Here is a 57,671-nt window from a genome sequence, read left to right on the forward strand (position 1 = left end):
TAGGCCGACAATCGAAACAGCCGAGCGCACCTTTGCTGAACCGAAAAACGAAGTAACCACTGCAAAGTGTCTGCTATGTGAAATAGCTTTCGTACCAGAGTCAAATGTAAAACATGCCAACGCAGCTCCGATGATCAGTTCCCAACCGCGAGAAAGTGGAGAATAAAAAGTCGCGATTGGGTCCTCATGAATCCCAACGATATTAATCAAAAAGGACGCACAACCAATAAGCACTACAATCAGCAGAAGAGGCAGTCGCAAGCGCCATCCTGCCCATAGCAACAGGGGCCAGACAACATAAAACTGCTCTTCGATTCCTAATGACCAGAGATGCAACAGTGGCTTCAACTCTGACGCCTTGTCAAAATATCCCGCCTCGCTCCACAAAACAAAATTGGAGACAAAGCTGGCACCTCCCAGAACATGCTTTGCCAAAAGAACCAAGTCATCCGCCAGCATCGTATTCCAACCGAACACCAAGCAACTGGCTAATACCGTCACAAGTGCCGGAAGTATTCGGCGTATGCGACGAGAATAAAAGTCAGCGATAGAAAAAGTACCCTGATACAACGTAGTAAGGATAACTTTGGATATAAGATAACCAGAAATCACGAAGAATATATCAACGCCGACAAAACCGCCGTGCAGCACCGTTGGAAAGGCATGAAAAATCAAAACTGCCAGGACAGCAATAGCACGAAGACCATCAATATCAGGCCTGTACCCAATATGTCTTATTGAACCAGCAGTGATTTTCGAAGGAGATATTACGGTTTGAGTCTCACTAATGGACATCGTTTTCCCACCAAAGCACGATCTTGTCAGTTTTGAATTGGGCCCGCTCCATACGTTAAGTACAGGCACCATGTAAGGCTTGGCGACGGTTGATTTCGCTCAAAAGCGTTGAAATAATATCATGGCACGGCCTGCCTGCTCTGGTCGAACTGATTATCAACGTTGCGGCATTCGATCGGACGTTTTTCGTTTTTCTATATCGCAGTCGTAAACGAGTGCAAACCCATTATTGAGAGCCAACGGTGTCTGGTACCATGGCGACCTTTTGCATGCCCACAAGAGATTTCAGGGATGACCATACCGACTTCGAATAACGATGACTGCGGCTCAAATGTTGCGCTTTGTGCCGGCATGATTTCACTTGCAGTCGTCACATCCCTATTGCTTTGCTATCGCATGACAATCGGTGTAGATCTCACGGACGAGTCCTACTACCTGTCTTTTCTGGATGGTTGGCTGAAGACCGGTTTTCAGCACAGCAGCGCGCTAGGGCTACATCAGACCGCAGAATTGCTTATCTTTCCTGTCGTCAAAATTTTTGCCGCGGTTCTGCCAAACGAGCAGGGTCTGGCTCTTCTCAACAGATTTATATATCTGGTTGCGAGTCTTGTCTCGGGATACTGCTTTTTCCGTTTCGCTCGTACTCGCCAAACATTTCCTGTCGCAGTGCTTTGCGGAATCGCGGTAACGAGCTTCATCCCGTTCAGTCTTCCATCTCCGTCATACAACACCTTGGGCATGCTAGGCATGCTTTGCGCAGTCGCAGCTTTTGCGATCTTTGCAGAAACGAAGCAGCTGCGCTGGCTAATAACTTCAGCAGGAGCGTGGATGGTGTCCGTGCTCGCCTACCCCACGTTCGTGGTTGTCTTGGCAAGCTTCCTAGTTGCCATTGCGGCCGTGCCAGCGCTACGACCTAGCTTTCGACGTTATGTTGTGTGGTGCCTGACATTTCAGATCGTTGGACTTGGCCTCTTATTGTCTGCGTACGGCGTGCGCCGTTTGATGCAGATTATCGAGTTCACCAATTCATCACTTCAGATTTCTACCGGACTCGGAGGAAAACTATCGAAGGCGGCCGCCTTGCTTGGCGCGAGCGACACCTTCGTAGCCTTGTGCCTTGCATCAATCGCTGTAGGTATATTCGCGGCCAAAGGGTCTCACCGCTCTCTCAATGGGTGGATCACAGCTGGTGTGATTACCGGAATTCTTATAACTGCCCAGCTCGCTGGCCCCTTCCTTTACGCTACATCGCATGATTTCGTGCTCTTACTCGCGATCGCGGGGGCTGCCTTTTTCGTAACAGAAACGATCAGGAAAACTCGCTATGACCATGCAATGACTGCGTATTTTTTCGTAGGGCTCTTCGCTGGCATTGTTACGTCGCTAACTGCCACGAACAGCATCATTAACTTCGCCATTGGCGGGTTCATCTGCGTGTGCGTGTTTCTTCTTGCTCTATTCCCGAAAAGCAGTGTTGAGCGTAATTCTCACTTGGCACTTCTGTGTGGAGTCGTACTCCTTTTTTTAATGAGTAATTTCAACTTCATTTACGGGGAAAGTGTAAACCCGATAAGTTCGGCACCTGCAAAGCGAGTTGAGAGCGGGGTCTTTGCCGGTTTGCTTACCACCGTAGATAAAGCCCAGGCCATTGAACAGACGACCGCGTTCTTAGCCACGGTTCCCGGCGATTCAGTCGCAGTAATCGGACGCTTCCCTAGCATATATTTACTCACAGGAATGCGACCAAAAACGCTATCAACTTGGGATTTCAGTCAACAAAATGGGGCCACACCTAAAATTGACAGTGCGATCTCTAGATTTTATGCACTCGACGACAATCTACCATCAGTGTTATTGAACGTCACCGACCCTTGGACGGCTGCTCCGTCAGAATCCGGCAAGCAGTTGCAAGCGCGTTATGTACGGGCTTCCCATATCGATACTGGCCAATGGAAAATCGACATACTGGTTCTGCCGTCTTCCATGAAATGAGACTCGCGCGATCGGGGCGTCAGCCGTTCTAAACTATTTACTGACGCCCCTAGCGGAAAATTAGCGTATCGATATGAGCGAATACGCTAATCACTTCAAAAGCGATAGATATACATCACTGTAAGACTTAACCATATCATCAGCCTTAAAATATTCTTCATATCGCTTTAGAGCATTCTCGCCCATTTTTGCCGCGCCCAATGGGTCATTCCATAACTTCGTCATAGCACTGGCCAGAGATGCACTGTCTCCCGGCAGCGCTACATAGCCCGTCTCACCCTCGATGTTAATGTACGTGGTACCGGTTCCTATCTCGCAGGAAATCAATGGTTTCCCGTACATCGCCCCTTCGAGCAGGGTGATCCCGAAGGCTTCAGACCTGAGGTGGGAAGGAAAAACCAAAGCGAAACACAAGGTCATCAGAGCGGCCTTGTCAGCGTCCGGAAGGCCACCGACAAAAAAGACATTATCCAGGTTCGCCTCTTTGGCTTTCTGTTTCAGTGCCATTTCCATGGGGCCTTTGCCCATGATCACGATCGGCAGCTTTGTTTGCTGAGCAGCTTCCAGAAGAAAGTCGAGGCCTTTGTAATAGCGGAGTGCCCCAACAAACAGGAAGAAGCGCTCACCTACTGTCTCACGCCAATGAGCCAGCGACGCGTCAGTCACCACAGGGTATGTTTTGCGATCGATGCCGATCGGGATTACTCTGACTTTATCCACGTACTTACCCAGTGTCTCGCTACTGGCGACATAGTTGGGTGAAGAGGCAACGATAACGTCGACATTTCGGAGAAATGCGTGCAAGAGCGGATTATAGAGTCGGAGCAACGTCTGCTGCTTCACGATATCCGAATGATAAGTAACAACGGTCGGCTTCTTCACTCTGGAAAGAAAGTGGACCATGTCCATGAATGGCCATGGAAAATGGTAATGGATAACATCGGCTTGCTCTGCGAGTTCGATGAAGTCCTTGATCGCGCCGATTGAAAAGCCGGTGGAAGCGATCTGAAGGTTTTCATATGACCGGTGGGTAATATGGTTTCCGAGCCGTTCGTTGCGCATTGCGCCACGGGGGCTAAGGTACAGGACTTCAGACGCCATACCGTGCTGTATCCCCCCCTCAGCGAGCTGAAAGATAACCTGCTCTATACCGCCCATGGTATCCGGGTAGTAAGTCTTGAAAAAATGCAGGATTTTCAAGATTTGTGCCCCAAAAACTTCGCAGGAACTCCCACGTAAGTACCGGCCTTTTCCAGATTGCGATGGGCGCACGCACCGGCGCCCAGCATGACATCGTCTGCCACCTGCAGTCCGTCGATCACCGTTGAGCCCGCCCCCAGGAAGCAGCGATCGCCGACACGGCTCCGACCGGCGACCACAGCGCCAACGGAAATGTGGTTGTAGTCACCCACTACGCACTCATGCTCGACAATTGCACCAGTGTTGATAATACAACCACGTCCGACGGAAGCCATTGGCCCGATATGAGCGTGATGAGCAATAAAACTCCCCTCACCAATTTGGGCTCCAACACCTATCGTGGCACTGGGAGAGATGAGAGTTGCTAAAGGCCATCCCTGTTGAATGACCCATCCGCATTGTTCTATTCGTTTTTTGTTGTCTCCCGCGGCGGGAATGACTGACCAATCCTCAGGCAGCTCAAAATCCACGGACGCTTTCACGGGAAACGAACAAAACGACTCACCTGGTCTGGCGTTGGCGTCGATAAAGCACAATTGCGTGATACCCGATGCAAGTGCGACATCAGCCACGCTCCGGGCATGCCCGCCAAACCCTAGAATCAACAGCCCTGTGGTTGAAGTCATGCAGTGACCTCCGAAGGGATACCGTCGCCCGCGGAAATCGATTCAAGGACCGTGATGTGCTCGTTCACAACATCCGTCCAGGTTCGCTGAATCAGGCTTTGATAGATAGTTTTCTGCAGTGTCAGAAGCTCTTCTCGATGAGAAAGCGCCCAGTCAATACGACGTGACATATCTTCCCAATCAAACGGGTCAAAAAATGTCGTTTCCTGAAGTTCTGGCTGATTGAGTATTTCCTCAGTCACCGCGATTCGAGCCATGACCACAGGCGTATCTACGGACAGAGCCTCGGTAAAGGTGAATGGGCATCCCCCTTCACTCAGGCTAGGGTTGACTGCCAGATCTGCCAACTTATAACAGGCAGCAAGCTCCTGCACCGTCAAACCGTGCAAGCATAAAATGTCGTTCTCCAAGCCGTGTTCGGCAATGAACTTTTTGACCGCCGGATAACGCTCAGGATCACCGGTCAAAATCAGCTTGTGACTGATATATTTTTTTCTTAGAAGAAACTCGTAGGCCCGCAGTAACATCAGCAGGTTTTTGTTCGGCCTAAACTGACTTGCATAAAATATAAATTTGAACGATGCATTTGCAAAACCCACCGTATAGTTCTTATTGGAGGACTTGCGCATCGCACTACTAAGAAGCGTTTGTGAATAATGAAGCGACGTCGCTTCCAGATCCGCAAATCCTCGGGTTGTGACCCATTGGTTCAACATGTTCGGGGCATGGTGAATCACCGATACATTAGAAGCGCGTATCGAATACTGTTCGACCAGCGTGTCCCACTTGATCGCGTTGCTGTAAGTGACGTAATGCTGTCCAGTCTGAATCGATCGGCGAACATCCTCATAGGTTTGCAAAAAGCGTTCGCCTCCCACACTAGAGAAACCGACGGGGAAATCCGATAGCACTACATCCGGCACACACATCAGACGTGGACGATCTATTTTGTTGAAGGCGGGCCAAAAAGCAGTAGGACTGTACCAAGCTTTCACATCAGCCAGGCTATCAATCAAGTGAAGCATCCGCTCTGACTCGATTCTCTCCATCCGCTTATACAGTCGAAAAATAAAAGCGTCGTCCTTAGGCTGTCCAACTGCCCCTCGGGCCCGTGATAAATGGCGCCGAAAAGGCCGGGAAAGTCGTTTGAAAACAAACTTAAATTTTATTAAAAAAAGAACAACCAACCCCAGGATAATGATTGGGCTAATCAAAAGCGCAAGGCCTGCAAGAAAAAGCCCTTCTATCAGCAACACCGCCAAGCCCAAGTACGAGTTTGTCGTAACTAACTGCTGCTCAACGTGATCAATGGCAGCTTTTTTAATCGCTGAGACGCCATTGGAAAGCCTTTTGAACAGTCCAGGCTTGCGCTTACGTTTCTTTCGGGCTATGTAAGCTTCGTAAATGCGTAACACCATCGGCTTTTTCGAGGGGGAAACTAATTCAAAGCGCTCCTGTGAGACCCCTTCGCTGCGAAATAGATCTTCAAGGCCTTCTTTCGACCAACTCGGGCACACCAGGACAAAGCCCACGTCTTCTCGGTCGCTTGCACCTTTCAGAAAGGCAGCGAGGTATCTACCCAATCCTTCATGGCGCAAATCCAACCCTGGCGCGTAGGCCAGGTAAATACCATATTTATTTATAGACACTCTCGTATGACTCCCCAATATTGTGCCGCCAACTTCTCAACGCCTTGTTCTGCCAATACCTCAGGCGATGGAAGCAGGGCCTTCTTGGACAAGTAAGTCAATTCCATATCTTTTAACTGGTGCGCCATCTCTTTATAGTCGGAGGCATTCATCCAGGACAACTGCAGTGAAAATTGAATGTCCATCTCACGCATGGCGGGATAGTCACTGCTTAGTGCCGGCACACCTAAGCTAGCGGCCTCAACAACACTGAATGAACCGTTGTCAATTTTACCGGCATGCCATAGAAACGTTGCATTCGCCAATGTACAACGGTATTCAAAGTCAGGGAGTTCACCAAGCCACTTAACTTTCCCCCATAATGCGGCGCTTGCATTAACCAATGCAGAAAGGGACTTAAGGTGCGGTTCACTACTCTCTAGCATATTGTCAGTGTTCACACCCGTCACATGACAGAAGAATTGACCTCCCAGCGCCTCGTAATAAAATTTGAGCGCCTTCAGTGCGTTCACATGATTTTTATGCGCGCCGGCATTAGTTGTCCACAAGAAATAGGGCTGGTCGGGTGCCGACAATATCCCAGGTCCAACTTTTGAAAAGTCAGGAGCCAGCATAGGCACCTTAGCGATTCGATTCACTTCAACGCCTGCGTACTGAATGGCGTCCTGTTTCGTAAATTCAGTCGTTACAAGAAGCTTCTGCGCCCGACGCACAGCGCTGATAAAGTGTTCATCTCCACTTTTCGACAGTACCTTTTCATAGCGCTGGAGGTAGTCATAGACCATGAAAATGCAGGGCCGCAAAGGCACTAACGGAGCTTGAACACGATCAGAGACTATGATCCACGCGTCGCAGTCCAGAAGCTGTTTAATGCCATCATCCGGAACAACATATCTCACGGAGTCAGGTTCCCAGCCGTCGTGGCCTGCGTATCGCATGGCTCTGCGTGCGGTTTGCGCGTCGAGGGTTTTCCAGTGAAAGGTGCGAAGCTGAATTCTCTCATCCTGATCGGTAGGAACTTCTGCCTCATCATCAGCAGACTTCAAATGCAGGAGGACAACGTCGACATCTTCCCCCCACTGCCTGCTTCCTTCATGCAATGCTTCCGCTAGCAGGTGGGCCCCACGAAGGCTTCCCCCTCGATATTCGACAGGGACTACCACTGCGATTTTCTTGCGTTTGACTGGTCGCTGGCTTTGTTCCAAGCGACTGACTTCCAGCTCTTGCAGAATCTCCTTGAAGCTGCTTATCCAAGCGGCTTCACAGTTCTCTGCCCGCATCGGCTCCAGCAGTACCGCCTGACTTTTACGCACTTGCTCGATAAATTTCGAATCATCATTCAAGATGCGACGAATTTTCTCTCTCGCTTCTTTGACAGACTCGCATCGACCAGGAAGGGTCGCTCCCCCCATTCGATCAAGAATGCCACCACTCATGAAGACTAGTGGCATGCCGACGCGGATGGCTTCGAAAGGATGATAATGAATATGATTGGGTTCGCTTGAATGATAAAACATGACTCGCGACTCTCTCATATTGCGTTCATGTTCTTCGTGGGTGACAAATCCCAGCACATTTGGATCGTCCACTTCAATCGGCTGCGAACCGCCGATTTTGTAGGGCATCCCCTGCATGTCCGAAACGAAATCTTCGTATACTTTTTTATAGTAGCTACTGAAACCAATGTCCGGGCACACGAAAAAAATGTGCTTCTGCTTTCCGTTCCAGACATCATTGATCGCACAGTTGTTAAGGCCCAGTGGTAAAAAAGCCTTTCGTTTTTGTAGATACATGGGCTCCGAGTCAGCCAGATGGTCGTAGGCTATCCCCAACCAAAGCCGTCGACCGAGCTTCTTGACAGACTGTGTACCTAGAGATAAAACCTTAACCACTTCTGAATAACTTAGTGTTTTATCCAGGCCATAAGCACGCCAGATAGCCGCACCGGTAAATGATCTCGATACTTCATTCATGAAGCCTTTCGAATGGCAGATGAAAAAACAGATATCAAAGTATTTATTGGCAATATCCCAAGCTTCTTTGGAAGGTGCCACATACCAATTCTGCTGGTTCAATACTTCCAGATCTTCAGTTGGAATAGTAAGATTCGCATCTTCAGAATAATCAATGCTAGCCGAACGAAAACCGATTTCCTGTGGAAATGACTTTGGCAAAAAAAACTCATTGACGCCCAGAGACCTAAGCATTTCAAGCTCGAATTTACGAGCCGCACCATGATTCAGCAGCCACATCACACGAAGCGGTTTAGTTTGCATCAGCAAGTCCATTTATCTTCTTGTATTCAGCAATTGCGTCAGTGATTTTACCATCGAACAGCAACTCACCATGATGAAATACCAATCCTCGGGTACAGATGGATTGCAAGGCTCCAAAGTCATGAGAGGCAAGAACGAGAATTTCTGCTTTTTCGATCAGACTGGTTATTCTTACTTTCGCCTTTGCCATAAAGTTGGCATCGCCCGCACCAATAACTTCATCCAGCAACAATATGTCGCCGCCCACCGTGGTGGAAATAGCGAACGCAAGTCGCACTTGCATCCCGGCAGAATATGTTTTAATAGGGTAATCAATAAATTCGCCCAAATCAGCAAACTCGACGATTTCGTCGATTTTCTCTCGCATAAATTTGGGTGACAGACCAAGCAACAAACCTCGATAAAGGATATTTTCCCGCCCTGTCGCATCAGGTTCAAAACCCAAGCTTAAGTCGAACAAGGAACGAACCTGGCCTTGCACATTCAGTTCGCCGCTGGAGATAGGATACAAGCCGGCAACAGTCTTGAGGAATGTACTCTTACCCGCGCCATTATGACCAAGAAGCCCTACACGCTCGCCACTGACAATTTGAACATTTATATTCTTCAGCGCATGAATATCAGCTACATGATTATCAGCGTCTTTTTTTGAGAAGATATTCGCCAACAACGACTTTAACGAACGCTCCTTGTAAGCAGCGGCTGCATAATGGAGATTCACATTTTTTACATTGATCTGATTGATCTTATTCATTCTCATAGGTAAAAAATCACCTTCCGCTCTGCTTTGTAACCAACACACATCGCGATCAAGCCAAAAAACAAAGCGGTCCCTAAACTGTAGGAATAGTTAGCCAACGTTGGCCATTCCCCTTGTAATAGAGGCGCTCTAAACAACTGAAGAATGTGATAAATCGGGTTGTAGTCGATCAGGGCATGCAGTCCGCCGTTCTGAAACATTTTTGCTTCAAAGTACACCGGGGATACAAACCACAAAGACTGCATAACCAGGCCGAGCGCATGGGGAACGTCGCGAAAACGGGTGCTGATATAGGAGAGTAGAGTTGACACGGGCCATGCTATCAAAGCAACGATGGGGAATATCGTTAGGGTCGCCAACCAACTCCAACCGAAATTCTGAGGCATCATGATTGCGACCCAGAGATAGAGAGAAACGCTGGCCAGCATGAGCACGATTGAACTACCAATTACCGTACGCAGGGTATAAATTGCCAAAGGATGATTACATTGTTTTATGTAGGCATCCGCTTGAACGAATGACAAAGAGCCGCCAATAGTATTAGCCGAAATAAATTCCCACACGACTATCCCAGAAAGAACATAGGGGGCGTAGGTTAATACATCCGTATTGAACAGTTTGCTAAATACAAGCGTCAGGAGTACGGTCATGCCCAATGGTTGAATAATTGACCATGTCACACCAAAAAACGACCTGCGCCAGCGGGAACGCAAATCAGCCAGTGCAAGATGCACCCAAAAGTATCGAGCAGCCCAAACGCGCGAAAAATACGAAAACATTACTTCCCCTGAATAATTAAATTCGAAAGCCTGGACATTATTCGTCCTCTTTGAATTCTTATAAAAATTGAGGCTGTTGCCAGCCTCAATTCAAGCGCATCATCAGCTGGCAAAGTAAGATCGAATCTCTTCTACTACTTGCTGCACCTGCTCACGAGTCAGAGTCGGATAACTCGGAAGGTTCATCCCACGCGAGCTAAGATCCTGCGCGACCGGAAAAGTCTCGTCCGTTTTGCAATGCGGCATGGTGTTAGCGGGAGCGAACAATGGGCGTGTCTCGATACCTTTGCTCTTCAAATGATCACGCAGCGCCTGACGCTTGCTCGCATCATCCAGCACTACCGAGCACATCCAGTAGGAGTGACGGGTTCCTGGCTGCTCTGCGTGCATCTGCAATGGAAGCCCTTCAAGTGCTTCACGGTACCAGTCCGCGACCTGCCGCTTGAGTGCAATGATCTCGTCAGCACGTTCCAATTGAGCGAGGCCAATGGCCGCGCAGATATTGGTCATCCGATAGTTGTAAGCCAACTCGTCGTGCCAGTATTCCCGGGTCTTGGAGACGCCTTGACTCTTGAGATGGCAGGCTCTTTCGTGAATGTCCTTGTTCTTGCAAACCACCATTCCACCCTCACCGGTAGTAATGGTTTTGTTGCCGAAGAAACTGAAGGTAGCGACATCGCCAAAGGTGCCAACATGCTGATCTTTGTACAGAGAGCCAAAAGCTTCTGCGCAGTCTTCGATCAGCAGCAGATTGTGCTCTTTGCAAAGCGCGACGACTTCGTCCATGTCACAGCTCAAGCCGTACAAGTGCACGACCATGACCGCTTTGGTTTTTGGCGTGATACGACTGCGAATGTCAGCAATGTCGACGTTCCAGGTATCCGCCAACGATTCGGCGTACACGACTTTCGCCCCGGTCTGCATGATGGTGTTGACCGACGCGACATAGGTCAGTGTCGGAACAATCACTTCATCGCCAGGCCCAAGCCCCAATGCTGCCATTGCCAGGTGCAGAGCTACGGTGCCATTGCTCACCGTCGTCGCGTGTTCTGCACCAATGTAACGGGCAAACTCGCTCTCGAAACGGGAGATAAAATCTCCACGAGAAGAAATCCAGGTCGAATCAAGACACTGGTTAACATATTCCTTTTCGCGGCCGCCCAGGAAGGGCTGATATACAGGAATCATCCCAGCCCCCTTTATTCCTGACCCTGGAAATATTTAAAGCCGTGTTCAGCGACCAGCTTGTCACGTTTGGCTTCACGCAGATCTTCACGCATCATTTCTTCTACCAGCTCATTGAAGGAGGTAGTTGGTTCCCAGCCCAATTTTGCCTTGGCTTTGCTTGGGTCACCCAGTAGTGTCTCAACTTCGGCAGGACGGAAATAACGTGGGTCGACGGCAACGATGCATTGGTTGGTAGCGACGTCGTAACCTTTCTCGTCTACACCCGTACCTTCCCAACGAATCTTGATGTCGATTTCTTTCGCAGCAACCTCGACAAACTCGCGAACAGAATGCTGTTCACCTGTCGCGATCACGAAGTCGTCTGGCGTTTCCTGTTGCAACATGAGCCATTGCATTTCTACGTAATCACGGGCATGACCCCAGTCACGCAGGGCGTCCATGTTACCGAGGTACAGGCAGTCTTGCAGACCGACCTTGATTCGTGCCAAAGCACGTGTGATTTTGCGAGTTACGAATGTTTCACCGCGAATTGGCGATTCGTGGTTGAAGAGAATACCGTTGCAAGCATACATACCGTAGGACTCGCGATAGTTCACGGTGATCCAGTAGGCGTACATCTTGGCGACGGCATATGGGGAGCGTGGATAGAAAGGAGTGGTTTCTTTCTGAGGAATTTCCTGCACCAGACCGTAAAGCTCTGAAGTCGATGCCTGATAGAACTTGGTTTTCTTCTCAAGGCCGGCGATACGGATTGCTTCCAGAATGCGCAGTGTACCCATGGCATCCGTGTCAGCGGTGTATTCTGGCGACTCGAAGGATACAGCAACGTGGCTCTGCGCCCCGAGGTTGTAAACTTCATCGGGTTGGACTTCCTGCACGATGCGGATCAGGCTGCTCGAATCGGTCAGGTCACCGTAGTGCAGATTCAGATCGTAGCCTTTCTTATGCGGGTCGTGGTAAAGGTGGTCAATTCGGTGAGTATTGAACAGCGAGGCACGGCGCTTGATGCCGTGTACCGAATAACCTTTTTTGAGCAGGAACTCAGCGAGGTAAGCCCCATCTTGACCAGTAATACCCGTAATCAACGCTACTTTCTTGTCGCTCATTTTTTCACCAATTTAAATTAATCAATCGAACAGTAAGTCTCTATCAGAGAGCCAACTCATTGCCGCCCTCTCACCTTCCATTCGGAAGTGAGAACCGTTTTTTTCATTCCATATATTTACTGTTCAGCAATCCCTCAATTTCTTTGACTTTTGTAGCTACCAGCGCCGGATCCCTTCTGCTCTCCACATTCAGTCTCAACAAGGGTTCGGTATTGGAACCTCGCAGATTGAAACGCCAATCAGAGAAATCCAGGCTAATTCCATCCGTTTCGTCCAGTTGAGGTGACTGAGGCAAATAATGCTTCAAGACCTCTTCCAGTGCTGCTGCCACGTTGCTCACTCGGTAGTTGATTTCGCCACTGCATGGATAGGCGGCAATGCGCTCATCAACAAGCTGGGCCAGATTTTTACCCGAGGCAGACATCAACGCAGTCACCAGCAGCCAGGGAATCATGCCGCTGTCACAATAAGCAAAATCCCGGAAATAATGGTGGGCACTCATTTCACCACCATAGATTGCATTTTCCAGGCGCATGCGCTCCTTGATAAAGGCGTGACCAGTCTTGCATTGTACTGAAACACCGCCCGCCAATCGAACCTGATCGATGGTGTTCCATGTCAGCCGCGGGTCATGAATGATCTTCGACCCCGGGTTCTTTTTCAGCAGCATTTCTGCCAGCAGCCCTACCAGGTAATAACCTTCGATGAATCGACCATTCTGGTCAAAAAAGAAGCAACGGTCGAAATCGCCATCCCAAGCCAACCCCAGATCGCAGCCGTTTTCCAGCAAGGATAGCCGTGTCAGGTCACGATTTTCCGGCAGCAACGGGTTAGGTACACCGTTCGGAAAATTGCCATCGGGTTCAGCATTGATCATCACCCATTCGAAAGGCAGCCTCGAAACCAATTGTTGCAATACCGGCCCAGCTGCGCCATTGCCCGGGTCGGCCAGTATTTTCAATGGCTTCAGATTGTCGACATTGACGTAAGAAAGCAGATGCTCGATGTAGCGAGACTTATCCAATTCGTATTGAATCTTGCCGGGAGTTGTCGCCAACGCTCCCAGATCCCCTGCTTCCACACGGTCGCGTATGGCATGGAGACCGGTATCACCACTGATCGGCCGAGATTGCGCCTTTACCAGCTTCATCCCGTTGTAGCCCTTGGGATTGTGGCTTGCAGTGATCATCACGCCGCCGTCAGCTCCAAACGCACTGGTGGCAAAGTAGACTTCCTCGGTGCCGCACAACCCTATATCGATGACATTCGCGCCTGCCTCAAGCAACCCACGAGTCATCGCCTCTGCCAGCATTGGGCTTTCGAGGCGCATATCCCGGCCCAGCACAACATTCCTGGCCTGCAATTCGGCAACCAAGGCTCGACCAATCCGGTAGGCAACTTCTTCATTGAGATCGGACGGAACCTGGCCACGAATGTCATAGGCTTTGAAACATTGGGTTTTGATAGGGGTGTTCATACCGCTCTCTTACTGAGGTATATGAAGTGATGCCGCACCGCGAGTCACACGTCTGCGACAGACGGAAGCATCAGCCTAGATAAAAAGCAAAAAAGCCCGGTCGGCGAGTACCTCACCGACCTGGCTTGAGCAAGGCACTGTTACTTGTCGGCGCGACCGTAGTTATCATCGAAGCGCACGATATCGTCCTCGCCGAGATAATCACCACTTTGCACTTCAATCAGCACCAGGTCTATGACCCCCGGGTTCATCAATCGATGCTGGTGGCCCGCACGGATAAATGTCGACTCATTGGTGTTCAACATCAGCTCCTGCTTGTCGTTGATGACCACAGCCATGCCACTGACGACGATCCAGTGTTCGCTTCGGTGATGATGCATTTGCAGGGACAGCGACGCCTTCGGCTTCACCACAATGCGCTTGATTTTGAAACGATCGCCGTTTTCAAGCGTTGTGTAAGTACCCCACGGGCGATGCACGGTGCGGTGCAGCAGGTGAACCGTATGACTGCAAGCTTTGAGCTGATTGACTATGTGTTTTACGTCTTGAGCGTGATCTTTGTGGGCAATCATCACTGCGTCAGGTGTATCAATCACTAGCAGATCTTCAACACCCACCAGTGCCGTCAGGCGGCCTTCACTGTTCACATAGTTGTTGCGCGACCCGTGAGACAGCACTTCCCCCTCAAAACGGTTGCCATTCTCATCAGGTTCAGTCAACTCACTGACGGCATTCCACGAGCCTATGTCACTCCAACCGATATCGCATGGAATGGTCGCGACCTTGGACGAACGCTCCATCAGCGCGTAGTCGATGGAAATATCCGGCACTTCGGCGAATGCTTCAGCGTTGAGCGCGAGGCAGCGATACTTGGAAGACGACGTAAGACGCGATTGCTCGATGGTCTTGATGACAGCGGCCACGACGTCCGGTGCATGCTCGCGGAGTTCTTCGAGAACTGTGCCGACCCGAAAACAGAACATACCGGAATTCCAGTAATAATTACCTGCGCTGACATAGGCTTGGGCTGTATCCAGATCAGGCTTTTCGACGAAGCGGGCTACCTTCAATCCGCCCTTCAAGGGTGCGGCTTTCTGCGCCTCTATGTAGCCGAATCCGGTTTCGGGATACGTCGGCTGAATGCCGAATGTGACCAGCCATCCTTCGGCGGCGAGCGCCATGGCGTTAGTCACGGCAGCAGCAAAAGCTTTTTCATCTTTGATCAGATGATCTGCAGCCAATACCAGCATCTGGGCATCAGGGCCGTGGGAGGCTTCCAGTTGTAGCGCGGCAGCAGCAACGGCGGCTGCTGTATTGCGGCCGAATGGTTCCAGAATGAAACCTTGCGCAAGCTTGGCTTTATTGACTGCGCCGTATTCGTCTTCGGTTTTGAACAAGAGCTCCCGGTTGGTCACCGTGAGAATCTCTACCACGCTTTCCAGGCGCGATGCGCGCAGAAAAGTTTTCTGAATGAGATTCTGGCCATCTGGCAAGTCCATGAACGGCTTGGGGTGAGCCTCTCGAGAAACAGGCCACAAACGGCTACCCACTCCACCAGACAAAATTACGGGAATCAGTTCCATGCTCTAGGTCCTTAATCCCCTCCTCTGGCAGATGCGACCAGCAAGCGGGGCTCAGTTATGTTTCCAGTCATTCCTGCATCGTAATCAATGCAAGCTATTGCTTGAAGCGATTGCAGTTGGGGCTGCTCAACGTTGATACAATCCTGTCGGGCCTCCTGATGCACTTCGCCTGCACGAACCTCCCTGGCACCGGCTCTCGGATATTCACACCGTTTCAAGCAACTCAATTGAGAATCAGCTGTGTATCCAACAGGCCTAACAATTCTGTCGACCATTCTACAGCTAGTACTGACGATTAATAACTCACGGGCCGACCGGAGACGAAAAAATCATTTGAAAACAAATAAATGGCGTTGTTATCTGCCATCAAAATAACATCAACCCTCAACACCGATGAAATATCAGCGCGGATGGGATTCCAGAAGCTTTTCCAGATACTGACCGTAACCAGTCTTGCCAAGACGCTCAGCCTGGGCCAGCAACTCGGCGGCTGAAATCCATCCTTTGTTGTAGGCAATTTCTTCAAGACACGCGACTTTCAGTCCTTGGCGCTTCTCGATTGTGTGTACGAAGTGGCTCGCCTCAAGCAAAGAATCGTGGGTTCCTGTATCCAACCAAGCAAACCCGCGCCGGAGCATCTCGACCTTGAGCGACTTTTGCTCGAGGTAGACGCGGTTGATATCAGTAATTTCCAGCTCGCCTCGCGCCGAAGGTTTGATGTTCTTCGCGATCTCGACAACCTGATTGTCATAGAAGTACAAGCCGGTCACTGCATAGTTGGACTTGGGGTGCTGCGGCTTCTCTTCAATACTCAAGACTTGACCTGTTGCATCAAACTCCACGACACCAAAGCGTTCCGGATCTGAGACGTGATAGCCAAAAATGGTCGCCCCATGTACCTGATCACCAGCCGAGCGAAGGTGCTCGGTAATTTGGCCGTAGAAGATGTTATCTCCTAGAATCAAGCAGCACGGGTCATCACCAATGAATTCTTCACCGATGATGAAAGCTTGCGCCAAGCCATCTGGGCTTGGTTGTTCGGCATAGCTGAGCTTGATACCGTAAAGGCTGCCATCGCCCAGCAACTTGCGGAAATTCGGTATGTCTTCCGGCGTGGAGATAATCAAGATTTCCCGGATGCCGGCGAGCATCAGCACAGACAGAGGATAGAAAATCATTGGTTTGTCGTAGATAGGCAACATTTGCTTAGACACACCAAGAGTCAGCGGGTGCAAACGCGTGCCCGAACCACCAGCGAGGATGATGCCTTTACGATTGATCGTGCTCATTTATTAAGAACTTCCCTAAGCATTCGATTTACACCATTTTGCCAATCCGGCAAGTGTAGAGAAAAATTCTCGCGCAGCTTCTAGTATTCAAACGCAAATTCAGAGGACGACGAGCGGGCGCAGGATAGGTAGCCGATTCTACTGGACTAATCGTTTTTACGGCGAGCTGCCGCCGCTTGCCTGAGCGAAACCGATCGCATAGCTGGCGTAACCATGCAAAAGACACCTTGCCACTTACAGCGAGGGAAGACCATCGGTGACGCGCCGATCCACGGCAATCAATTCACCAAGCGGAGGCAGCGAGCGTTGCAGCTCCCACCCCAACTGACCGTTCTTTCCAAGTAGCAGGATTTTCATGCGTTGTTTGAGCGACCTGCGTAGTTCTGATCGATCCATTGTTGGTAGCTACCACTTTTCACATGCTCAACCCACTCAGCATTTTCTAAATACCATTCGACGGTTTTGCGAATTCCGGTCTCGAAGGTTTCCTCCGGCACCCAGCCAAGCTCACGCTGGATTTTACTGGCGTCGATCGCGTAGCGCTGGTCGTGCCCCGGGCGATCCTGAACGTAGGTGATAAGGTTGGCATGTGGCCGATGTGCCGAGTCCGGACGAAGCTCGTCGAGCAGCGCACAGAGAGTACGCACCACTTCTATGTTTTGCTTTTCGTTATGGCCGCCAATGTTGTATGTCTCGCCCACTACGCCGTCGGTTACCACTTTGTAAAGGGCGCGGGCGTGATCTTCAACGTAGAGCCAGTCGCGAACCTGGTTGCCCTTACCGTAGACCGGCAATGGTTTGCCCTCTAGCGCATTGAGAATGATCAACGGGATCAGTTTCTCGGGAAAGTGGCAAGGGCCATAGTTGTTCGAGCAATTCGTTACCAGTACGGGTAGGCCGTAGGTACGGCTCCAGGCACGAACCAGATGGTCGGAACTAGCCTTGCTGGCTGAATATGGCGAACTCGGCTGATAGGGGGTGTTTTCGGTAAAGAGATCTTCTGGGCCATCAAGGTCACCATAGACTTCATCTGTCGAAATATGGTGAAAGCGAAAGTTGGCCTTGCGTACATCATCCAACCCAGTCCAATAACGGCGCGCCGCTTCGAGCAACGTATAAGTACCGATAATATTGGTCTGGATGAATTCAGATGGGCCAGAGATCGAGCGATCAACATGCGACTCAGCAGCCAGATGCATGATCGCGTCCGGCTGATGCTCGTGCAGGATTCGATTAATCTGATCCCGATCGCAGATGTCGACATGCTCAAAGGCGTAACGCGGGCTCTGACCAACTTGAGACAGTGACTCAAGGTTGCCAGCATAAGTCAGCTTATCGACGTTAACGACAGAGTCATTGGTGCTGGAAATGATATGACGAATGACCGCCGAGCCAATAAACCCGGCGCCACCGGTAACAAGAATTTTCACGCGAAACCATACCCTTGAGTTGCAGACAGCCGTCAAGTCGCGCACTGCCTGATCCATGAATGCAATACCCATCAAACCAGCCGAGACCTCTGACGAAAAAGCCTTAACTGTTATGGGAATATGCCACTATCGGAGAAGCGCAACATTTTACAGCTTAATGACGGTTTTACTATTGGATATGGACAAGCAGTAATTGACGTTTAATTGTCACTTGCAGTGCCGCAATCAAACGAGCCGTCTGCGCGACGCTCTGGAGACACGACCCAAAATCCAGCTAATGACCGGCCCAATCACCATGCCGATCAGCAGCGCCAACACTATGACCAACGAAACGGGTAACTGCGGCCCCGCCCAACCCAGGAACAGCAAGGTGACCGACTGCTGATTCTCAAGCACGAACACCAGAATCACCAAAACCAACAGCAGGATAAACACCGCGAGCAACACACGCTTGAGGTTACGCATCAGCAGCTCCTTGAATCACAGAGACTGTCAAAGGCCTTCTTCCTCTTCCTCATTCACGCGATCTCGCAGCTCCTTCCCCGGCTTAAAATGCGGAACAAACTTGCCATCCAGGCTAACCGACTGACCAGTCTTCGGATTGCGCCCTACCCGCGGCGCGCGGTAGTGCAAGGAGAAGCTGCCGAACCCGCGGATCTCGATCCGATCACCGGTGGCCAGGCATTGGGACATTTGTTCGAGCATGGTCTTGATGGCCAGCTCGACATCCTTGGATGAGAGCAGCCCTTGATGGGTGACAATTCGTTCGATCAACTCCGACTTCGTCATATTTTTCCCTTCTTTTTCAAGCAGCTAGGAAAATCGCTCCAAAGGTTTTAGCACGCCCGCATGAATTTGAACAGCCCGAGTTTTGACATATCTTCCAGGACAAGAAGGTGGCGGTTCTAAGTGTCACTACGCCGATCCTGATTGGCGACGTTACCTGCAGATGACCAGCATGGTTCGTGTCAGGTAGCCTGCCGGATTGAAGCCGAACGGGAATTCATCTTCTTCCTTTGCATCGTCTGATCGGGTGACGACTTTATAGCCGGCGCCCTTGCACTCCTTTGCTGCGCGCTTTTGGCATTTCTCCCAGCCCGAGCCCAACCCCGAACAATCAACCTCAATGCCGCTAACACCTCGTACCGCATGGGTCTTGGCATTAGTGGTACAGCCCGCCAGTGTCAGTAAAGCTATTGCGACGATGAGCTTGTTCATTCACTTCCTTATGCCAGGCATGCTGCCCTGGCTTGGTTCGCTTGAGCGTAAGACTAGCTGCAAATAAGCGGTTGATCCTGTTAAAGAAAGAGACAGTTGAACGGAGGTGTTGGTTTCGTGGGTTTGCTGATCGTGTGGACGACCCGGACAGTTCGCAGCCTTCGGCAGCACCTACGGGGGGAAGCTACAAATTGCAGGCGAAAAAAAAGGGCGACCGAAGTCGCCCTTTTTACAGAAAGTCAGAACTTAGTTCTGTTTTTCCATTTGTGCACGCAACAGGTCGCCCAGAGTGGTAGGACCAGCAGCGATGTCAGCAGCAGGCTTGTCTTTCAAGCTCTGGATTGCTTCTTTCTCTTCAGCATCGTCTTTCGACTTGATCGAGAGCTGGATTACGCGGCTCTTGCGATCAACGCTGATGATCTTGGCTTCTACTTCCTGGCCTTCTTTCAGAACGTTGCGCGCGTCTTCAACGCGGTCACGGCTGATTTCGGAGGCTTTCAGAGTCGCTTCGATATCGTCGGCCAGGGTGATGATGGCGCCTTTAGCGTCAACTTCTTTCACGATGCCCTTAACGATTGCGCCTTTGTCGTTCTCTTGAACGTACTCGGAGAACGGATCGCTTTCCAGTTGCTTGATGCCCAGGGAGATGCGCTCACGCTCTGGGTCAACCGACAGGATAACGGTGTCCAGCTCGTCGCCCTTCTTGAAACGGCGTACGGCTTCTTCGCCCACTTCGTTCCAGGAGATGTCGGACAGGTGAACCAGACCGTCGATGCCGCCGTCCAGACCAATGAAGATACCGAAATCGGTGATCGACTTGATGGTGCCGGAGATTTTATCGCCCTTGTTGAACTGGCCAGAGAAATCTTCCCATGGGTTAGATTTGCACTGCTTGATGCCCAGGGAGATACGACGACGCTCTTCGTCGATGTCCAGAACCATGACTTCCACTTCGTCGCCGACTTGTACGACTTTCGAAGGGTGGATGTTCTTGTTGGTCCAGTCCATTTCGGAAACGTGTACCAGACCTTCAACGCCTTCTTCCAGCTCAGCGAAGCAGCCGTAGTCGGTCAGGTTGGTTACACGAGCGGTAACGCGAGTGCTTTCTGGGTAACGGGCTTTGATAGCAACCCATGGATCTTCGCCCAGTTGCTTCAGGCCCAGGGAAACACGATTGCGCTCGCGATCGTACTTCAGAACCTTGACATCGATCTCGTCGCCAACGTTGACGATTTCGGAAGGATGCTTGATGCGCTTCCAAGCCATGTCGGTAATGTGCAGCAGGCCATCGACGCCACCCAGATCGACGAATGCGCCGTAATCGGTGAGGTTCTTGACGATACCTTTGACTTGTTGGCCTTCCTGCAGGGATTCCAGCAGAGCTTCGCGCTCGGCGGAGTTCTCGGCTTCCAGGACGCTGCGACGGGAAACGACAACGTTGTTGCGCTTCTGGTCCAGCTTGATGACCTTGAATTCCAGCTCTTTGCCTTCCAGGTGCGTGGTGTCGCGCACTGGACGGACGTCAACCAGAGAACCTGGCAGGAACGCACGGATGCCGTTAACGTCGACAGTGAAGCCGCCTTTAACCTTACCGTTGATAACGCCCTTGACCACTTCTTCGGCTGCGAAGGCAGCTTCCAGAACAATCCAGCATTCAGCGCGCTTGGCTTTTTCACGGGACAGCTTGGTTTCACCAAAGCCGTCTTCAACCGAGTCCAGCGCAACGTGAACTTCGTCACCGACGTTGATAGTCAGGTCGCCAGCGTCGTTGTAGAACTGCTCAAGCGGGATGAGTGCTTCAGACTTCAGGCCAGCGTGAACGGTTACCCAGCGAGCTTGGTAATCGATATCAACGATAACACCGGTGATGATGGAGCCTGCCTGAAGGTTCAGGGTTTTTAGGCTTTCTTCAAAGAGTTCCGCAAAGCTTTCGCTCATTTTAATTCCTGTTGATGAGGGCGAAGAATACGCCCATCTCCACACCCCAGACGGTGTGGGTTAGTTTCATTTAGAAGAAGCGCCCCAGGACTATGACTGGTCCCCTGCGGCCTTCTTGGTCACCCGGCAATATCGCGAATGGCGATCTCGCTCATGATGCGTTCCAGCACCTGATCGATGGACAATTCCGTGGAATCCAGCTGTATGGCGTCAGCCGCCGGCTTGAGCGGGGCTACCGCTCGCTGGGTGTCACGCTCATCGCGTGCACGTATCTCATCTAGCAGACTCGACAGACTAACACCATCGACTTTGCCCTTCAACTGCAAGTATCGACGGCGCGCACGCTCCTCGGCACTGGCGGTCAGGAAAATCTTCAGCGGCGCGTCCGGAAAAACCACCGTTCCCATGTCCCGGCCATCGGCCACCAGGCCCGGCGCTTCCTGGAATGCACGCTGGCGCTGCAGCAGCGCCTCGCGTACGGCGGGCAATGCAGCCACTTGAGAGGCACCGGAGCCGACGCTTTCCGTGCGGATCACATCGCTGACTTCGTCGCCTTCCAGGATGATGCGTTGCAGCTGACCTTCGGTCGCCGCGATGAACTGCACATCCAGATGAGCGGCAAGTTTTTTCAGCAATTCTTCGTTGGTCAGATCAACGCCGTGGTTATGCGCGGCGAATGCCAGCAGCCGATAAAGTGCACCGGAATCCAGCAGGTTCCAGCCCAGACGCTTGGCCAGGATCCCGGCGACCGTACCTTTGCCGGAGCCGCTTGGCCCATCGATGGTGATGACCGGTGCAATTTTGATCACGACTGAGCCTCTTGGGCAACGCGGATACCGACCTGTGCGCACAACGCCAGGAAGTTCGGGAACGACGTCGCGACGTTGGCGCAATCATGGATGCGGATCGGTGCAGTAGCGCGCAGCGATGCAACGCTGAATGCCATGGCGATCCGGTGATCGCCGTGACCATGCACTTCGCCGCCGCCGATCGAGCCGCCATCGATAATGATGCCGTCCGGGGTTGGCTCACACTTGACGCCCAGCGCCAGCAGGCCATCGGCCATGACCTGGATACGGTCCGACTCCTTGACCCGCAGCTCTTCGGCGCCGGTCAACACAGTACGGCCTTCGGCACAGGCCGCTGCCACGAACAGGACCGGGAATTCGTCGATAGCCAACGGAACCAACTCTTCAGGAATCTCGATACCCTTGAGTTTAGCCGCCCGTACGCGCAAGTCCGCTACCGGCTCGCCGCCCACTTCACGCTGGTTTTCCAGGGTGATGTTGGCGCCCATCAGGCGCAGGATGTCGATCACACCGGTACGGGTCGGGTTGATGCCGACGTGCTCAAGTACCAGCTCCGAGCCTTCAGCGATCGAAGCAGCCACCAGGAAGAACGCTGACGACGAGATGTCGCCCGGTACTTCAATGTGGGTCGCGGTCAGCTTGCTGCCGGATTCGACGGAGGCGGTCGCGCCATTGACGGTGACCGGGTAGCCGAAGCCGCGCAACATGCGTTCGGTGTGATCGCGGGTCGGTGCCGGTTCGGTGACGGTGGTCTTGCCTTCGGCATACAGGCCCGCCAGCAGCAGGCAGGATTTCACCTGGGCACTGGCCATTGGCATGGTGTACGTCAGGCCCTTGAGCTTGTTGCCACCACGGATGACCATCGGCGGACGGCCTTCAGCGGCGGTTTCGATCACCGCGCCCATTTCGCGCAGCGGATTGGCCACGCGATTCATCGGGCGCTTGGACAGCGAAGCATCGCCGGTCAGGGTGCTGTCGAAATCCTGCGCGGCCAGCAGGCCGGACAGCAGGCGCATCGAAGTACCGGAGTTGCCCAGGTAGATCGGGCCAGGCGCGGGTTTCAGGCCATGCAGGCCGACGCCGTGAATGGTCACGCGACCGTGGTGCGGGCCTTCGATGACCACACCCATGTCACGGAACGCCTGCAAGGTCGCCAGGGCGTCTTCGCCCTCGAGGAAGCCTTCGACTTCGGTGACGCCTTCGGCCAGGGAGCCGAGCATGATCGAACGGTGGGAAATCGATTTATCACCTGGTACGCGAATCCGACCGGACAGGCGGCCACCAGGTTGAGCCAGGAAAATCAGATCGTTGGAATTCATAGCGTCCACATAGGCCCGACGGGCCAGGATTTTACTGAAATGCTCGCGGGCAACCCGGGCGCGAGTGAAAACGCCCAACAATTGGTGCCCATCCCCTGCATCGACCGCGTCGCGCAAGGCGTCGAGGTCGCTGCGAAATGTATCGAGTGTGCGCAGGACAGCTTCGCGGTTGGCGAGGAAGATGTCGTGCCACATGACCGGGTCGCTTCCGGCGATTCTCGTGAAATCGCGGAAACCGCCCGCAGCGTAACGGAAGATCTCAAGATTTTCATTGCGCTTGGCCAACGAATCGACCAAACCGAAGGCCAGCAGGTGCGGCAGGTGACTGGTCGCCGCCAGGACTTCGTCGTGGCGCTCGACCTGCATGTGCTCGACATCCGCGCCCAATTCGCGCCACAAGCGATCGACCACGGCCAAAGCTTGCGGATCGGTCTGCTCCAGCGGCGTCAGGATCACCTTGTGACGACGGAACAACTCAGCATTGGAGGCTTCCACCCCGCTCTGCTCGGAGCCGGCGATCGGATGTCCTGGCACGAAGCGCGACGGCATGCCGCCGAACGCTTCTGTGGCGGCACGTACGACGTTGCCCTTGGCGCTGCCGACATCGGTCAGAACCGCTTGCCCCAAGTCCATGCTGGCCAAACGGCCAAGCATTTTCTCCATGGCGAGGATCGGGATGGCGAGCTGGATCACGTCGGCACCTTGGCAAGCAACGGCCAGGTCTTCTTCGCAGCGATCCACCACACCCAGTTCAACCGCCAGCTTGCGCGACTGCGGATCGAGATCGACCCCGACCACTTCGCGGCACACGCCACTTTCGCGCAAACCCTTGGCAAATGAACCGCCGATCAACCCCAGACCGACCACCACCAGGCGCCCGATCATAGGTTCAGCAGATTGCAGTGCAGTGACATCAACCACGAGCCAGAACCTTGGTCAGCGCCTCAAGGAAGCGGCTGTTTTCTGCCGGCAGACCGATGGTCACGCGCAAGTGGTTCGGCATGCCGTAGTTGGCCACCGGACGCACGATCACGCCTTCGCGTAGCAAGCCCTGGAACACCGGGGCCGCGACTTGACCGAGATCGACGCAAATGAAGTTGCCTTTGGAAGGAATCCAGCTCAGCCCCAGCTCCCGGAAACCCGATTCCAGTTGCTGCATGCCGGCTTCGTTCAGGCGGCGGCTTTCAGCCAGGTAGTCCTGGTCTTTCAACGCCGCGCAAGCCGCGGCCAGAGCCAGGCTGTTGACGTTGAATGGCTGGCGCACACGATTCAGCACATCGGCCACCACGGCGCTGGACAAGCCATAACCGACGCGCAGCGATGCAAGGCCGTAGGCCTTGGAGAACGTACGCGAGACCAACAGGTTCGGATAAGCCGCGAGGAAATCCAGACCGTCCGGCAGGTCGCTGCCCTCGGCGTATTCGATGTAAGCCTCGTCCAGCACGACTAATACGTGCTCCGGAACATCCTGCAGGAATTCGTCCAGCGCCTCGGCGTCGAACCAGGTGCCGGTCGGGTTGTTCGGGTTGGCGATGAACACCACGCGGGTGTTGGCATCGATGGCCGCCAGCATGGCCGGCAGGTCATGCCCCCATTCCTTGGCCGGAACGACCTTGGCCTGGGCACCCACCGCCTGAGTGGCAATCGGGTAGACCGCAAACGCGTGCTCGCTGAACACGGCGTTGAGGCCCGGCGCCAGGTAGGCGCGCGCCACCAGCTCAAGAATGTCGTTGGAACCGTTGCCCAGCGTCACCTGATTCAGCTCGACGCGGCATTGCTCGGCCAGCAGGGACTTGAGCGCAAAACCGTTGCCGTCCGGATAGCGGGTCAGCTCGGCCAGCGCATCACGGATGGCTGCCAACGCCTTGGGGCTCGCGCCCAGGGGGTTTTCATTGCTCGCCAGTTTGACGATGCTGGCCGGATCGAGGTCCAGCTCGCGCGCCAGTTCGTCCACGGGTTTGCCCGGAACATAAGGCGAAAGTTGTTGCACGCCCGGCTGTGCCAGAGCGAGGAAATTGCCACTCATTGCTACCGCCCCTTAGAGAACTGCTTTCGGGTAGGAACCCAGCACTTTGAGTGCCACTGCTTCCTGACTGATCTTTTCCAGCACACCTTTTACCAGCGGATCGCGGTGGTGGCCGACAAAGTCGATGAAGAACACGTAGGTCCATTTACCGCTGCGCGACGGACGGGTCTCGATGCGCGTCAGATCGATGCCGTTATCGTGGAACGGCACCAGCAATTCATGCAGCGCGCCCGGCTTGTTGCTCATGGACACGATGATCGAGGTTTTGTCGTCGCCGGTCGGCGGCACTTCCTGATTACCGATCATGAGGAAGCGCGTGGAGTTGTCCGGACGGTCCTCGATCTTCTCGGCCAAACGGGTCAGCCCGTAGAGACCGGCCGCCATGTCGCCGGCAATCGCCGCCGAGTTCCACTCGCCCTTGACCCGCTTGGCCGCTTCGGCGTTGCTGGACACCGCCACGCGCTCGACATTCGGGTAATGGGCGTCCAGCCACTTGCGGCACTGGGCCAGGGACTGGGCGTGGGAGTAGATACGGCTGATGCTGTCGGTCTTGGTGTTTTCACCGACCAACAGGTGATGGTGAATGCGCAGCTCGACTTCACCGCAGATCACCATGTCGTGTTCGAGGAAGCTGTCGAGGGTGTGGTTGACCGCACCTTCGGTGGAGTTTTCCACCGGGACCACGCCAAAGTTCACCGCACCGGCCGCCACTTCACGGAACACTTCGTCGATCGCCGCCATCGGCTTGCTGATCACCGCATGCCCGAAGTGCTTCATCGCTGCCGCTTGGGTGAAGGTGCCTTCAGGGCCGAGGTAAGCCACTTTCAGTGGCTGCTCCAGCGCCAGGCACGACGACATGATTTCGCGGAACAGACGCGCCATCTCTTCGTTGCCCAGCGGCCCCTGGTTGCGTTCCATGACACGCTTGAGCACCTGAGCTTCGCGCTCGGGACGATAGAACACCGGCACTTCGCCTTCGGCCAGCGAGGCCATCTTTACTCGCGCGACTTCCTGGGCGCAGCGCGCGCGCTCACTGATCAGCTCCAGGACTTTTTCGTCCAGAGCATCAATGCGCAGGCGCAGTGCCTTGAGTTCTTGCTCAGACATCAGCCGTGTTCCTTCTCGAACTCTGCCATGTACGAAACCAGCGCGTTGATCGCGTTGATGTCGACGGCGTTATAGATGGAGGCACGCATGCCGCCCACGGAACGGTGCCCTTTGAGGTTCAGCAGGCCGCGTTCGTCGGCGCCGGCCAGGAACGGCTTGTCCAGGCGATCGTCAGCCAGGCGGAACGGCACGTTCATCCACGAGCGGTCCGAGTGATTGATCGGGTTGCTGTACAGACCGCTGGCATCAATGAAGTCGTAGAGCGTGCGCTTTTTCACTTCATTGAGCTTGCCGATGGCTTCGACACCGCCCTGCTCTTTCAGCCACTCGAACACCAGGCCGGACAAGTACCAGGCCAGGGTTGGCGGCGTGTTGTACATCGAGCCGTTATCGGCCGCGACCTTGTAGTTGAGCATGGTCGGGCACAGCGAACGGGCGTGACCCAGCAGGTCTTCGCGCACGATGTTGACGACGATGCCGCTCGGGCCGATGTTTTTCTGCGCGCCGGCGTAGATCATGCCGAAACGGGAAACATCCACCGGGCGAGACAGGATGTCCGAGGACATGTCGGCCACCAGCGGAACATCACCGGTTTCCGGAATCCACTGGAATTCCAGGCCGCCGATGGTTTCGTTCGGCGCGTAGTGAACATAGGCCGCGTCTTTCGACAGCTTCCATTCGTTCTGGCCGGGGATGGCGAAGTAATCGTAAGGCTTGGCGGTTGCGGCGACGTTGACGTGACCATAACGCGACGCTTCTTCGATGGCTTTCTGCGACCAGATACCGGTGTCGATATAGTCGGCAGAGCCGTTTTCCGGCAACAGGTTCAGCGGAATCTGCGCAAATTGCTGGCTGGCGCCGCCTTGCAGGAACAGCACTTTATAGTTCGAGGGGATATTCAGCAGATCACGCAGATCCTGCTCTGCCTTGGTGGCAATGGACACGAACTCATCGCTGCGATGGCTCATTTCCATGACCGACAGGCCCTTGCCGTGCCAATCGAGAAGTTCACCCTGGGCGCGCTTCAGGACAGCTTCGGGAAGCGCCGCAGGACCGGCACAGAAGTTATAGGCTCTCTTGCTCACATCCAATCTCGCTCTGATCTGGTGGTCACTTGAATCTTTTGGTCTGCGAATGATCGTTCCCACGCTCTGCGCGGGAATGCCGCTGGGGACGCTCCGCGTCCCATGACGCAGAGCGTCATTGGATGCGCTCCCACGCGGAGCGTGGGAGCGATCATTACGCGGAGCGTGGGAACGATCATTCGCAGTGTTGCAGATTTTCATACCGGACAAACAACAAGGGGGCGAATTCTCATCCGCCCCCTGTTTACCCGCTTATTCCTGTGGTTCTTCGTCAGCGGCGGCGTCGAGCTGCTGGTCTTCGGCGACATCATTGATTACGACATCACCTTCGAACACTGCACCCTCTTCACCTTCCAGCTCTTCGCCCTCGACTTCCGAAGGCTCCTGAACCCGTTCCAGGCCGACCAGTGTTTCGTCATTGGCCAGTTTGATCAGGGTCACGCCCTGAGTGTTACGGCCCAGGCTGGAGACTTCGTCGACGCGAGTACGCACCAGCGTGCCCTGGTCGGAAATCAGCATGATTTCCTCGCCATCGAGCACCTGCACCGCGCCGACCAGACGGCCGTTACGCTCGTTGCTGACCATGGCGATTACGCCCTGACCGCCACGCTTGTACTCAGGGAACTCGGTGATCGCGGTGCGCTTGCCATAACCACGCGCCGAAGCGGTGAGGATCTGGCTGCCTTCTTCCGGGATCAGCATGGAAATCAGCTTCTGGCCTTCCGGCAGACGCATGCCGCGCACACCGCGAGCGGTACGGCCCATGGCGCGAACGTCGGATTCCTTGAAGCGCGTCACTTTGCCGCCGTCGGAGAACAGCATGACTTCGCGCTCGCCATCGGTGATGGCAGCGCTGATCAATACGTCGCCTTCATCCAGTTCCAGGGCGATCAGGCCGACGCTGCGCTGACGGCTGAAGGACTCCAGCGGCGTCTTCTTCACGGTGCCGTTGGCGGTGGCCATGAAGATGTAGTGGCCTTCGGTGTATTCCTCGACCGGCAGCATGGTGGTGATGTATTCACCGTCATCCAGCGGCAGCAGGTTGACCAGCGGACGACCGCGGGCGGCGCGGGACGCTTCTGGGATTTCGTAGGTTTTCAGCCAGTACACCTTGCCCTTGCTGGAGAACAGCAGCAGCGTGGTGTGACTGTTGGCAACCAGCAGGTGAGCGATGTAGTCCTCATCCTTGACGCCGGTCGCCGACTTGCCTTTACCGCCACGACGCTGGGCCTGGTACGCAGCCAATGGCTGGGTCTTGGCGTAGCCACCGTGGGAAATGGTCACGACGCGATCTTCTTCCGGGATCATGTCACCCAGGGTCAGGTCGAGACGCGCATCGAGAATCTCGGTGCGGCGCACGTCGCCGTATTCGGCACGGATCACTTCCAGCTCTTCGCGAATCACTTCCATCAGGCGCGTGGCGCTGTTGAGGATGCGGATCAGCTCGCCGATCTGGTTGAGGATCTCTTGGTACTCGGCCAGCAGCTTCTCGTGTTCCAGACCGGTCAGGCGGTGCAGACGCAGTTCCAGAATGGCTTGCGCCTGTTCTGGCGAGAGGAAGTACTTGCCTTCACGCAGGCCGTATTGCGGATCGAGGTTTTCCGGACGGCACGAATCGGCGCCGGCACGCTCGACCATCGCCACTACCGCCGAGGATTCCCAAGGGGTGCTGACCAGCGCTTCCTTGGCTTCCGACGGCGTTGGCGAAGCCTTGATCAGGGCGATGACCGGGTCGATGTTCGACAGGGCGACCGCTTGACCTTCGAGAATGTGACCACGTTCGCGCGCCTTGCGCAGTTCGAACACGGTACGGCGGGTCACCACTTCGCGACGGTGACGAACGAAAGCTTCCAGCAGGTCCTTGAGGTTGAGGATCCGCGGACGGCCGTCGATCAGCGCGACGATGTTGATACCGAACACCGCTTGCAGCTGGGTCTGGGCGTAGAGGTTGTTGAGGATGACCTCAGGCACTTCGCCGCGACGCAACTCGATCACGACGCGCATACCGTCCTTGTCGGACTCGTCGCGCAGTTCGGTGATGCCTTCAAGCTTCTTCTCTTTTACCAGCTCGGCGATCTTCTCGATCAGACGCGCCTTGTTCAGCTGGTAAGGGAGTTCGGTGATGACGATCTGCTGGCGGCCACCGACCTTGTCGATGTCTTCGATCATCGAACGGGCACGCATGTAAATGCGCCCGCGACCGGTGCGGTAGGCTTCGATGATGCCGGCGCGACCGTTGATGATCGCCGCGGTCGGGAAGTCCGGACCGGGGATGTATTGCATCAGCTCGTCGACGGTCAGCTCAGGGTTGTCGATGAGCGCCAGGCAACCGTCGATGACTTCACCGAGGTTGTGTGGCGGGATGTTGGTCGCCATGCCCACGGCGATACCGCTGGAGCCGTTGACCAACAGGTTGGGAATACGGGTCGGCATGACCGCCGGGATCATTTCGGTGCCGTCGTAGTTCGGCACCCAGTCCACGGTTTCCTTGTGCAGGTCAGCCAGCAGCTCGTGTGCCAGCTTGGTCATGCGCACTTCGGTGTATCGCATGGCCGCGGCGTTGTCGCCGTCCACCGAACCGAAGTTGCCCTGGCCGTCTACCAGCAGGTAGCGCAGGGAGAATGGCTGCGCCATCCGAACGATGGTGTCGTACACCGCGGTATCACCGTGCGGGTGATACTTACCGATCACGTCACCGACAACACGGGCAGATTTCTTGTACGGCTTGTTGAAGTCGTTGCCCAGCTCGCTCATCGCGAACAGCACACGCCGGTGCACGGGCTTCAAGCCATCGCGCGCATCCGGCAGTGCCCGCCCGACAATTACGCTCATCGCGTAGTCGAGGTAGGACTGCTTCAGCTCGTCTTCGATATTGACCGGGAGGATTTCTTTGGCCAGTTCGCCCATGAGAAGCCTGATTCCTTTTTCTGGTGAAACTTCGTCATATCCATATGGGACCAACGAAGCTCGCCGCTGCCGGCTGAGTGCCATGCACCGACTTACGACAAATCAACGAGTTATGCCACGGATCTGCGCAGTAAAGGTCACCCCGCGGGGCAACCCTGGAAACCGCCGGATGTTATCACAAGAGCCGCCACGCACCTATCCCCCAGATGCGCATGGAGAGTAGTTAGTTGACCGGTGACAGGCTTGAAGGGGACGAGAGAGGCTTAGAGCTTCTTTGTATGCAGATTTGAGGCCTGGCTTGCGGTTGTTTATTGACTTTTAAGGCCCCATCGCTGGCAAGCCAGCTCCCACAGGATTAATGGCGGGCGCAAACCCTGTGGGAGCTGGCTTGCCAGCGATGGCGACCTTTCAGGCACAACAATCCTTTAATGCAGACGCTTGCGGCACATCAGCTGCGCTATTTTCGCGGTATCCGGGCGTTCGACGATGCCTTTTTCAGTGACGATGGCGTCGATCAGATCCGCCGGGGTCACGTCGAACACCGGGTTGAACGCATCCACTCCCGCACCGAGGCGCTTGCCGCCGACTTCCAGCAATTCGCGACCGTCACGCTCTTCAAGCGGAATGTCATCACCACTGGCCAAATGCATGTCGATGGTCGAACTCGGCGCCACCACCATGAAGCGCACGCCGTGGTGCATGGCATTGACCGCCAGTTGATAAGTACCGATTTTGTTGGCCACGTCACCGTTGGCGGTGATCCGGTCGGCGCCGACGATGACCCAGGTAGGCCCCTTGGTCTTCATGATGTGGGCCGCGGCGGAATCGACATTCAGGGTTACGGGAATGCCCTCGTTGGCCAGCTCCCACGCGGTCAACCGCGAACCTTGCAGCCAGGGACGGGTTTCGTCGACATACACACGCTCGACCATGCCTTCGATGAACGCACCGCGAATCACCCCCAGCGCGGTGCCGAAGCCGCCGGTGGCCAGCGCGCCGGTATTGCAGTGGGTCAGGATCGCCTGGGCATTGCCCTGGTGTTTGCGGATCAGGTCCACGCCCAGTTGCGCCATGGTCAGGTTGGCTTCGCGATCACTTTCGTGAATGGCGATCGCCTCGGCTTCCAGCGCCACCAGCGGGTCGGCATTTTCTTTCAGGCGATCAAGCCGATCGTGCATGCGGCCCAGCGCCCAGAACAGGTTTACGCCAGTGGGACGGGCGTCGGAGAGCAGTGCGAAATCCTCTTCCAGCGCCGCATACCAGTCGCCGCCTTCGGCAATCCGGGTGCGGGCCGCCAGCACGATGCCATAGGCGGCGCTGATGCCGATCGCCGGCGCACCGCGCACCACTCTGGTACGAATGGCTTCGGCCACGCCGGCCGCGCTGGTATAGGCGATCCAGGTTTCCTCGAACGGCAAAACACGCTGATCAAGCAGATAGAGGGCGCCATCACGCCAATCGATGGCTTTCACCTTCTCCGCAGCCAACAGTCGATCGCGCATCCCACACCCCGCACTCATGAACACAAAAGCCGCCGATTATAGCGATCCCCCCGCGAAGACGCTCGGGTATACTTCGCCATCCTTTACAAAAGCACTGGACCTTCGATGCCGAACACTGCCGCTGCGCTCGACCTGTTGTTGCTGCCGACCTGGCTGGTACCCGTCGAACCTGCCGGCGTTGTCCTCAAGGATCATGCCCTGGGCATCCGCGACGGGCGCATCGTTTTTATCGGCCCACGCACAATTGCACTGAAGCTTGTTGCACGCGAAGTCCGCGAGTTGCCGGGCATGTTGCTCAGCCCGGGCCTGATCAACGCCCACGGGCACGCGGCAATGACTTTGTTCCGCGGTATGGCCGATGACTTGCCGTTGATGACCTGGCTGGAAAACCACATCTGGCCCGCCGAGGCCAAATGGGTCGATGAAGCATTCGTACGCGATGGCACCGATCTGGCTATCGCCGAACAGCTCAAAGGTGGCGTCACCTGCTTCTCTGACATGTACTTCTTCCCGAAGGTTGCCAGCGAGTGCGTCCACAACAGCGGTATTCGTGCGCAAATCGCGATTCCGATCCTCGACTTCCCGATCCCCGGCGCCAGCAGCGCGGACGAAGCCATTCGTCAGGGCATCGAACTGTTTGGCGATCTCAAGCATCACGATCGCATCAAAATCACCTTCGGACCCCATGCACCCTACACCGTGGGCGATGAAAACCTGGAAAAAATCCGCGTGATCGCCGAAGAGCTCGACGCGTCGATCCACATGCACGTGCATGAAACCGCCTTCGAAGTGCAGCAAGCGCTCGAACAGCGCGGCGAACGCCCCTTGGCCCGTCTCGCTCGCCTGGGCTTGCTGGGGCCGCGCTTCCAGGCCGTTCACATGACCCAGATCAGCGAAGAAGACCTGGCGCTGCTGGTAGAAAGCAACACCCATGTGATTCATTGCCCGGAGTCGAACCTGAAACTGGCCAGCGGTTTTTGCCCGGTGGAGCGTTTGTGGCAGGCCGGGGTCAATGTTGCCGTGGGCACCGACGGCGCCGCCAGCAATAATGACCTCGACCTGCTGGGCGAAACCCGCACCGCTGCGCTGCTGGCCAAGGCCGTCGCCGGTTCGGCCACCGCGCTGGACGCTCATCGCGCCCTGCGCATGGCCACGCTCAATGGCGCCCGCGCCCTGGGGATCGAAGCCGACACCGGCTCGCTGGAAGTCGGCAAAGCCGCGGACATCGTCGCGTTCGATCTCTCCGGCCTGGCCCAGCAACCGATCTATGACCCGGTTTCACAGCTTATATATGCCACCGGCCGGGACTGCGTGAAACATGTCTGGGTCGCCGGCAAGCAACTGCTCGACGACCGTCGCCTGACACGCCTGGATGAACAGCAACTGGTCACCACTGCCAAGGCCTGGGGCCAACGCATCAGCGGCCGTACCGAATCGTAAGCACCCCGGACTCAACCCCGAGGCAACAGGATTTTTCAAGTTTTAGAGGACTTAACCCATGAGCAACGTCGACTACGCCGAAATCGCCAAATTCGAAGCCCTGGCCCATCGCTGGTGGGACCGCGAAAGCGAATTCAAACCTCTGCACGACATCAACCCGTTGCGGGTCAACTGGATTGACGAACGCGTCAGCCTGGCCGGCAAGAAAGTCCTCGACGTCGGTTGCGGCGGCGGCATTCTCAGCGAAGCCATGGCTCAACGCGGCGCCACCGTGATGGGCATCGACATGGGCGAAGCGCCGCTGGCGGTCGCGCAGTTGCATCAACTGGAATCCGGCGTGAGCGTCGAATACCGGCAGATCACCGCCGAAGCCCTGGCCGAAGAAATGCCGGAACAGTTCGATGTGGTCACGTGCCTTGAAATGCTCGAGCACGTGCCGGACCCGTCTTCGGTGATCCGCGCCTGCTTCCGCATGGTCAAGCCGGGGGGCCAGGTGTTTTTCTCCACCATCAACCGCAACCCGAAGGCGTACCTGTTCGCCATCGTCGGCGCCGAATACATCATGAAGCTGCTGCCGCGCGGCACCCACGACTTCAAGAAATTCATTCGCCCATCCGAGCTGGGTGCCTGGAGCCGCATGGCCGGGCTGACCGTCAAGGACATCATCGGCCTGACGTACAACCCGCTGACCAAGCATTACAAACTGGCGTCCGACGTGGACGTCAATTACATGATCCAGACTCTGCGCGAGGAGTAAGCCGATGCGTATCAGAGCAGTTCTTTTCGACATGGACGGCACCCTGCTCGACACCGCGCCGGACTTCATTGCGATCTGCCAGGCGATGCGTGCCGACCGTGGCTTGCCACCGATCAACGATAAACACATCCGCGACGAGATCTCCGGCGGCGCCAAGGCGATGGTCGCGGTAACGTTCTCGATGGACCCGGAATCGCCGGGTTTCGAGGCGTTGCGTCTGGAGTTCCTGGAGCGCTACCTCGTCGGTTGTGCGGTGCACAGCAAACTGTTCGATGGCATGGGCGAACTGCTCGCGGACATCGAGAAGGCCAACCTGATCTGGGGCGTGGTCACCAACAAGCCGCTGCGCTTCGCCGAACCGATCATGCAACAACTGGGGCTGGCCGAACGCTCGGCCTTGCTGATCTGCCCGGACCATGTGAAGAACAGCAAACCGGACCCGGAACCGTTGATCCTGGCCTGCAAGATGCTCGATCTGGATCCGGCCAGCGTGCTGTTCGTGGGCGATGACCTGCGCGATATCGAATCGGGTCGCGATGCCGGGACCAAGACTGCGGCAGTGACGTTCGGCTATATCCACCCGGACGACAACCCGCGGCACTGGGGAGCGGATGTGGTGGTCGATCATCCACTGGAGTTGCGCAAAGTGCTTGATAGCGCTTTGTGTAGCTGCTGAGTAGAGATGCTTTTGTGGCGAGGGAGCTTGCTCCCGCTGGGCTGCGAAGCGGCCCTTTAATCTGCCACTGCAATCTATCAGGCACACTGAATTTGCAGGTTTACGACTGCTTCGCAGCCGAGCGAGAGCAAGCTCCCTCGCCACAGGTTCAGTGCCGGCCTTATTGTTGAATTGTCGTGAGGTTTTTTATGTTCGATTATTCCGCCCGCCCCGACTTGCTCAAGGATCGGGTCATTCTGGTCACCGGCGCTGGCCGTGGCATCGGCGCTGCCGCCGCTAAAACCTATGCGGCTCACGGCGCAACCGTGCTGTTGCTGGGCAAGACCGAAGCCAACCTGACTCAGGTCTACGACGAAATCGAAGCCGCAGGTCACCCGCAACCGGCGGTGATTCCGTTCAATCTGGAAACCGCCCTGCCCCATCAATACGATGAGCTGGCGGCGATGATTGAAACCGAATTCGGTCACCTCGACGGCCTGCTGCATAACGCATCGATCATTGGCCCGCGCACGCCGATTGAACAACTGTCAGGCGAAAACTTCATGCGGGTCATGCAAGTCAACGTCAACGCCATGTTCATGCTCACAAGCACTTTGTTGCCGCTGCTCAAGCTGTCCAAGGACGCCTCGGTGGTATTCACGTCCAGCAGCGTTGGACGCAAGGGCCGCGCTTACTGGGGCGCCTATGGCGTTTCCAAGTTTGCCACTGAAGGCTTGATGCAAACCCTGGCAGACGAAGTCGACACCGTGGCGCCCGTGCGCTCCAACAGCATCAACCCGGGCGCCACCCGCACGAGCATGCGCGCCCAGGCCTATCCGGGAGAAAATCCACTCAACAATCCGACGCCCGAGGAGATCATGCCGGTCTACCTGTATTTGATGGGTCCGGACAGCACAGGCATCAACGGGCAAGCTTTTAACGCCCAGTAATGCCGTACGTCGCTTTTGTGCCGCGGCGAATTTCCGTCGCGGCACCGAGGCCGAAGTGAAACTCCAGTCAAACTTATGTCAGCGTATGCACCATAACCGTTCTTAAATCTTCTAAACAATTGATTTATAAGAATTTATCAACACCCCCTGATTTGGCACGACTTTCGCTCTGCACTTGCTCACATACGCCGTGTGAACGCGAACCGGGCGGAGCTGCAGTCGACAGGCTCCAAATCTTCTACAAAGCCGATTAAACTTGTACGAAATGTCCTACGGGGCTGACGGACCAGTACTGACGCGCAGCCTAAAGCCGCTCTCACCCAGCTTGTAAGACACAGCCTTACTGCTCAAGGGCGCACGCCATATGAAATCACCTTCCCAGACCAACGCAATTGACTTCGATAGCGCCAAATTGCAGCGCCTGGGTTTTGGTCAGCAGCAACCCTCTCCAGAAAGACCTGCCAGCCTTGCGAAACTGCGCCAGCAGTTGAGCTTGCAACTGCAAACCAGTCTTGAACCCCAACGCATTCTCGGCCTGTTCTTTGTTGAAGTTCAGCGCCTGGTCCCGCTGGATGCCTTGAGCTACGAGCACAAGAGCAGCGACCTGCGCCTTGAGTTCGGTCAACGCGGCCACCACTCGATCAGCTACAGCCTCAGCCATGAGGGTGAACATCTGGGTGAATTGGTGTTTCGCCGCAACCAGCGCTTCAGCGAGCAGGAACAGGGCAACCTGGAATCGCTGTTGGCGACGTTGCTGTATCCGATGCGCAATACCCTGCTGTACCGCGCAGCCACTCAAAGCGCGTTACGCGACCCGTTGACCGGCACCGGCAACCGCATCGCGATGGATCAGACGTTGCAGCGGGAAATCGATCTGTCACGGCGCCATCTGCAACCGTTGTCGTTGTTGATGCTGGACATCGATCATTTCAAGCAGATCAACGATACCCATGGTCATAGTGCGGGTGATGACGTGCTCAAGGCAGTTGCTGCTTCGATCAAACATCAGTTGCGCAACGTCGACATGGTGTTTCGTTTCGGCGGCGAGGAGTTTTTGATTCTGCTGTCGAACACCAGCCGGGAAGCTGCTGCCCTGGTCGGTGAACGCCTGCGGTTTGCCGCTCAGAGCGAGGAATACATCGCCGATGGGCGCTCGATTCAACTGACTGTAAGCCTCGGTTGCTCGACCCTGCTGCCTGGCGAGTCTGCCGAAAGCCTGGTGCGACGGGCTGATAATGCGCTGTATGTGGCCAAGCGCGAGGGGCGTAATCGGTTGGCGATGGCAGGCTGAGCCGTTGCTCGCTACACAAAAGACTGTGGGAGCCAGCAAGCTGGCTCCCACAGTTCTACAGCGGCTTCTCGGGATCAGCTTTCGGCCAATTCCAGTCGCTCACGGGTTACCGGTGCCTTCTCTGCGTGCTCAAGCTGCATGCAGCGCTCCAGGAACAGGTACATGTAGTCGTAGCTCTTGCACACTGCCTGACGCAGCTCCACCTGCAGGGCTTTGCTCGGATTCATCCCCGCCAGGGTGCAAATGATTTCCAACGCTTCCCAAGGATGGGCATCGTCGTACTGGGCATGCATTTTCAGCCACTTCATCGCACGCTTGCGCTCTTCCTCAGGGAAAGAAGCGGCGTACACGCCGTTGGAGCAAACCACCGCCGACCACTCGCCGGTCGCACCTTCAATGGCATAGTTGGTGGCGGCAATGGCAACGATCAGCGAATCCGAAGAACTGGTGTGCCAGCACCAATGGCTGAGGGCGTGAAGTTCCGGGGCAACCTGTTGTGCCTGCAGATCTTCCAGGCTGACGCCGTGTGCACGGCTCCAGTTCACCCAATAATCGGCGTGGTTCAATTCGACCCGAATGTTGCGCATCAGCCAGCGACGCGCCATGTCTTCGCCCGGATGGCGGGCAAATCGGGTCTTGGTCAGGTTTTGGGCCATGTATAACGCGAACTGTTCGACCACCGGCCAACCACCGATCAGGTATTGGCGCATGGTCTTCGCACTGAGTTTGTTATCTCGCATGCGTTGATACAGTTCGTGTTCGACCACCCGGCGCTTGCTCTCGCTGCAGTCCTTGATCAGGCGCTGAGCCCATTCAGGGTAACTCGCAGCTTCCATGAGCGGTCCGGTTCGGTTGAATGTGTCGATCACTGTCGAGCTCCTTTTGATTGTGATTATTAGATCAGCGAGAGATTTCAACGGAACGTGCCAGGGGCCTTGAACAACAAAGGCTGAGGCCTGGCCGGACGACTCTGGAGACTATCGCAGGTAAACAACTGCGGGCGTTCAATGACATACCCTTGAGCATAATCTACACCAATCTCCAGCAAAGCCTGTTCGATCTGAGTCGTTTCGACAAACTCGGCAATTGTGCGCTTACCCATGACATGCCCGATGTGGTTGATCACCTCGACCATGGCGCGGTTAATCGGGTCGTCCAGCATGTCCTTTACGAAACTCCCGTCAATCTTCAGGAAGTCTACAGGCAAATGTTTCAGATACGCGAATGAGGACATACCGGCGCAAAAATCGTCGAGCGAAAACAGACAACCTAAGCCTTTGAGTTCATTGATGAATCTGATTGCACTGCCAAGATTTGAAATGGCGCTGGTTTCGGTGATTTCAAAACAAATCATTTCAGCGGGAATTGAATACGTCACGAACTGTTCGCGCAGGAAGTCGAGAAACGCCTCATCTCCGATGGTTGTGCCTGACAGATTGATCGCACACATGGCCAACGGCCCGCAATGCGGCTCGGCCCGGCATTGGGCAATGATCTTGAATACGTTCTGCACGACCCAGCGATCGATCGAACTCATCAGGCCGTAACGTTCCGCCGCCGGAATAAAGCTGTCGGGCAGAATCATGCGCCCGGCTTCATCATGCAGACGCAGCAGAATCTCTATGTGCCCGCCGCCCGAGTCGACGCCCAGGGGCGCGATTTCCTGTGCGTACAGACAGAAGCGGTCCTCTTCCAGCGCCATGTGCAGGCGCTGCACCCAGGCCATTTCACCGAAGCGCAGGGACAATTCCGAATCATCGGGGTGATAGACCTGAACCCGATTGCGGCCCTTCTCCTTGGCCATGTAGCACGCCATGTCGGCAGCGCGCAGCGAGGCTTCAAGCGTGGTCGGATTCTGCGAAACGTGCACCAGACCGATACTCACGGTGGTCACGAATGGCCGGCCCTTCCAGACGAAGTGCAAATTCTGCACGGTCTGGCGCAGCGACTCGGCGATTTTCTCCGCGGCCTCTGGCCCGCAGTTTTCCAGCAGGATGCCGAACTCGTCCCCCCCCAGCCGGGCCAGGGTATCGCCTTCACGCAAACCCGATTGCAGCAGCGCGCAGATATGCCGCAGCAACTCGTCACCCGCGGCGTGGCCGCAGGTATCGTTGACCAGTTTGAACTGGTCCAGATCGAGAAACATCAAGGCATGCCGCCCTGATTGGCGCGTCAGGTTATGCAGCGCCTGCTCCAGGCGATATTCGAATTCACGGCGATTGGCGAGGCCGGTCAAGGCGTCATGAGTCGCCTGCCAGGACAGATTGGCGATGTATTGCCGCTCCTGAGTCATGTCGTGCAACACCAGCACCGTGCCGCTGACCTTGCCGGCATTGCTGATCGGCGCCCCCACCAGCGTCACCGAAACCGTGCTGCCATCGAGGCGTTGAATCAGTTTTGAATGCTCGCTGCCACCGCTGAGTTGCCCACTGAGAATATGTTCGATCAAGGTAAAACCATCGGACTGGGCGTTTTCATCCAATAGATTGAACAACGCCGCGAGCGGCAATCCTGCGGCCTGCTCGGCCTTCCAGTGAGTCAACGCCTCGGCGGCCGGATTCATGTAGGCGATGGCGCCATCCACATCCGTGGTGATCACCCCGTCGCCAATCGATTGCAGGGTGATTTGCGCCCGGTCCTTTTCCAGCTGCAAGGCATCGGCAAATTCATGGCGCTGCTTGAGCAGTTTGTGAGTACGCATCAACGCCAGCACGATCAAGCCCAGGGCGGTGGCGAGGTTGGTCAGCAGCAACAAGCGAAGAATCATCCGCGAGCCTTCGCCCAGCGCGTCACTGAAGGCTTTCGCCGCCGGTGTCACTTCATCATTGATGGCAAAGATCTGCGCCTTCCAGCGCTGGATGTCCGCCGCCGAAGTCGGGTGGGCGGTGATGTGCTCGTGCATGTCACGTGCAACGTCGTCGAGCTTGACCAAATAGTCGTCACCCACCGTCCACAGGTCGATGGCTTTCTCCAGATAACTGAAATGACGGAAATTGAGGTACAGCCAGATCAGACTGGAGACGTCGTCCGGGTGGTTACCGCCCTTGAGAATGGCCAGCCGCGCTGCTTCGATATCGGGCGGTTGCTGATCCAGCGCCACGCGCAATTCATGCCCGCCCTGAGGAACGGAAATGGCCTGCTGATACTTGCGGAAAATGTCCTGATCGCCGTTGTCGGCATAGAGATTGAGGTAATAGATGGCGTCTTTCTGGCCCTTGGACCAAAGGCTTTCGCCGGCAACATAGCCGCGAACCGCCGACAGCACGTACAGGCTAACGCCGCCCAACAAGGCTTGGAACAGCACAACGGCGATAAAAGGCCAGACGATGCCCAACAGCCGTGGCGATCCGAGTGTCCGCGTTTGATTCATGTGTTCCCTTGTAATAGCACTGCTTGACCGTCATCCGGACGAATTCGCTGTAGCTAGACTAGGGTGAGTTCAAGGTTCCGGCAAGCGGAGGATCAGCCTCGGTCACTCTAAACACTGCCATAAATATGTACAGCCACAGCAGATTTCGAGATCGATTTACTGGGCACTCGAGAATTCCCCTACGTGTTGTTGCGGGAATTGATTTCACGAGGAGTGCCACATGACATCGACACCTTTAGCTAAACCCGACACACCGGCTGCCAAAGAAGTTCGTGCCAGACAAGAGTTGGGACTGGATGACGGTCCGGATATCGATTATTTCATTGCCCGCCCTACAGCTCAGGATCAACAACGCTTCAAGACCTTGCAACGCAACGCCCCCACGCTTGCACAGTCTCTGACCATCAACCAGTACAAGACAAAACTCATCAATGCTCAAATCGTCGATACCGTTAAAACCTTTATCAGCAGTGAATCGTCGCTGATCCGTCATTTGGGCGGCGATGTACTGCGTCTGGCCTCCGAAGAGCAATTGCGTACAACGCCCTCGGTAATTCTCCAGGAAATCTTGAGCGCGCCCCGAACACAGGAACTTGCAGACCAACTGCTGAAAAAGCTCAAGTGGTATGGCGCGCACCCCGGCGAACAGACGTCGACGTCCGTACGCAATCAACTGATTTGCAAAGCCATATGCCTCTATTTTCAGGAGTCGTCGGCTGACGACTCGCAAGTACTCGCCGGCTTCCGCTGGCAAGATCCGGCACGTTGGGGCAAAAGCTACCAGAGCGTGCGCAGCGAATTCGAACAGCACTTGCTGCACACCCGGCGGCTCACCAATATCAAGGATGCGATATTACTGGCGCGCGTGTACGAGACCCGCCTCTCGAAGGACTTCGCTGTGCGCGACATCCCGCCCGATCTTCCCTACAAAAGTTCGGTGGTGTGGGTGAACTTCATGCACGGCGTGCTGCTGGCAGATGAACTCGGCCTGAATCGATCGCAAACCCTGTCCTTTCAACAGCTCGTCGACCTGCCCCTGTCCCGGAGCGCCGACGCCTCGTCCGAACAACTTGAGCAGATTACCCGACTGAGGATGGGACCGGCACTGGAATGGGCGATCTGCTGTGGCATCGTTCAATCGCGCGCAAACTCGGATTACGACGAGAACGATATGACGCGGGCGACGGCCGCCCTGGAAAGCCACAGCGAGAGCCTGAACAAAGCTGTCATGACCCTCGATTTGCCACCCCCTGAAAGGCTGAAAATGGCCAAGCAGGCGAAAGATGATGTGTTTGGCGAAGCAATGTTCGAATCGGACGGGCGCAAGTTGTTGCGCGATGATCCACCAAGCAGCCTGGGCTCCAAGGATATGCCCTCGTTGAACCTGCCAGGCGATGCATTCCTCGATGTCTATGCCGATGGTCAGCTCGATGACGGCAGAAAATTTTTTGTCACCCAATCCGATGGCAAGACACGAACCAGTCTCTGGATCAAAATCGACGACATGCGAACCGTGCATCATGAGCCGTTTCGCAAAGACCACAGGGGCATCGAAAGGCCTGTGCTAACCCGATACGGGGGCAAGACGCTGCCTGATATCAACCAGCAGTTTGCAACGGACTTTGCACACTACCTCTCGAAAATCAGGACGGCCTATCAGACTCTGATCGCCAGTCTGCTGACCTCGCTGCCACTGGCCGACCGCCAGGCCCTCGTAGAAGGTGACGTCCGCCTGCTGAGCCTGCACCTGGAGCAGGCACGCATCGAAGCAAGCGGCGATATCCGGCCACGAAAAGGTTTCGTTCTACAGGTGACCCACAATCATGAAATCACCTATTACGAACTGATACCCAGCGCCGGCATGATTCGTCGCAGAGACCACTTGAGGTTTTCAACCGTCGAAGGCGTCCGCACCACGTACCCCTTGCACGCCTCAATTCCTGGACAAACATACTCTGCTGAAATCAGCACCTCGCTGCTTCTTGACTGGTCTGCGCACTTGAACGGCACCAGGCCCGCTGACAAGGCGTATTGCATAGCGATCCTCGGCGTGGTCGGTGACGTGCCTGCCACCGCCAATACCGAAGGAACGGCACAGGTCATCACCCGTTTGAATGCAGTGGCCCAATACATTGCAACAAACTTTCTGTACGTCGATGAAAGCCAATTACGTGCCCAGGCACGTGGCATGACAACATTCGACACTATCAGGGCCAGGAACGAACAACGGCGCAATACTTTCGTAGAGATTGCCAAAGCGTTCGTACCCTTCTGGGGCAGTATTGACGATCTTCTGTCAGGCCAGATACTCACAGGCGTGATCGGACTCGCCATGGACCTGGCTTCTTTCGTCAGTCCCATCGGAAAATTCATGGCGGGGTCGGTGCGTTTGATCAGGGCCGCGACCACAGCCTCGCGCATGGCCGTCAAAGCAAGTCTGCCTTCCTTTTCGACCTTGACCCGAAAACTGCTGGTCGCGTCGCTGCGCAACCTGAACCCGTTGGACGGGGTTCCGTCATTGCTCAAGGCAATCGGCAGCGGTACGTGGAAAGGGCTGTATACGGCGGGCCGCTTTGGTGTCAGTGGACTGAGAAAACTGGCAGGAAACACCGACAGCTACCGACTGGTTCACAACCTGCCCCAAGCAACCGACCCCGGGCGCTGGAAACCTCTGACATCGAGTGATCGACTGGCAACGATCGACGGTGTCGATGATGTACTCGTGCGCAACACCAGCCCGTCGGACCTGACCCGATTCCACCCGGTCGACCCGGTAACGTCATTGCCCTATGGTCCCCGCCTGCACAATCACAGCGACAACCTCATACATGGCCGGTCAACCTTCAAAACGTTAGCCCCCACCGATACGCACACCCTGGTAGAACTTCCGGAGCAAGCCCGTATCCGTGAAGTACTCGAAGTCGATGGTCGTACCACTCTGTTCGTGGATGACATCCCCTATCGACTGGACAACGACCAACTGCGTCGTGCCGACTTGATCGATGACCAGGCGATGTTCAAATCCTTGCCTTGCCGGGTACGCCGCCATCCGGGTGCCGATGTCTGCAAGACCACATTCGTCACCGTCGATCCGGCACCGACGCCGGCCATTGGCAGTTTCGACGAGACTAAAGGCTGGGCGCCGTGGTTCGGAGACAGTATCTATACGCCGGCCACTGCGGATCGGGCGATGTTGCTTAAAACCCTGAAGTCTAAAAGATCGCTCCCGGCTACGGTGGAGTTCCAGAAAGGGATCTATGGCAGGATCAAGGTAGACATCCCCTACGGCAAACAGGGTCAGTTCGACACCTTCGAAGCCGGTGCCATCATCATCCCGGCGATAGACGAATCCAAGCGCTACGTGTTTACCCGCCTGGATGCCGGACACTTTTATGTCGCCGAACTGGCACAAGGTCAAAACCTGACGGACAAACTGAATCTCAGGAAAGCTTCGAGATTGCCGGAAGATCTCAATCAAGAACTGCTCACGGTCTACACCGGTTCATTGAATGCCAACAATGTGGCAAGGATTCACGGCACGCCGGCAGTGGAGCGAGCGTTGCAAACCATGGAAGAGATTGCCATTCCGATTGGCGGCCACGTGAACCCGCCGGACACGCTCAAGCTGCTCAAAGTCGATACCAGTCCAGGCGAAGCGGTGCTGTTCGATCACTCGACCCGAATGATTGTCACGCAGTTGCCCAAAGGGGCAACCAGTTGGTCGCGAAGCAAGGTCGCATCAGAAGATTTCCGGAAAAGAACCGTGGAAATCTTCGATACATTGTTCCTTGAGCCGAGCACCGTGCTGAACAATGCCGACAGCGCATTGAATATCAAGAAAACGATGATGAAGCTGCACAAGCTTATCCCTTACAACCAGCGTTCATTCAATCCCAGAAACATCGCCTACGCGGAAGTCGTCACTGCCACTGGGAAGCGCGAGGTTTATGTCAGTGTTTCGGGGGCGCAGGGGGCGACCGGGCACCTGCCTTTGTTCAAACAGAATCTTGGCGCAGATCAGATCAGGGTCGGTGAAACGACTTACTTCAATGTCGATATGAATCAGGAATTTCCCAACACATCACTGCTCGTGTCGAATGAAGGAAAACTGCTCGCTGTGCCGGCAACCATAAAGGAAATTGATAACTATCACCCGGCACTGACGCGCAGGCCCACATCACTGGACAGTGAAAGCAAGTTGATCAGCGCCATTCGCGAAAAATACCCCGATGCCGGATCGATCGAAACCGTGAACGTCGCTACCACCATGCCACCTTGCGAATCGTGTTCGGTGGTGGTCAAGGAGTTCGGTTTCGACGGCGGTGAAAATGCTTTGAACGTCCTGTGGAACTGATCTAGTGCTGCTGCAAATGCCCATACAACTTGGCATACAAGCCGCCGTCGGCAATCAACTGCTGGTGATCGCCATCCTCGGCAATCTGCCCACCGTCGAACACCAGCACACGGTCTGCCTGTTTTACCGCCGATAGCCGGTGGGCAATGATCAGCGTGGTGCGGTTGCTGAGGAACCGCGCCAATGCCTGGTGCAGGTTGTATTCGGTGGCGGCGTCCAGCGCTGAGGTGGCTTCGTCCAGAATGACCACTTTCGGTTCAGCCAGGACCATCCGCGCGATGGCCAGGCGCTGGCGCTGACCGCCGGACAAACGCACGCCGGACCGCCCGACGATGCTGTCCAGGCCGTTGGGCAGTTCATGGATGGTGGCGTGCAATTGGGCGATTTCCAAGGCCTGCCAGCAGGCCTCGTCGCTGCGTTCGCGGCCCATGGTCAGGTTGGCGCGCACCGTGTCATTGAACAACGCCGGATGCTGCAGGACCACCGCGACGTTTTCCCGCACCGTTTCCAGGCCGATTTCCTGCTGGGTCGAGCCGCCGAAGCGAATGGTCCCGGCCAGCGGCGTGTACAGGCCCAGCAACAACTGCACCAGCGTGCTCTTGCCGCCACCGCTGGCACCGACGATGGCCACTTTTTCACCGGGGGCGATAGACAGGTTCATCTGGTTCAACACCAGCTCGTCGCCATAACCGAAACTCAAGCCCTGGACCTCGATACCGACAGTTTCGCGTCCGGTGAACGGGTCGACGCCCTTGGGGTATTGCGGCTCATCGGCGCGCGACAGCAGCTCGTTGATGCGCGACAGCGCACCGCCCGCCGCGTAGAAGGCGTATTGCAGGTTCAGCAGTTGTTCGACCGGACCGATCATGAACCACAAGTAGCTGAACACCGCGAGCATCTGGCCGATCGACAGGTCGGAAAACAGCACCGTGAGCATGGCGGCGGCGCGAAAGATATCGATGCCGAACTGGAACAACAGACCGCTGGCCCGGTTCGAGGCGTCGGTTTTCCATTGGGAATTGACCGCGTAATCGCGAACTTCCCTGGCCCGCAGCCCCAATCGACCGAGGAAGAAGCCCTGACGGTTGCCGGCGCGCACTTCCTGGATGGCATCCAGGGTTTCGGTCAGCGCCTGGGTGAATCGCGAGGTGCTGTCGTTCTCGAGTTTCTTCAGGTGTTTGACCCGTTTGCCCAACTGCACCGTGGCGTAGATCACCAACGGGTTGAACAGCAAAATCAACAGCGCCAGTTTCCAATGCATCCACATCAGAATCCCGGCGGTGCCGACCAGGGTCAGCATGGCCACGAGGAAGCGGCTGAGGGTTTCGCCGACAAACTTGTCCACCGTGTCCAGGTCGGTGACCAGATGAGTGGTGACGGTGCCACTGCCCAGGCTTTCGTATTCACCCAGTGAAATACGCTTGAGGCGTTCGATCAGGCGGATGCGAATGCGGTAGACGATGTCTTTGGCCAGGGCAGCGAACAACCGCGCCTGAAGCACGTTGAACAGCAACGCCGCGCAACGCAGGGCCAGAGTCACCACCAGCATCAGGCCAATGTAACCGGCGGCTTTTTGCCAAACCTCAGGCAGCGCGAGGTTCATGATTTTCAGCGCGGCGTCACCATGACCCAACAGCACTTCATCGACCAGCAACGGCAGCAGCAACGGGATCGGCACACTGCACAGCGTCGCCAGTACGGCAACGCCGTTGGCGATCCAGAGCGATTTTTTGTGATGAAGCGCCAGACGACGGATTTCCGCCCAGCTCAAGCGGTCGACACGTTTAGCGGTTACGGCTTCGTCGGGCAGGTCATGCACAGGCAGCGCGCTCCAGCCAGCGGCCGAGCAGCGGGGACAAAACGCTCAAAGGCTGATAGCCATTGGTCAGCAACGCCAATTGCCCGTTTCGCTCAGCCAGCAACGTGGGGAAACCGGCGATGCCCAGGTCCTGGACCCAGGTGAAGTCGGCAGCCGTCGCGGCATGCGTATCGGCACGGTCGAATGCTGCTGCGAATTCGATGCGCGGCAGACCGGCCTGTTCTGCCAGCTCCACCAGGACACTGGCGCGCGTGACATCGCGACCTTCAGCGTAAAAGGCATGTTGAATCAGGCCGAGCAGTTTCCAGGCACAATCTGGCGCCAGGTTGCGAGCCGTCACCAGCGCACGGCAGGCAGGTTCGGTGTCGTAGACAAAACCGTCAGGCAACGCGCCCTCACGCTTGAACGGCTGGCCGGTAGCCTCGGTGACCGCCTGCCAGTGCTCAAGGATATAGCGCCGGGTGGTCGGTTCCAGCGCGGCGCCACTGCCGGTGCGCAAACCGCCCACTACCAGATGCACCTCCACTCCGGCGGCCGCCGCCTGCTCTACCAATGCGTTTGCAACCGGAGCAAAGCCCCAGCACCAGGAGCACATCGGGTCCATCACATAGAGCAGGCGCGCAGACATGGTTCAGGCCTCGGAAGATGATGCTTGCTTGTAGTTGTAGCCGATCGGGTGAGGCATGTTGCGGGCCTTGGCCAGTTCGATCTGCTTTTGCCGATCGATGGCGCTGCGCCGGGTTTTCTCGCTCAGTTTGTCCCAGCAATGCGGGCAGCTGATACCGGCTACGTAGTGCTCGGAGGCGCGATCCTCGATGCTTACCGGCGTGCGACAGGCATGACATTGATCGTAATCACCTTCGCTCAGGTCATGGCGAACGGTCACGCGGTTATCGAACACAAAGCAGTCACCCTGCCACTTGGTTTCTTCCTGTGGCACCTCTTCGAGGTACTTCAGGATGCCACCCTTGAGGTGATAGACCTCATCGAAGCCTTCGCTGAGCATGTAGCTCGAAGCCTTTTCGCAGCGAATGCCGCCGGTACAGAACATGGCGACCTTCTTGTGCACGGCCGGGTCGAAGTTGGCTTTGATGTAGTCGGGGAATTCGCGAAAACTGGTGGTTTTCGGATCGATGGCGCCTTCGAAGGTTCCGATCGAGACTTCGTAATCGTTGCGCGTGTCGATGAGCAGCACTTCGGGATCGCTGATCAGTGCGTTCCAGTCCTGCGGATCAACGTAGGTGCCGACCTTTTTGTTCGGGTCCACGCCTTCGACGCCGAGGGTGACGATTTCTTTCTTGAGTTTGACTTTGGTGCGGTAGAACGGCTGTTCGTCGCAGTACGACTCTTTGTGGTCGATGTCGTCCATGCGCGGGTCGTTCTTGAGCCAGGCCATCAGCCCGTCGATGCCTTCGCGGCTACCGGACACGGTACCGTTGATGCCTTCTTCGGCGATCAGCAGAGTGCCTTTGATGCCGTTGTCGACCATTGCCTTGAGCAGTGGCTCGCGCAGGTCGACGTAATCTTCCAGGGTGACGAACTTATACAGTGCCGCCACGACAATCTGTTGTGTCATGGATGAATCTCCAGGTGGCTACCCTCGTAAGGGGTGAACCGGATGCGAAAAAAAACGCGCCGGGTGAGCGGCGCGTTGGGCATTCTAACAAAAAACCGTGCTGTTTAGGACGACGATGTGGCGAGGGAGCTTGCTCCTGCTCGGCTGCGAAGCAGTCGTAATGCTGGCGACTGCACTCTTTCAGACAAAACGCCGTTGCAGGTTCCGGGACTGCTTCGCAGTCCAGCGGGAGCAAGCTCCCTCGCCACAGTTCTTCAGCCCATCACATCAATGGCTGCCGCCAGCACAGGTCGGCGAGGCCGGCGCCGCGTCGATCTGTGCCCATTCTTCAGGCGTGTAGGTATGCAGCGCCAACGCATGAAACTCGCCCATCAGCTCGCCGAGCGTGCCGTAGACTTTCTGGTGGCGCTTGACCCGGTTCAGCCCTTCGAATTGCTGGCTGACAACTACAGCCTTGAAGTGCGTCTGTAACCCGCGACTGTGCATGTGGCTTTCATCGAGCACCTGCAGATGCTGGGGCTGAAGCAGTCCCAGCGTCGATTCGATGCGTTGTTGCATGGTCATACAGAACTCCGCTTAAGGCTTGGCCTTGGCTGGCGCAGCGGCGCCTTTGGGCTCCAGCTCGGCAGTCATGTCGGCCAGCAGTTTGTTGACGACAGGTACCGCGCTTTCCAGCTTGGCCTGGGTCATCTGGGCCGATTGCTGGGTCAGTTGCGGCATTTTTTCCAGGACTTTCTTGCCCAATGGCGATTTGTAGAAGGCCACCAGGTCCTTGAGTTCCGACTCAGTGAAGTTGGTGGTGTAGAGCTTGACCATGTCCGGCTTCAGCTTGTTCCAGCCAATGGCCTGGTCCAGGGCGGCGTTGGCCTTGGCCTGGTAGGTTTCCAGTACCGCTTTTTTCGAGTCCGGGGCTTTGGTTTGCTGGAAGCGTTGAGCAAACATTTGCTGCACTTGCATGTACACCGGAGTGCCCAATTTGTCAGCATGCGCCAGGGTCAGGAAGGCCTCGGCACTGGCGTTGTGGCTGGCGGTGTCGGCAAAAACCTGGCCGCTGGCACAAACCAATGCAACCGCGGTACAGATGGCACGAAGACGAGTCATCGAGTTTCCTTTTCTAGCAGGCGAGGTAAAACCCCAAGGACGTCCATTCTGCGCCTAAAAAACGCTGTCACTCAACCCCAAGCCTTGTCGCGCCTGATTTAGAGGGGTTCAATGGTTGCAAGCGAGACAGATGGAACCCCGGCCGGCGATCACGGCCTAAACTGCGCAATCAGACTTACAGGAGTGTGACCGATGAGCCGTATCGAAACCGACAGCCTTGGACAGGTTGAAGTCCCGGAGGAGGCCTACTGGGGCGCACAGACACAACGCTCGCTGGTCAACTTTGCCATTGGCAACGAACAGATGCCGCTGGCCGTGCTGCACGGTCTGGCGCTGATCAAGAAAGCGGCGGCACGGGTCAACGACCGCAACGGCGACCTGCCCGCCGACATCGCCCGGCTGATCGAACAAGCGGCGGATGAGGTACTCGCCGGCCAGCATGACGATCAGTTTCCGCTGGTGGTGTGGCAAACCGGCAGCGGCACCCAGAGCAACATGAACGTCAATGAGGTGATTGCGGGCCGGGCCAACGAACTGGCGGGCAATCCACGCGGCGGCAAATCGCCGGTGCACCCCAACGATCACGTCAACCGCTCCCAGAGTTCCAACGACTGCTTCCCCACCGCCATGCACATCGCCACCGTGCAGGCAGTGCAGCACCATTTGCTGCCGGCGATCAGCGAACTGTCGGGCGGGCTGGCCGAACTGTCAGCGCGTCACATGAAGCTGGTGAAAACCGGTCGCACGCACATGATGGATGCCACACCCATCACCTTCGGCCAGGAAGTTTCGGCTTTTATAGCGCAACTCGATTACGCCGAGCGGGCCATTCGCAGCGCGCTGCCAGCGGTTTGTGAACTGGCCCAGGGCGGTACGGCGGTCGGTACCGGGCTGAACTCACCGCACGGTTTCGGTGAAGCCATCGCTGCTGAGCTGGCGGCGCTTTCCGGCCTGCCGTTCGTTACCGCACCGAACAAATTTGCCGCCCTGGCCGGGCACGAGCCGCTGACGACCCTGTCCGGGGCACTGAAAACCCTCGCCGTGACGCTGATGAAGATCGCCAACGACTTGCGCCTGCTCGGTTCCGGACCGCGTGCCGGTTTTGCCGAAGTGAAGCTACCGGCCAACGAGCCGGGCAGCTCGATCATGCCCGGCAAGGTCAACCCGACCCAGTGCGAAGCGCTGTCGATGCTGGCCTGTCAGGTGTTGGGCAACGACGTTGCCATCGGATTTGCCGCGAGTCAGGGTCACTTGCAATTGAACGTGTTCAAACCGGTGATCATTCACAACCTGCTGCAATCGATCCGCTTGCTCGGCGATGGCTGCAGCAACTTCCAGCAGCATTGCATAGCAGGCCTTGAGCCGGATGCCGAGAAAATGGCAGAACACCTTGAGCAAGGCTTGATGCTGGTGACGGCGCTGAACCCGCACATCGGTTATGACAAATCGGCGGAGATTGCCAAGAAGGCTTACGCCGAAGGGTTGACCTTGCGCGAGGCGGCACTGGAATTGGGGTATCTGACCGATGAAGAGTTTGATGCGTGGGTAAGGCCGGAGAATATGCTGGAGGCCGGGGCCAAGGGCTGAGATTGGTAGCGCCTGCAAGTCCGTCATCGCGGGCAAGCCTGCTCCCACAGGGTTTTGTGTCGTTCACTGATATTGTGATCGCCTTGATCCTGTGGGAGCGTGGCTTGCCCGCGATGAACGATAACGCGGTCTAACCGGCCGCCATCCGCATTTTCCGCGCCTTCAGCCCGGCAATCAACGAAGGCCCTAACGCCACCAACGCCGAGCCCAACACCACCAGCACTGCCCCGCCATACCCCAGACCATTGATGGTCTCGGCATGCACATAGTCCGGCCACCACCAGGCGGCCAGGGCAACCGCCGCAAACGTCACCAACGGTGTAATCGCCAGCGTGGCACTGACCCGCGATGCTTCCCAATGCGCCAGTGCTTCGGCAAACGCGCCGTAGGCAATCAGGGTGTTCATGCAGCATGCCAGCAGCAACCAGCCTTGCAACGGGCTCAATTGCAGTGCTTCGAGTGGATGCACCCACGGCGTCAGCAACAGCCCGCAGAACAGATAGATCACCATCATCACCTGCAGCGAGTTCCACACCGTCAGCAACTGCTTCTGCCCCAAGGCATAAAAGGTCCAGACCGTGGACGCCAGCAGCACCAGCAACACACCGGCGGTGTAATCGCTCAGCGACGTGAGCAACTCAGAGAGACGCTGATTGAAAAACAGCACGAAGCCAATCAGCAGCACGAGCAAGCCAATGCCCTGCCCCAGGCTGAAACGCTCCTTGAAGACAAACAGGCTGGCGATCAACAGCATGATCGGCCCCATCTGCACCACCAGTTGCGCGGTGCCGGGGCTGAGCAGGTTGAGCCCCATCAGATACAGCACGTAGTTGCCCACCAGCCCCAGTACCGCCATCAACACCAGCCAGCCGCCGCGTGGCCCGAGCACTTTCCGGCTCGGCAGGCGTTTGGTCGCCGCCAGATACAGGAACAGGCAGCTGCCGGACACCATCAAGCGAAACCAGGTGACCGTCACCGGGTCCATCACCAGCAAGACCTGCTTGAGTTTGATGGGAAGGATTCCCCACAGCAACGCAGTCAGCAGGGCCAGAAACAAACCGTAGACCCAGCGACCCGATGAAATGTGCATGCAAACCCCGAAACCCGATGACAAGTAACCGGCATTCTAGGCGCACCGGCGCGCAGTACACAGGCACAGTTGGCGTCTGGCCGCGAATGAAACTGTGCAGGTCGCAACGTTTGATTGACGAACTGCCGCTGATCGGATCGACAGGCGCCGCAAGTAGTTCTTGCATAAGCTGATTGGATCCACAGGACACTTTCAGGAGATTCGCCATGTATGGCATGCGCGCCCAGGACAACGATCCCCGCCTGCACTTTCGCAGTGATCGGTTATGTCGAGTGAATGGGGAGTTGTATTTCAGCACCCGGGAAAACACCCTCGAGGGGCCATTTGCCAATGTCGAGGCGGCTGCGCGGGAGATTCATGCTTATATAGAGCGGATGAAAAATATGGCGACGAATGGATAAACCGAGTCGCCTTCATCGCCAGCAGGCTAGCTCCCACAGGATCTGTGTCGCCCATCAGATCCTGTGGGAGCTAGCCTGCTGGCGATAGCTATTTAACAGTCATGACAAAATCCGAGGCGTTTACCGAACCGCCTCAAACAACCCAGTCGCCCCCATCCCGCCACCCACGCACATGGTCACCACGCCGTAACGCAGATTGCGCCGCTGCAACTCGCGAACGATGTGCCCGACCTGACGCGAACCGGTCATGCCAAACGGGTGGCCGATGGAGATTGAGCCGCCGTTGACGTTGTACTTGTCGTTCTCGATCTCCAGCCGATTGCGCGCGTAAAGGCATTGCGAGGCAAACGCTTCGTTGAGTTCCCAAAGATCGATATCGGCAACCTGCAAGCCCTTGGCCTTGAGCAGTTTCGGCACCGAAAACACCGGGCCGATGCCCATTTCATCCGGTTCGCAGCCGGCCACGGCGAATCCTCGGAAAAACGCTTTTGGCTTCAAGCCAAGCGCCAGGGCTTTCTCCAGGCTCATCACCAACGTCATGGACGCGCCGTCCGACAATTGCGACGAGTTGCCCGCCGTCACCGAACCATCTTCAGCGAACACCGGATTCAATCCGGCGAGGCTTTGCAGCGTAGTGTCGGGACGGTTGCAGTCATCGCGGTCGACGACACCGTCGAGAATCTGCACCTGCCCGGTGGCTTTGTCTTCAACGCGATACTTCACCGCCATCGGCACGATTTCATCATCGAACAACCCGGCAGCCTGTGCCTGGGCGGTGCGTTGCTGACTTTGCAGGGCGTACAGATCCTGCTCTTCACGGCTGACGTTGTAGCGGCGGGCGACGATTTCGGCGGTCTGGCCCATCGGGAAATAAATACCCGGCACCTGTTCCTTGAGCAGCGGGTTGATCAGGTTATCGGTGTTGACGCTTTTCATGGTCAGGCTGATCGACTCGACCCCACCGGCGACGATGATGTCGCTGCAACCGGAAGCGATCTGGTTGGCAGCGATGGCAATCGCCTGCAAGCCTGACGAGCAGAAGCGATTCAAGGTCATGCCGGCGGTGCCGATGCCCAGACGCGACAACACCGCGACGTTGCGCCCGATGTTGTAACCCTGGGCGCCTTCATTGGAGCCGGCGCCGACGATGCAATCCTCGACGCTGGCCGGGTCGATGCCGGTGCGTGCCAGCAAGGCATTGACGCAGTGCGCTGCCATGTCGTCCGGACGGGTCTGGTTGAACTTGCCGCGAAAGGATTTGGCCAGGCCGGTCCGCACGCTGTCGACGATCACCACTTCACGCATGGCATTACCTCATTGTTGTTGTCGGTTGAGAGTGGCCCGAGCATAAGCCCACCCAATTACCAACCGCGACAATCATTCACCCCGCGTATGCGCAACCATCGCCTCACTTCTTGCCCTTGTTGGCCTTCCTGGCGTGTTTATCGGATTTCTTGAACGCTTCTTCCAGTGCCTGATTGATCGTGCGCAACACCTTGACCCGTGCCCAGCGCTTGTCGTTGGCTTCAATCAACGTCCACGGCGAGATTTCGGTGCTGGTGCGGTCGACCATGTCGCCGACAGCGGCGCGATAGTCGTCCCACTTTTCCCGATTGCGCCAGTCATCCTCGGTGATCTTGAAACGCTTGAAAGGAATTTCTTCGCGCTCCTGAAAGCGTTCCATTTGTGTCTGTTTGTCGATGGCCAGCCAGAACTTGACGACGACCACCCCGGCATCGCCAATCTGTTCTTCGAAATCGTTGATTTCACTGTAGGCGCGCAACCAGTCCGCCGGGCTGCAAAAACCCTCGATACGTTCCACCAGCACCCGGCCATACCATGAGCGGTCGAACACGGTGAATTTGCCCCGTGCCGGCAGGTGTCGCCAGAAGCGCCAAAGGTATGGCTGTGCACGCTCTTCTTCAGTGGGCGCGGCAATCGGCACGATGTTGTATTGACGTGGATCGAGCGCCGCCGCCACTCGCCTGATCGCCCCGCCCTTGCCCGCTGCGTCGTTGCCTTCGAACACCGCGACCAGGGCGTGCCGGCGCATGCGTTTGTCCCGCATCAACCCGGAAAGCCGCGCCTGCTCGGTCACCAACTGTTCCTCGTAATCGTCTTTTTCCAGGTGCAGGGTCAGGTCCAGGCTGTCGAGCAGGTTGACTTGATCGACGCTGGGCAACACCGGCGCAGCGCTGACTTTGTCCGGATGGATCTGCGGCCGCTGCAAGGCACCTCGCAGGCTTTCGAGCAGAATCTTGCCCACTACCAGGCTGCGATAGCGTGCATCCATACCAGCGATGACGTGCCACGGCGCATAGTCACGGCTGGTGCGACGCAAGACACGCTCACCGAACTTGACGAAACGGTCGTAGGTCTGCGATTGCTGCCAGTCCAGTGGGCTGATGCGCCAACTGTGCAAGGGATCGTCGGCCAACGCCTTGAGGCGCGCCTTCATCTGTTTCTTGGAGAGGTGGAACCAGAATTTGACGATCACTGCGCCTTCATCGCAGAGCATCTTTTCCAGGCGCTCGGCGCCATTGATGGCTTGATCCAGGCGCGGGTCCTTGAACTCGCCATGTACCCTGCCCTGCAGCATCTGGCTGTACCAATTGCCGAAGAAAACCCCCATGCGCCCCTTGGCCGGCAGCATCCGCCAATAGCGCCACGCCGGGGGCCGTGCCAGTTCTTCATCGGTTTGCTGATCGAACGTGCGGACCTCGATCAAGCGCGGGTCCATCCACTCGTTGAGCAATTTGACCGTCTCGCCCTTACCGGCGCCTTCGATGCCGTTGATCAGGATGATCACCGGAAAACGTTTTTGCTGCTGAAGCTCGAATTGCGCTTCGAGCAAGGCTTCGCGCAGCGCCGGCACTTCGGCGTCGTAGGTTTCTTTGTCGATGGCGTGGTCGATTTCAGCGGATTCGAACATGAACGGCTCCCTTGCAGATTTGAGCAAGACTAGCGGATGGACCTCTCTTGCGTGAGACAAATCCAATTTTCGCAGCCGCGAGAAACCTGTGGCGAGGGAGCTTGCTTGCGCTGGACAGCGAAGCAGCCGCCAAAAACATTGGCGGCTGCTTCGCACCCGAGCGGGAGCAAGCTCCCTCGCCACAAAGGCGTAGCAAGCTCCCTCGCCACAAAGGCGGATCAAGCGCCACGCCCGTGATCGGCTAGAATGGCCACCTTGCCGTTGCCGAGCCTGCCATGAAACCTGTATTGCCCCACGCCCAGCTCGACTGGGATGATCAAGGTCGTCCGTATTCGCGTGTGTTCGACGATGTGTATTTCTCCGATCAGTCGGGGCTGGACGAAACCCGCTACGTGTTCATCGAACAGAACCGCCTGGCAGAACGTTTTGCCGCGTTGCCACCCGGTGGCCGGTTGGTGATTGGCGAAACGGGGTTTGGTACCGGACTGAATTTTCTCTGTGCCTGGCAGGTGTTCGAGCAACATGCGGTACCCGGGGCGCGGCTGCATTTTGTCAGCGTCGAAAAATATCCATTGAGCCTCGCCGACCTGCAGCGCGCCCTGGCACTGTGGCCGCAGCTCAAGGTATTTGCCGATCAACTGCTGGCGCAGTACGTGGCCATCCATCAAGGCTTTCAGCGCCTGACACTGGCCAACGGCCGGGTCACGCTGACCTTGCTGATCGGCGATGCACTGGAGCAACTGCCGCAACTGGACGGGCCAATCGACGCCTGGTTTCTCGACGGTTTTGCCCCGGCGAAAAACCCTGACATGTGGACCGCCGAACTGTTCGTCGAACTGGCACGATTGGCTGCTCCCGGCTCGACCATCAGTACCTTCACCAGTACCGGTTGGGTTCGGCGACTGCTGAACGCCGCGGGCTTCAAGATGAAACGCACGCCGGGCATCGGCCATAAATGGGAAATCCTGCGTGGAGAATTCCTCGGGTGGCCGCAGGAGGTTGCTGCGCCAATCCCGGCCAAACCCTGGTTTGCCCGCCCTGCACCGCTGACGGGTGAACGCCAGGCACTGGTGATCGGCGCCGGGCTGGCCGGTTGCGCCAGCGCCGCCAGTCTTGCAGCGCGAGGCTGGCAAGTGAGCGTGCTGGAGCGCCACGCCGACATTGCCCAGGAGGCCTCCGGCAATCCACAGGGTGTGCTTTACCTGAAGTTATCGGCGCACGGCACCGCGCTGTCGCAAATGATCGTCAGCGGTTTCGGCTACACCCGACGACTGCTGGAGCACTTGCAACGTGGCACTGACTGGGACGATTGCGGCGTGCTGCAACTGGCGTTCAATGCCAGGGAAGCCGAACGACAGGCGCAATTGGCCGAGGCGTTTCCCGCAGACCTGCTGCACCTGATCGATCAGCCCCAGGCCCAGGCGCTGGCGGGGATCGGTCTGGCGCACGGCGGCATGTACTTTCCCGAAGGTGGCTGGGTGCATCCTCCGGCGCTGTGCCAATCGCAGGTTGCACAGCACAACATTCAAATACTGACACACCACGATGCCGTGCAACTGCGCAAGGTCGACGGCCAGTGGCAAGCGTGGGACGGCGAGCGATTGCTCGCCAGCGCCCCCGTGGTCGTGCTGGCCGGTGCCGCCGAGATTCAACGCTTCGCCGAAAGCGCAGAATTGCCGCTCAAACGCATTCGCGGGCAAATCACCCGCCTGGCGCAAACCCCGCAAAGCCAGGCCTTGAGCACGGTGGTCTGTGCCGAAGGCTATGTCGCCCCCGCGCGTCACGGCGAACACACCCTCGGCGCCAGTTTCGATTTCAAGAGCGACGACCTGACTCCGACCATCGCCGAACACCAGGGCAACCTGGCCATGCTCGAAGAGATTTCCCACGATCTGGTTACGCGACTGGAGGCCGACACGCTTGCCCCGGAAAGCCTCCAGGGTCGGGCGGCGTTTCGCTGCACCAGCCCCGACTACCTGCCGATTGTCGGCCCGTTGGCCGACAGTCAGGCTTTCGCCCAGGCCTATGCGGCACTCGCCAAGGATGCCCGGCAAGTGCCGGACATCGAATGCCCATGGCTCGACGGCTTGTACGTCAACAGCGGTCACGGCTCACGTGGTTTGATCACCGCGCCGCTGTCCGGCGAATTGCTCGCCGCCTGGCTGGATAACGAACCGCTGCCTCTGCCCAGGGCGGTGGCCGAAGCCTGCCACCCGAACCGTTTTGCCTTGCGCCGATTGATTCGCGGCAAGGCCTGAGACGCTCAATCGAGGATAAAACAGGTTTT

Annotated in this window: 45 protein-coding genes and 2 pseudogenes (2 of these 47 only partly in view); 10 read left to right on the top strand and 37 right to left on the bottom strand. The window is 56.3% G+C overall.

The genetic code is table 11. The annotated features are described in order from the left end of the window. Nucleotides 1-795, bottom strand: partial view of an acyltransferase family protein gene (locus D8U73_RS07825; protein ID WP_130904130.1) — the 5' portion only. Its footprint begins 1,242 nt before the window's first position; only the first 795 of its 2,037 coding nucleotides appear in the window; it begins with the start codon at nucleotides 793-795; its stop codon lies beyond the left edge, outside the window. A gap of 291 nt (nucleotides 796-1,086) precedes the next feature. On the opposite strand from D8U73_RS07825, the gene D8U73_RS07830 reads away from it, so the two are divergent. Next, nucleotides 1,087-2,787 carry a hypothetical protein gene (locus tag D8U73_RS07830; RefSeq protein WP_130904131.1) on the top strand — a complete coding sequence of 567 codons (1,701 nt, stop codon included), beginning with the start codon at nucleotides 1,087-1,089 and terminating at the stop codon, nucleotides 2,785-2,787. A gap of 90 nt (nucleotides 2,788-2,877) precedes the next feature. Here the strand turns inward: D8U73_RS07830 and D8U73_RS07835 are convergent, their stop codons facing one another. From D8U73_RS07835 to mtnA, 25 genes and pseudogenes are all read right to left on the bottom strand, one after another. Next, nucleotides 2,878-3,990 (bottom strand): glycosyltransferase family 4 protein, encoded by a 1,113-nt coding sequence (locus tag D8U73_RS07835; RefSeq protein ID WP_277751636.1) that lies wholly within the window; start codon nucleotides 3,988-3,990, stop codon nucleotides 2,878-2,880. Continuing rightward, nucleotides 3,984-4,613 (bottom strand): acetyltransferase, encoded by a 630-nt coding sequence (locus D8U73_RS07840; protein WP_130904133.1) that lies wholly within the window; start codon nucleotides 4,611-4,613, stop codon nucleotides 3,984-3,986. Before D8U73_RS07840 ends, D8U73_RS07835 begins: the two co-directional genes overlap by 7 nt. Beyond that, on the bottom strand, nucleotides 4,610-6,262 hold the full coding sequence (locus tag D8U73_RS07845) for a glycosyltransferase (RefSeq protein ID WP_241668501.1): 1,653 nt from the start codon (nucleotides 6,260-6,262) through the stop codon (nucleotides 4,610-4,612). Before D8U73_RS07845 ends, D8U73_RS07840 begins: the two co-directional genes overlap by 4 nt. Further along, a complete protein-coding gene (locus D8U73_RS07850; protein ID WP_241668502.1) occupies nucleotides 6,253-8,550 on the bottom strand; it encodes a glycosyltransferase in 2,298 nt (765 codons plus the stop codon). The genes D8U73_RS07845 and D8U73_RS07850 overlap by 10 nt, the downstream gene beginning before the upstream one ends. Next, a complete protein-coding gene (locus D8U73_RS07855) occupies nucleotides 8,528-9,298 on the bottom strand; it encodes an ABC transporter ATP-binding protein (protein ID WP_130904134.1) in 771 nt (256 codons plus the stop codon). Before D8U73_RS07855 ends, D8U73_RS07850 begins: the two co-directional genes overlap by 23 nt. Further along, nucleotides 9,295-10,077: an ABC transporter permease gene (locus D8U73_RS07860; protein WP_130904135.1), complete on the bottom strand. Its 783-nt coding sequence runs from the start codon at nucleotides 10,075-10,077 to the stop codon at nucleotides 9,295-9,297. The genes D8U73_RS07855 and D8U73_RS07860 overlap by 4 nt, the downstream gene beginning before the upstream one ends. 102 nt (nucleotides 10,078-10,179) lie before the next feature. Then, nucleotides 10,180-11,265 (bottom strand): DegT/DnrJ/EryC1/StrS aminotransferase family protein, encoded by a 1,086-nt coding sequence (locus tag D8U73_RS07865; protein WP_130904136.1) that lies wholly within the window; start codon nucleotides 11,263-11,265, stop codon nucleotides 10,180-10,182. 11 nt (nucleotides 11,266-11,276) lie between these two features. Further along, complete coding sequence (gene gmd / locus D8U73_RS07870; RefSeq protein WP_130904137.1) at nucleotides 11,277-12,371, bottom strand: GDP-mannose 4,6-dehydratase; 1,095 nt, start codon at nucleotides 12,369-12,371, stop codon at nucleotides 11,277-11,279. 103 nt (nucleotides 12,372-12,474) lie between these two features. Further along, nucleotides 12,475-13,848 (bottom strand): phosphomannomutase, encoded by a 1,374-nt coding sequence (locus D8U73_RS07875; RefSeq protein ID WP_130904138.1) that lies wholly within the window; start codon nucleotides 13,846-13,848, stop codon nucleotides 12,475-12,477. Between the two features lie 140 nt (nucleotides 13,849-13,988). After that, complete coding sequence (locus D8U73_RS07880; RefSeq protein ID WP_130904139.1) at nucleotides 13,989-15,431, bottom strand: mannose-1-phosphate guanylyltransferase/mannose-6-phosphate isomerase; 1,443 nt, start codon at nucleotides 15,429-15,431, stop codon at nucleotides 13,989-13,991. A 401-nt stretch (nucleotides 15,432-15,832) separates the two neighbouring features. Continuing rightward, on the bottom strand, nucleotides 15,833-16,720 hold the full coding sequence (gene rfbA, locus D8U73_RS07885) for a glucose-1-phosphate thymidylyltransferase RfbA (RefSeq protein ID WP_130904140.1): 888 nt from the start codon (nucleotides 16,718-16,720) through the stop codon (nucleotides 15,833-15,835). Beyond that, nucleotides 16,717-16,936, bottom strand: a pseudogene (locus tag D8U73_RS29435) (sugar nucleotide-binding protein); the annotation flags it as partial. The pseudogene D8U73_RS29435 and the gene rfbA, both read right to left, overlap by 4 nt. A 30-nt stretch (nucleotides 16,937-16,966) precedes the next feature. After that, nucleotides 16,967-17,077 (bottom strand): annotated as a pseudogene (locus D8U73_RS07895) (sugar nucleotide-binding protein); the annotation flags it as partial. Then, on the bottom strand, nucleotides 17,074-18,150 hold the full coding sequence (gene rfbB / locus D8U73_RS07900; protein WP_177434370.1) for a dTDP-glucose 4,6-dehydratase: 1,077 nt from the start codon (nucleotides 18,148-18,150) through the stop codon (nucleotides 17,074-17,076). The gene rfbB and the pseudogene D8U73_RS07895, both read right to left, overlap by 4 nt. 225 nt (nucleotides 18,151-18,375) lie before the next feature. After that, nucleotides 18,376-18,615: a LapA family protein gene (locus tag D8U73_RS07905; RefSeq protein WP_130904141.1), complete on the bottom strand. Its 240-nt coding sequence runs from the start codon at nucleotides 18,613-18,615 to the stop codon at nucleotides 18,376-18,378. A gap of 27 nt (nucleotides 18,616-18,642) precedes the next feature. Further along, the gene (ihfB, locus tag D8U73_RS07910; protein WP_007899751.1) at nucleotides 18,643-18,939 is read right to left on the bottom strand and encodes an integration host factor subunit beta; all 297 of its coding nucleotides are present in this window, start codon (nucleotides 18,937-18,939) and stop codon (nucleotides 18,643-18,645) included. 150 nt (nucleotides 18,940-19,089) lie between these two features. Next, nucleotides 19,090-19,368, bottom strand: a complete 279-nt coding sequence (locus D8U73_RS07915; protein ID WP_056856453.1) for a hypothetical protein — start codon at nucleotides 19,366-19,368, stop codon at nucleotides 19,090-19,092. Between the two features lie 246 nt (nucleotides 19,369-19,614). Next, nucleotides 19,615-21,306: a 30S ribosomal protein S1 gene (gene rpsA / locus D8U73_RS07920; protein ID WP_034151020.1), complete on the bottom strand. Its 1,692-nt coding sequence runs from the start codon at nucleotides 21,304-21,306 to the stop codon at nucleotides 19,615-19,617. Nucleotides 21,307-21,425: 119 nt separating this feature from the next. Continuing rightward, nucleotides 21,426-22,115 (bottom strand): (d)CMP kinase, encoded by a 690-nt coding sequence (gene cmk, locus D8U73_RS07925; protein ID WP_056856455.1) that lies wholly within the window; start codon nucleotides 22,113-22,115, stop codon nucleotides 21,426-21,428. After that, a complete protein-coding gene (locus tag D8U73_RS07930; RefSeq protein ID WP_241668504.1) occupies nucleotides 22,112-24,319 on the bottom strand; it encodes a bifunctional prephenate dehydrogenase/3-phosphoshikimate 1-carboxyvinyltransferase in 2,208 nt (735 codons plus the stop codon). Before D8U73_RS07930 ends, cmk begins: the two co-directional genes overlap by 4 nt. A gap of 28 nt (nucleotides 24,320-24,347) precedes the next feature. Then, nucleotides 24,348-25,460: a histidinol-phosphate transaminase gene (gene hisC / locus D8U73_RS07935; RefSeq protein WP_130904143.1), complete on the bottom strand. Its 1,113-nt coding sequence runs from the start codon at nucleotides 25,458-25,460 to the stop codon at nucleotides 24,348-24,350. Between the two features lie 12 nt (nucleotides 25,461-25,472). Then, complete coding sequence (gene pheA / locus D8U73_RS07940) at nucleotides 25,473-26,567, bottom strand: prephenate dehydratase (RefSeq protein WP_007939916.1); 1,095 nt, start codon at nucleotides 26,565-26,567, stop codon at nucleotides 25,473-25,475. Beyond that, nucleotides 26,567-27,652 (bottom strand): 3-phosphoserine/phosphohydroxythreonine transaminase, encoded by a 1,086-nt coding sequence (serC, locus tag D8U73_RS07945; protein ID WP_056856457.1) that lies wholly within the window; start codon nucleotides 27,650-27,652, stop codon nucleotides 26,567-26,569. The genes pheA and serC overlap by 1 nt, the downstream gene beginning before the upstream one ends. Nucleotides 27,653-27,904: 252 nt before the next feature. Further along, complete coding sequence (gene gyrA, locus D8U73_RS07950) at nucleotides 27,905-30,559, bottom strand: DNA gyrase subunit A (protein WP_056856458.1); 2,655 nt, start codon at nucleotides 30,557-30,559, stop codon at nucleotides 27,905-27,907. A gap of 425 nt (nucleotides 30,560-30,984) precedes the next feature. Next, the gene (gene mtnA, locus D8U73_RS07955) at nucleotides 30,985-32,061 is read right to left on the bottom strand and encodes an S-methyl-5-thioribose-1-phosphate isomerase (protein ID WP_056856459.1); all 1,077 of its coding nucleotides are present in this window, start codon (nucleotides 32,059-32,061) and stop codon (nucleotides 30,985-30,987) included. Nucleotides 32,062-32,166: 105 nt separating this feature from the next. Here mtnA and D8U73_RS07960 point away from each other — a divergent pair, with 105 nt between their 5' ends. From D8U73_RS07960 to D8U73_RS07980, 5 genes are all read left to right on the top strand, one after another. Continuing rightward, entirely contained in the window at nucleotides 32,167-33,501 is a 1,335-nt protein-coding gene (locus tag D8U73_RS07960; protein WP_130904144.1) for a TRZ/ATZ family hydrolase, read from the top strand. 58 nt (nucleotides 33,502-33,559) lie between these two features. Beyond that, nucleotides 33,560-34,258 carry a bifunctional 2-polyprenyl-6-hydroxyphenol methylase/3-demethylubiquinol 3-O-methyltransferase UbiG gene (gene ubiG, locus D8U73_RS07965; protein ID WP_056856461.1) on the top strand — a complete coding sequence of 233 codons (699 nt, stop codon included), beginning with the start codon at nucleotides 33,560-33,562 and terminating at the stop codon, nucleotides 34,256-34,258. Between the two features lie 4 nt (nucleotides 34,259-34,262). Further along, entirely contained in the window at nucleotides 34,263-34,934 is a 672-nt protein-coding gene (mupP, locus tag D8U73_RS07970) for an N-acetylmuramic acid 6-phosphate phosphatase MupP (RefSeq protein WP_056856462.1), read from the top strand. 188 nt (nucleotides 34,935-35,122) lie between these two features. Beyond that, nucleotides 35,123-35,863 (top strand): YciK family oxidoreductase, encoded by a 741-nt coding sequence (locus D8U73_RS07975; protein ID WP_056856463.1) that lies wholly within the window; start codon nucleotides 35,123-35,125, stop codon nucleotides 35,861-35,863. Nucleotides 35,864-36,227: 364 nt separating this feature from the next. After that, complete coding sequence (locus D8U73_RS07980; protein ID WP_056856464.1) at nucleotides 36,228-37,154, top strand: GGDEF domain-containing protein; 927 nt, start codon at nucleotides 36,228-36,230, stop codon at nucleotides 37,152-37,154. A 74-nt stretch (nucleotides 37,155-37,228) separates the two neighbouring features. On the opposite strand, the gene D8U73_RS07985 is transcribed toward D8U73_RS07980, so the two are convergent. After that, a complete protein-coding gene (locus D8U73_RS07985) occupies nucleotides 37,229-38,023 on the bottom strand; it encodes an iron-containing redox enzyme family protein (protein ID WP_130904145.1) in 795 nt (264 codons plus the stop codon). A gap of 44 nt (nucleotides 38,024-38,067) precedes the next feature. Beyond that, nucleotides 38,068-40,524 carry an EAL domain-containing protein gene (locus tag D8U73_RS07990; RefSeq protein ID WP_130904146.1) on the bottom strand — a complete coding sequence of 819 codons (2,457 nt, stop codon included), beginning with the start codon at nucleotides 40,522-40,524 and terminating at the stop codon, nucleotides 38,068-38,070. 220 nt (nucleotides 40,525-40,744) lie between these two features. Between D8U73_RS07990 and D8U73_RS07995 the strand changes: the two genes are divergently transcribed. Further along, complete coding sequence (locus D8U73_RS07995) at nucleotides 40,745-44,878, top strand: hypothetical protein (protein ID WP_130904147.1); 4,134 nt, start codon at nucleotides 40,745-40,747, stop codon at nucleotides 44,876-44,878. 1 nt (nucleotide 44,879) lies between these two features. Here the strand turns inward: D8U73_RS07995 and D8U73_RS08000 are convergent, their stop codons facing one another. From D8U73_RS08000 to D8U73_RS08020, 5 genes are all read right to left on the bottom strand, one after another. Further along, nucleotides 44,880-46,697 (bottom strand): ABC transporter ATP-binding protein, encoded by a 1,818-nt coding sequence (locus tag D8U73_RS08000; protein ID WP_056856468.1) that lies wholly within the window; start codon nucleotides 46,695-46,697, stop codon nucleotides 44,880-44,882. Further along, nucleotides 46,690-47,292, bottom strand: a complete 603-nt coding sequence (locus tag D8U73_RS08005; RefSeq protein WP_177336610.1) for a DsbA family protein — start codon at nucleotides 47,290-47,292, stop codon at nucleotides 46,690-46,692. The genes D8U73_RS08000 and D8U73_RS08005 overlap by 8 nt, the downstream gene beginning before the upstream one ends. 36 nt (nucleotides 47,293-47,328) lie before the next feature. Further along, nucleotides 47,329-48,273, bottom strand: coding sequence for a rhodanese-related sulfurtransferase (locus D8U73_RS08010; protein WP_056856470.1), 945 nt, complete (start codon nucleotides 48,271-48,273; stop codon nucleotides 47,329-47,331). A gap of 267 nt (nucleotides 48,274-48,540) precedes the next feature. Beyond that, nucleotides 48,541-48,837 carry a BolA family protein gene (locus D8U73_RS08015; protein WP_056856471.1) on the bottom strand — a complete coding sequence of 99 codons (297 nt, stop codon included), beginning with the start codon at nucleotides 48,835-48,837 and terminating at the stop codon, nucleotides 48,541-48,543. Nucleotides 48,838-48,849: 12 nt separating this feature from the next. After that, nucleotides 48,850-49,374: a DUF2059 domain-containing protein gene (locus D8U73_RS08020; RefSeq protein WP_056856472.1), complete on the bottom strand. Its 525-nt coding sequence runs from the start codon at nucleotides 49,372-49,374 to the stop codon at nucleotides 48,850-48,852. Nucleotides 49,375-49,566: 192 nt separating this feature from the next. Here D8U73_RS08020 and D8U73_RS08025 point away from each other — a divergent pair, with 192 nt between their 5' ends. Then, a complete protein-coding gene (locus tag D8U73_RS08025) occupies nucleotides 49,567-50,961 on the top strand; it encodes a class II fumarate hydratase (RefSeq protein ID WP_056856473.1) in 1,395 nt (464 codons plus the stop codon). 130 nt (nucleotides 50,962-51,091) lie between these two features. Here D8U73_RS08025 and D8U73_RS08030 read toward each other — a convergent pair whose 3' ends face one another. Next, nucleotides 51,092-52,051 (bottom strand): DMT family transporter, encoded by a 960-nt coding sequence (locus D8U73_RS08030; protein WP_056856474.1) that lies wholly within the window; start codon nucleotides 52,049-52,051, stop codon nucleotides 51,092-51,094. A 206-nt stretch (nucleotides 52,052-52,257) separates the two neighbouring features. Here D8U73_RS08030 and D8U73_RS08035 point away from each other — a divergent pair, with 206 nt between their 5' ends. Further along, nucleotides 52,258-52,452: a DUF6316 family protein gene (locus D8U73_RS08035; protein ID WP_130904148.1), complete on the top strand. Its 195-nt coding sequence runs from the start codon at nucleotides 52,258-52,260 to the stop codon at nucleotides 52,450-52,452. Nucleotides 52,453-52,572: 120 nt separating this feature from the next. On the opposite strand, the gene D8U73_RS08040 is transcribed toward D8U73_RS08035, so the two are convergent. Together D8U73_RS08040 and pap are read right to left on the bottom strand one after the other, a co-directional pair. Beyond that, on the bottom strand, nucleotides 52,573-53,757 hold the full coding sequence (locus D8U73_RS08040) for a thiolase family protein (RefSeq protein WP_130904149.1): 1,185 nt from the start codon (nucleotides 53,755-53,757) through the stop codon (nucleotides 52,573-52,575). Nucleotides 53,758-53,860: 103 nt separating this feature from the next. Continuing rightward, nucleotides 53,861-55,384: a polyphosphate:AMP phosphotransferase gene (pap, locus tag D8U73_RS08045; RefSeq protein WP_130904150.1), complete on the bottom strand. Its 1,524-nt coding sequence runs from the start codon at nucleotides 55,382-55,384 to the stop codon at nucleotides 53,861-53,863. 275 nt (nucleotides 55,385-55,659) lie between these two features. On the opposite strand from pap, the gene mnmC reads away from it, so the two are divergent. After that, nucleotides 55,660-57,642: a bifunctional tRNA (5-methylaminomethyl-2-thiouridine)(34)-methyltransferase MnmD/FAD-dependent 5-carboxymethylaminomethyl-2-thiouridine(34) oxidoreductase MnmC gene (gene mnmC / locus D8U73_RS08050; RefSeq protein ID WP_130904151.1), complete on the top strand. Its 1,983-nt coding sequence runs from the start codon at nucleotides 55,660-55,662 to the stop codon at nucleotides 57,640-57,642. A 5-nt stretch (nucleotides 57,643-57,647) separates the two neighbouring features. Here the strand turns inward: mnmC and D8U73_RS08055 are convergent, their stop codons facing one another. After that, a protein-coding gene (locus D8U73_RS08055; protein ID WP_130904152.1) for an NEL-type E3 ubiquitin ligase domain-containing protein crosses the window boundary here: on the bottom strand, nucleotides 57,648-57,671 show its final stretch. It continues 4,791 nt past the right edge of the window; only the last 24 of its 4,815 coding nucleotides appear in the window; its start codon lies beyond the right edge, outside the window; the stop codon is at nucleotides 57,648-57,650.

The organism is Pseudomonas sp. Sample_22 (genome assembly GCF_004307635.1).
Classification (GTDB): domain Bacteria; phylum Pseudomonadota; class Gammaproteobacteria; order Pseudomonadales; family Pseudomonadaceae; genus Aquipseudomonas.

What these genes read in the sequence shown, in the direction of transcription:
- D8U73_RS07830 (WP_130904131.1), top strand. Translation starts at nt 1,087, where the DNA reads ATGACCATACCGACTTCGAATAACGATGACTGCGGCTCAAATGTTGCG.
- D8U73_RS07840 (WP_130904133.1), bottom strand. Translation starts at nt 4,613, where the DNA reads ATGACTTCAACCACAGGGCTGTTGATTCTAGGGTTTGGCGGGCATGCC.
- D8U73_RS07850 (WP_241668502.1), bottom strand. Translation starts at nt 8,550, where the DNA reads ATGGACTTGCTGATGCAAACTAAACCGCTTCGTGTGATGTGGCTGCTG.
- D8U73_RS07855 (WP_130904134.1), bottom strand. Translation starts at nt 9,298, where the DNA reads ATGAGAATGAATAAGATCAATCAGATCAATGTAAAAAATGTGAATCTC.
- D8U73_RS07860 (WP_130904135.1), bottom strand. Translation starts at nt 10,077, where the DNA reads ATGTTTTCGTATTTTTCGCGCGTTTGGGCTGCTCGATACTTTTGGGTG.
- D8U73_RS07865 (WP_130904136.1), bottom strand. Translation starts at nt 11,265, where the DNA reads ATGATTCCTGTATATCAGCCCTTCCTGGGCGGCCGCGAAAAGGAATAT.
- gmd (WP_130904137.1), bottom strand. Translation starts at nt 12,371, where the DNA reads ATGAGCGACAAGAAAGTAGCGTTGATTACGGGTATTACTGGTCAAGAT.
- D8U73_RS07875 (WP_130904138.1), bottom strand. Translation starts at nt 13,848, where the DNA reads ATGAACACCCCTATCAAAACCCAATGTTTCAAAGCCTATGACATTCGT.
- D8U73_RS07880 (WP_130904139.1), bottom strand. Translation starts at nt 15,431, where the DNA reads ATGGAACTGATTCCCGTAATTTTGTCTGGTGGAGTGGGTAGCCGTTTG.
- rfbA (WP_130904140.1), bottom strand. Translation starts at nt 16,720, where the DNA reads ATGAGCACGATCAATCGTAAAGGCATCATCCTCGCTGGTGGTTCGGGC.
- D8U73_RS07905 (WP_130904141.1), bottom strand. Translation starts at nt 18,615, where the DNA reads ATGCGTAACCTCAAGCGTGTGTTGCTCGCGGTGTTTATCCTGCTGTTG.
- ihfB (WP_007899751.1), bottom strand. Translation starts at nt 18,939, where the DNA reads ATGACGAAGTCGGAGTTGATCGAACGAATTGTCACCCATCAAGGGCTG.
- D8U73_RS07915 (WP_056856453.1), bottom strand. Translation starts at nt 19,368, where the DNA reads ATGAACAAGCTCATCGTCGCAATAGCTTTACTGACACTGGCGGGCTGT.
- rpsA (WP_034151020.1), bottom strand. Translation starts at nt 21,306, where the DNA reads ATGAGCGAAAGCTTTGCGGAACTCTTTGAAGAAAGCCTAAAAACCCTG.
- D8U73_RS07930 (WP_241668504.1), bottom strand. Translation starts at nt 24,319, where the DNA reads ATGATCGGGCGCCTGGTGGTGGTCGGTCTGGGGTTGATCGGCGGTTCA.
- hisC (WP_130904143.1), bottom strand. Translation starts at nt 25,460, where the DNA reads ATGAGTGGCAATTTCCTCGCTCTGGCACAGCCGGGCGTGCAACAACTT.
- pheA (WP_007939916.1), bottom strand. Translation starts at nt 26,567, where the DNA reads ATGTCTGAGCAAGAACTCAAGGCACTGCGCCTGCGCATTGATGCTCTG.
- gyrA (WP_056856458.1), bottom strand. Translation starts at nt 30,559, where the DNA reads ATGGGCGAACTGGCCAAAGAAATCCTCCCGGTCAATATCGAAGACGAG.
- mtnA (WP_056856459.1), bottom strand. Translation starts at nt 32,061, where the DNA reads ATGCGCGATCGACTGTTGGCTGCGGAGAAGGTGAAAGCCATCGATTGG.
- D8U73_RS07960 (WP_130904144.1), top strand. Translation starts at nt 32,167, where the DNA reads ATGCCGAACACTGCCGCTGCGCTCGACCTGTTGTTGCTGCCGACCTGG.
- ubiG (WP_056856461.1), top strand. Translation starts at nt 33,560, where the DNA reads ATGAGCAACGTCGACTACGCCGAAATCGCCAAATTCGAAGCCCTGGCC.
- mupP (WP_056856462.1), top strand. Translation starts at nt 34,263, where the DNA reads ATGCGTATCAGAGCAGTTCTTTTCGACATGGACGGCACCCTGCTCGAC.
- D8U73_RS07975 (WP_056856463.1), top strand. Translation starts at nt 35,123, where the DNA reads ATGTTCGATTATTCCGCCCGCCCCGACTTGCTCAAGGATCGGGTCATT.
- D8U73_RS07980 (WP_056856464.1), top strand. Translation starts at nt 36,228, where the DNA reads ATGAAATCACCTTCCCAGACCAACGCAATTGACTTCGATAGCGCCAAA.
- D8U73_RS07990 (WP_130904146.1), bottom strand. Translation starts at nt 40,524, where the DNA reads ATGAATCAAACGCGGACACTCGGATCGCCACGGCTGTTGGGCATCGTC.
- D8U73_RS07995 (WP_130904147.1), top strand. Translation starts at nt 40,745, where the DNA reads ATGACATCGACACCTTTAGCTAAACCCGACACACCGGCTGCCAAAGAA.
- D8U73_RS08005 (WP_177336610.1), bottom strand. Translation starts at nt 47,292, where the DNA reads ATGTGCTCCTGGTGCTGGGGCTTTGCTCCGGTTGCAAACGCATTGGTA.
- D8U73_RS08010 (WP_056856470.1), bottom strand. Translation starts at nt 48,273, where the DNA reads ATGACACAACAGATTGTCGTGGCGGCACTGTATAAGTTCGTCACCCTG.
- D8U73_RS08015 (WP_056856471.1), bottom strand. Translation starts at nt 48,837, where the DNA reads ATGACCATGCAACAACGCATCGAATCGACGCTGGGACTGCTTCAGCCC.
- D8U73_RS08020 (WP_056856472.1), bottom strand. Translation starts at nt 49,374, where the DNA reads ATGACTCGTCTTCGTGCCATCTGTACCGCGGTTGCATTGGTTTGTGCC.
- D8U73_RS08025 (WP_056856473.1), top strand. Translation starts at nt 49,567, where the DNA reads ATGAGCCGTATCGAAACCGACAGCCTTGGACAGGTTGAAGTCCCGGAG.
- D8U73_RS08030 (WP_056856474.1), bottom strand. Translation starts at nt 52,051, where the DNA reads ATGCACATTTCATCGGGTCGCTGGGTCTACGGTTTGTTTCTGGCCCTG.
- D8U73_RS08035 (WP_130904148.1), top strand. Translation starts at nt 52,258, where the DNA reads ATGTATGGCATGCGCGCCCAGGACAACGATCCCCGCCTGCACTTTCGC.
- D8U73_RS08040 (WP_130904149.1), bottom strand. Translation starts at nt 53,757, where the DNA reads ATGCGTGAAGTGGTGATCGTCGACAGCGTGCGGACCGGCCTGGCCAAA.
- pap (WP_130904150.1), bottom strand. Translation starts at nt 55,384, where the DNA reads ATGTTCGAATCCGCTGAAATCGACCACGCCATCGACAAAGAAACCTAC.
- mnmC (WP_130904151.1), top strand. Translation starts at nt 55,660, where the DNA reads ATGAAACCTGTATTGCCCCACGCCCAGCTCGACTGGGATGATCAAGGT.